Source organism: Runella sp. R5_40 (assembly GCF_057652295.1).
Window position 1 is genome coordinate 57672 of the sequence record NZ_JBYFCH010000024.1, and the last position, 42769, is coordinate 100440.

42 protein-coding genes and 2 tRNA genes (1 of these 44 running past the window's edge) are annotated in these 42769 nt (G+C 44.9%); 19 read left to right on the forward strand and 25 right to left on the reverse strand.

The genetic code is table 11. The features are described from left to right. Positions 1–67, reverse strand: partial view of a methylmalonyl-CoA epimerase gene (gene mce / locus AC23N5_RS26775; RefSeq protein ID WP_183971488.1) — the 5' portion only. The gene continues 341 nt to the left of window position 1, outside the view; the window shows 67 of its 408 coding nt (coding positions 1–67); the start codon lies at positions 65–67; its stop codon lies beyond the left edge, outside the window. A 102-nt stretch (positions 68–169) separates the two neighbouring features. Here mce and AC23N5_RS26780 point away from each other — a divergent pair, with 102 nt between their 5' ends. After that, positions 170–1195 carry a LacI family DNA-binding transcriptional regulator gene (locus AC23N5_RS26780; RefSeq protein ID WP_183971487.1) on the forward strand — a complete coding sequence of 342 codons (1026 nt, stop codon included), beginning with the start codon at positions 170–172 and terminating at the stop codon, positions 1193–1195. On the opposite strand, the gene AC23N5_RS26785 is transcribed toward AC23N5_RS26780, so the two are convergent. Beyond that, a complete protein-coding gene (locus tag AC23N5_RS26785; RefSeq protein ID WP_183971486.1) occupies positions 1170–2078 on the reverse strand; it encodes a sterol desaturase family protein in 909 nt (302 codons plus the stop codon). The two genes, AC23N5_RS26780 and AC23N5_RS26785, sit on opposite strands and share 26 nt — an antisense overlap. 117 nt (positions 2079–2195) lie before the next feature. Between AC23N5_RS26785 and purE the strand changes: the two genes are divergently transcribed. From purE to AC23N5_RS26800, 3 genes are all read left to right on the forward strand, one after another. Then, a complete protein-coding gene (gene purE, locus AC23N5_RS26790) occupies positions 2196–2684 on the forward strand; it encodes a 5-(carboxyamino)imidazole ribonucleotide mutase (RefSeq protein ID WP_487757898.1) in 489 nt (162 codons plus the stop codon). A 104-nt stretch (positions 2685–2788) separates the two neighbouring features. Continuing rightward, a complete protein-coding gene (locus AC23N5_RS26795) occupies positions 2789–3502 on the forward strand; it encodes a LysM peptidoglycan-binding domain-containing protein (RefSeq protein WP_487757899.1) in 714 nt (237 codons plus the stop codon). A gap of 39 nt (positions 3503–3541) precedes the next feature. Further along, positions 3542–4174: an acetyltransferase gene (locus tag AC23N5_RS26800; protein WP_487757900.1), complete on the forward strand. Its 633-nt coding sequence runs from the start codon at positions 3542–3544 to the stop codon at positions 4172–4174. A gap of 79 nt (positions 4175–4253) precedes the next feature. Here AC23N5_RS26800 and AC23N5_RS26805 read toward each other — a convergent pair whose 3' ends face one another. The 8 genes from AC23N5_RS26805 to AC23N5_RS26840 all read right to left on the reverse strand — a co-directional run bounded on the left by AC23N5_RS26805 (position 4254) and on the right by AC23N5_RS26840 (position 9936). Further along, positions 4254–4694: a VOC family protein gene (locus tag AC23N5_RS26805; protein ID WP_487757901.1), complete on the reverse strand. Its 441-nt coding sequence runs from the start codon at positions 4692–4694 to the stop codon at positions 4254–4256. Next, positions 4681–5307 (reverse strand): hypothetical protein, encoded by a 627-nt coding sequence (locus AC23N5_RS26810; RefSeq protein WP_487757902.1) that lies wholly within the window; start codon positions 5305–5307, stop codon positions 4681–4683. Before AC23N5_RS26810 ends, AC23N5_RS26805 begins: the two co-directional genes overlap by 14 nt. 116 nt (positions 5308–5423) lie before the next feature. After that, positions 5424–6191, reverse strand: coding sequence for a LytR/AlgR family response regulator transcription factor (locus AC23N5_RS26815; protein ID WP_487757903.1), 768 nt, complete (start codon positions 6189–6191; stop codon positions 5424–5426). A 2-nt stretch (positions 6192–6193) separates the two neighbouring features. Continuing rightward, on the reverse strand, positions 6194–7282 hold the full coding sequence (locus AC23N5_RS26820) for a sensor histidine kinase (RefSeq protein ID WP_487757904.1): 1089 nt from the start codon (positions 7280–7282) through the stop codon (positions 6194–6196). Further along, on the reverse strand, positions 7279–8316 hold the full coding sequence (locus AC23N5_RS26825; RefSeq protein ID WP_487757905.1) for a sensor histidine kinase: 1038 nt from the start codon (positions 8314–8316) through the stop codon (positions 7279–7281). Before AC23N5_RS26825 ends, AC23N5_RS26820 begins: the two co-directional genes overlap by 4 nt. A 79-nt stretch (positions 8317–8395) precedes the next feature. Continuing rightward, positions 8396–9199: an alpha/beta fold hydrolase gene (locus AC23N5_RS26830; protein ID WP_487757906.1), complete on the reverse strand. Its 804-nt coding sequence runs from the start codon at positions 9197–9199 to the stop codon at positions 8396–8398. A 72-nt stretch (positions 9200–9271) separates the two neighbouring features. After that, on the reverse strand, positions 9272–9631 hold the full coding sequence (locus AC23N5_RS26835) for a DUF4260 domain-containing protein (RefSeq protein ID WP_487757907.1): 360 nt from the start codon (positions 9629–9631) through the stop codon (positions 9272–9274). Between the two features lie 233 nt (positions 9632–9864). Then, positions 9865–9936: transfer RNA gene (locus AC23N5_RS26840), tRNA-Arg, on the reverse strand. Positions 9937–10083: 147 nt separating this feature from the next. Here AC23N5_RS26840 and AC23N5_RS26845 point away from each other — a divergent pair. The 4 genes from AC23N5_RS26845 (at position 10084) to AC23N5_RS26860 (ending at position 14034) form a co-directional block, all read left to right on the forward strand. After that, complete coding sequence (locus tag AC23N5_RS26845; RefSeq protein WP_487757908.1) at positions 10084–11748, forward strand: amidase; 1665 nt, start codon at positions 10084–10086, stop codon at positions 11746–11748. 24 nt (positions 11749–11772) lie between these two features. Beyond that, positions 11773–12198 (forward strand): energy transducer TonB, encoded by a 426-nt coding sequence (locus tag AC23N5_RS26850; RefSeq protein ID WP_487757909.1) that lies wholly within the window; start codon positions 11773–11775, stop codon positions 12196–12198. A gap of 108 nt (positions 12199–12306) precedes the next feature. Then, positions 12307–12768, forward strand: coding sequence for a LexA family protein (locus AC23N5_RS26855; RefSeq protein WP_487757910.1), 462 nt, complete (start codon positions 12307–12309; stop codon positions 12766–12768). 3 nt (positions 12769–12771) lie between these two features. Beyond that, on the forward strand, positions 12772–14034 hold the full coding sequence (locus AC23N5_RS26860) for a Y-family DNA polymerase (RefSeq protein ID WP_487757911.1): 1263 nt from the start codon (positions 12772–12774) through the stop codon (positions 14032–14034). A 12-nt stretch (positions 14035–14046) separates the two neighbouring features. Here AC23N5_RS26860 and AC23N5_RS26865 read toward each other — a convergent pair whose 3' ends face one another. The 11 genes from AC23N5_RS26865 to nadA form a co-directional block, all read right to left on the reverse strand. Next, positions 14047–14739, reverse strand: coding sequence for a VOC family protein (locus AC23N5_RS26865; RefSeq protein WP_487757912.1), 693 nt, complete (start codon positions 14737–14739; stop codon positions 14047–14049). Positions 14740–14812: 73 nt separating this feature from the next. Further along, positions 14813–14887 (reverse strand) — tRNA-Val (locus AC23N5_RS26870). A gap of 29 nt (positions 14888–14916) precedes the next feature. Beyond that, a complete protein-coding gene (locus AC23N5_RS26875; protein ID WP_183971467.1) occupies positions 14917–16224 on the reverse strand; it encodes an MFS transporter in 1308 nt (435 codons plus the stop codon). A 7-nt stretch (positions 16225–16231) separates the two neighbouring features. Continuing rightward, entirely contained in the window at positions 16232–17683 is a 1452-nt protein-coding gene (locus tag AC23N5_RS26880; protein ID WP_487757913.1) for an APC family permease, read from the reverse strand. A 142-nt stretch (positions 17684–17825) separates the two neighbouring features. Continuing rightward, the gene (locus tag AC23N5_RS26885; protein ID WP_487757914.1) at positions 17826–20303 is read right to left on the reverse strand and encodes a bifunctional glycoside hydrolase family 9 protein/polysaccharide deacetylase; all 2478 of its coding nucleotides are present in this window, start codon (positions 20301–20303) and stop codon (positions 17826–17828) included. Between the two features lie 152 nt (positions 20304–20455). Next, positions 20456–21292: a 1,4-dihydroxy-2-naphthoyl-CoA synthase gene (locus AC23N5_RS26890; RefSeq protein WP_028526294.1), complete on the reverse strand. Its 837-nt coding sequence runs from the start codon at positions 21290–21292 to the stop codon at positions 20456–20458. A gap of 93 nt (positions 21293–21385) precedes the next feature. After that, complete coding sequence (yidD, locus tag AC23N5_RS26895) at positions 21386–21595, reverse strand: membrane protein insertion efficiency factor YidD (protein ID WP_183971461.1); 210 nt, start codon at positions 21593–21595, stop codon at positions 21386–21388. A 51-nt stretch (positions 21596–21646) separates the two neighbouring features. Beyond that, the gene (locus AC23N5_RS26900; protein WP_122929302.1) at positions 21647–22543 is read right to left on the reverse strand and encodes a nucleotidyltransferase family protein; all 897 of its coding nucleotides are present in this window, start codon (positions 22541–22543) and stop codon (positions 21647–21649) included. Between the two features lie 23 nt (positions 22544–22566). After that, positions 22567–22710: a hypothetical protein gene (locus tag AC23N5_RS26905; protein WP_183971459.1), complete on the reverse strand. Its 144-nt coding sequence runs from the start codon at positions 22708–22710 to the stop codon at positions 22567–22569. Continuing rightward, positions 22697–23281, reverse strand: coding sequence for an ATPase (locus AC23N5_RS26910; RefSeq protein ID WP_487757915.1), 585 nt, complete (start codon positions 23279–23281; stop codon positions 22697–22699). Before AC23N5_RS26910 ends, AC23N5_RS26905 begins: the two co-directional genes overlap by 14 nt. A gap of 3 nt (positions 23282–23284) precedes the next feature. Next, entirely contained in the window at positions 23285–24283 is a 999-nt protein-coding gene (gene nadA / locus AC23N5_RS26915; RefSeq protein ID WP_122929299.1) for a quinolinate synthase NadA, read from the reverse strand. Between the two features lie 132 nt (positions 24284–24415). Here nadA and AC23N5_RS26920 point away from each other — a divergent pair, with 132 nt between their 5' ends. Beyond that, complete coding sequence (locus AC23N5_RS26920; RefSeq protein WP_487757916.1) at positions 24416–24859, forward strand: hypothetical protein; 444 nt, start codon at positions 24416–24418, stop codon at positions 24857–24859. Here the strand turns inward: AC23N5_RS26920 and AC23N5_RS26925 are convergent. The 3 genes from AC23N5_RS26925 to AC23N5_RS26935 form a co-directional block, all read right to left on the reverse strand. Then, complete coding sequence (locus tag AC23N5_RS26925; RefSeq protein WP_487757917.1) at positions 24853–25758, reverse strand: prohibitin family protein; 906 nt, start codon at positions 25756–25758, stop codon at positions 24853–24855. The two genes, AC23N5_RS26920 and AC23N5_RS26925, sit on opposite strands and share 7 nt — an antisense overlap. Before the next feature lie 119 nt (positions 25759–25877). After that, positions 25878–27191, reverse strand: a complete 1314-nt coding sequence (locus AC23N5_RS26930) for an NAD(P)/FAD-dependent oxidoreductase (protein ID WP_183971450.1) — start codon at positions 27189–27191, stop codon at positions 25878–25880. A gap of 170 nt (positions 27192–27361) precedes the next feature. Beyond that, positions 27362–28495, reverse strand: coding sequence for a 5-(carboxyamino)imidazole ribonucleotide synthase (locus AC23N5_RS26935; RefSeq protein ID WP_487757918.1), 1134 nt, complete (start codon positions 28493–28495; stop codon positions 27362–27364). Between the two features lie 257 nt (positions 28496–28752). On the opposite strand from AC23N5_RS26935, the gene bcp reads away from it, so the two are divergent. The 10 genes from bcp (at position 28753) to AC23N5_RS26985 (ending at position 38908) form a co-directional block, all read left to right on the forward strand. Continuing rightward, on the forward strand, positions 28753–29202 hold the full coding sequence (gene bcp, locus AC23N5_RS26940; RefSeq protein ID WP_183971447.1) for a thioredoxin-dependent thiol peroxidase: 450 nt from the start codon (positions 28753–28755) through the stop codon (positions 29200–29202). A gap of 130 nt (positions 29203–29332) precedes the next feature. Beyond that, the gene (locus AC23N5_RS26945; protein WP_487757919.1) at positions 29333–30190 is read left to right on the forward strand and encodes a transketolase; all 858 of its coding nucleotides are present in this window, start codon (positions 29333–29335) and stop codon (positions 30188–30190) included. 113 nt (positions 30191–30303) lie between these two features. Next, positions 30304–31269, forward strand: coding sequence for an AAA family ATPase (locus AC23N5_RS26950; protein ID WP_487757920.1), 966 nt, complete (start codon positions 30304–30306; stop codon positions 31267–31269). Positions 31270–31283: 14 nt separating this feature from the next. Next, positions 31284–31829, forward strand: coding sequence for a hypothetical protein (locus tag AC23N5_RS26955; RefSeq protein ID WP_487757921.1), 546 nt, complete (start codon positions 31284–31286; stop codon positions 31827–31829). A 21-nt stretch (positions 31830–31850) separates the two neighbouring features. Beyond that, positions 31851–32807, forward strand: coding sequence for a transketolase family protein (locus AC23N5_RS26960; protein ID WP_487757922.1), 957 nt, complete (start codon positions 31851–31853; stop codon positions 32805–32807). 101 nt (positions 32808–32908) lie between these two features. Beyond that, on the forward strand, positions 32909–33466 hold the full coding sequence (locus AC23N5_RS26965) for an RNA polymerase sigma factor (RefSeq protein WP_028526279.1): 558 nt from the start codon (positions 32909–32911) through the stop codon (positions 33464–33466). 71 nt (positions 33467–33537) lie between these two features. Further along, on the forward strand, positions 33538–33975 hold the full coding sequence (locus AC23N5_RS26970) for a hypothetical protein (RefSeq protein ID WP_487757923.1): 438 nt from the start codon (positions 33538–33540) through the stop codon (positions 33973–33975). A gap of 21 nt (positions 33976–33996) precedes the next feature. Further along, positions 33997–34434 carry a Spy/CpxP family protein refolding chaperone gene (locus tag AC23N5_RS26975; RefSeq protein ID WP_183971442.1) on the forward strand — a complete coding sequence of 146 codons (438 nt, stop codon included), beginning with the start codon at positions 33997–33999 and terminating at the stop codon, positions 34432–34434. Positions 34435–34546: 112 nt separating this feature from the next. Next, positions 34547–37189, forward strand: a complete 2643-nt coding sequence (locus AC23N5_RS26980; RefSeq protein ID WP_487757924.1) for an alpha-L-rhamnosidase-related protein — start codon at positions 34547–34549, stop codon at positions 37187–37189. A 21-nt stretch (positions 37190–37210) separates the two neighbouring features. Continuing rightward, positions 37211–38908, forward strand: a complete 1698-nt coding sequence (locus AC23N5_RS26985) for a M14 family zinc carboxypeptidase (RefSeq protein ID WP_487757925.1) — start codon at positions 37211–37213, stop codon at positions 38906–38908. Between the two features lie 272 nt (positions 38909–39180). On the opposite strand, the gene AC23N5_RS26990 is transcribed toward AC23N5_RS26985, so the two are convergent. After that, positions 39181–42558 carry a UvrD-helicase domain-containing protein gene (locus AC23N5_RS26990; protein WP_487757926.1) on the reverse strand — a complete coding sequence of 1126 codons (3378 nt, stop codon included), beginning with the start codon at positions 42556–42558 and terminating at the stop codon, positions 39181–39183. Between the last annotated feature and the right edge of the window lie 211 nt (positions 42559–42769).

Consider the following 42769-nt stretch of genomic DNA (forward strand, 5'->3'; position numbering starts at 1 on the left):
TAAACAATTCGTCCGAAGCCGCTAGGCTTTTTACGGCAATACCGAGGTGTTCTACGTTCGTTAGCATAGTGAGTTGATGATGAAGATGTAAAGGTACATTTCTTCCAAATATAACGCTCATTTCAGCACTATTCTGTACTTTCGAGCGAGCAAATTCACCCCCACTCGCATGGCCACCGACCGCCCCGTTACCATCAAAGACATTGCACGGAAGTTTAAGTGCTCTCCATCTACTGTTTCGAGGGCATTGAACAATCATCCGTTGATCAATGAAGATACCCGCCGAAACTTGCAAGAATATGCCCAAAAAGTGGGTTATCAGCGCAATTCGGTGTCGTTGAGCTTGCTCAATAAACGAACAGGCACGTTGGGCGTCATCGTGCCTTCGCTCAATCACCAACACGAAACGACCATCATCGAAGGGCTTCAGAGTGTGCTTCAGCCACAAGGGTATTTGATGAATATTTGTGTTACCAATGAAAGTTATGCGTTGGAAAAAGAATACGTAGAAAAACTATTGGCCAACCGCGTAGAAGGTATTTTTTTGTCGATTTCGCAAGAAACCTACGACTCAGGCCATTACGAACACCTCGAAAGCATTATTCAGCGCAAAGTACCCTTGATTTTTATTGACCGCGAATACGAAGGGTTTGAAGCAGGCCGCGTTACTATCGACGATTATTTAGGGGCTTTTGCCGCCACCGAACACCTCATCAAAATGGGATGCCAACGCATTGCACACCTCAAAGGGCCACAAGGTTTGGCCATTACCGAACAGCGTTTTCTGGGTTATACCGAATGCTTGAAAAAATACAATCTGCCCGTTGTGGAAGAATTGATTGCGAGTACCAATTTCAAAATCGAAAGTGCCATCATTCCGACCCAGCGGCTGCTGGATTTACCACAACCTCCCGACGGCATTTTTGGGGTCAACGACCAAGTAGCGATTGGGGCGATGCACGTCATCAAAGAGCGCGGTTTGCACATTCCGAATCAAGTGGCCGTCGTTGGGTTTGATGACTCCCCCATTTCGGCCTATATCTTTCCTTCGCTCACTACGGTGCGCCGTCCTGGCAAACAAATTGGGGCCGAAGCTGCCCGTATTTTTTTGAACGAAGCCGTACAAAAAAGTTCGGCAGAAAGCCTGATGCTTCCTGCCGCCTTGGTGATTAGAGAGTCGTCACTGAAGAGCTAGATTTTTGTTTTTCCTCCAACTCCCTCAACTGATTGCTCGTTAGGGTGCTCCCATCGTGCGACCAGCCAGGGGGATTGAGAAGGTATTTTAATTTTGTTGTAATCCCTACATTCCGCCCCAAATCCTTGGCAATGGCTTTCCATTCGTGAAAAATGGTATTACCTAAACTTGTATCTTCCAACGACTTGGTAAGTCCATATCGCACAGGCTCTTGGTCAAGCTCTTCTTGGAAAGTACCAAACAATCGATCCCAAATAATAAGGCACATTCCCATGTTTTTGTCCAAATAGGCTACATTGGAGGCATGGTGAACGCGGTGGTGGGAAGGAGTCACAAATACATACCCAAGCCAGCCCAATTTTCCTAAGTAATTGGTATGTACCAAAATTCCGTAGGTCTGGGTAATCGAATACATCAGGACAATATCCGCAGGCTTAAAGCCAAAAAGTACCAATGGAATAAAATAAACAAAACGATACAAGGGCTGAAATACCGACGAACGGAAGCCTGTCGTTAAGTTGAAATGCTCGGACGAATGATGCGTGACGTGTACTGCCCAAAACAATCGGCAATAGTGATCGACGACGTGTAAAATGTAAAACACAAAATCTTCGGCCAAAAACAACAAAAACCAATACAAATAAACGTTATCTATGACCGTCACATGGTATTGATAAAACCATACCAAAACAACAACATAGACTGCCCGAAAGGCCAAATCAATGCCTCCGTTGAGGAGCATCAAAACGAAGTTGGTAAGGGTGTCACGCCAGGTGTAAAAATCACGGTGCTGACGGTGGCTCAATAAAGCCTCCAGCCCAATCAAAAGCGCATACAAAGGCGTTGTGAGCTGAATAATGGTTTGTTCTAATTCGTTACTCATTAGAAAAATACTATTTTTGTGCCGCAATTTACGCAAAATCAAACGAGAATTAATGCGATAGAGTTGACAAAGCCGTCAAAAGCTCGTATTATAGCAACTAATACACACAAACACAGCATGGTAGGAATCATAATGGGCAGCCTCTCAGACCTCAAGGTCATGCAAGAAGCGGTTGATGTTTTAAAAGAATTTGGTATCGCTTACGAAATAGACATAGTGTCGGCGCACCGCACCCCCGAAAAAATGGTTGAGTACGGAAAAACTGCCCGTGCACGGGGACTAAAAGCCATCGTTGCGGGAGCAGGCGGAGCCGCTCATTTGCCTGGCATGATTGCCTCACTCACCACCCTTCCCGTGATTGGAGTTCCAGTAAAAAGTAGTAATTCTATCGACGGCTGGGATTCGGTGCTGTCTATCTTACAAATGCCAAGTGGTGTGCCTGTAGCAACGGTTGCGCTCAACGGCGCTAAAAATGCGGGGTTGTTGGCCGTACAAATTGTAGGTACTTTCGACGAAAACGTAGCCACCCAACTCGCCGACTACAAAGAGTCTTTGAAGCAAAAAGTAGCCGAAATGAGCCTCGAAGCCCAAAAAACTGTGGCATAAAATTTGCCTTTGTTTTGCAGTCCCGTAGCTTGTTGCGGCGTTATTTCTGAGAATAGTACAAATCGGAAGTATCCTCAAATGTTCTCAACTTTTTTTTAATACACATGTCTGAAAACGAAAATAGAAACCGCCGTCCTGACGAGGCTTCTAAACTACCCTACATCTCTTTACTTGTTTTGGTTGCGATGATTGCTGGGCTACTTTATGTTGGCTATGAGTATATCGCCGACGATGCCGCCGACGTGGATCAGCTCTTAAACACACCCGTTGACCCCAACGCCCGTGAGCTTCAGCCTGTACCTGAAAATACAGACCCTGCAGCTGTTGCGTCCACTGAGCAAACCGAAAATGCCGATGTCGCTATCGACGATAAATCGACACCTGCGCCCGCTGCGGACGAAGAATTAGCGACTGCTACGCCACGCCCAGAAGAGGAAGAAACGCCTAAAAAAGCGGAAGAAAAACCAGTTGAAAAGCCCAAACCCGTGGCGGTTGACCCTGGTGGCATTGAAATCACGCACGTTGTTCAGGCAGGAGAAACATTTTATGGTATTGCCAATCGCTACAATGTGCGTGGTACTACACTCAAAGGTAACAACCCAACTATTCAGGACGAAAGCAAAGACGTCAAATCGGGCGTAACCAAGATTAAAATTCGGGTACAGGCGATTCATACCGTAGGCCCAGGCGACATTTTACGGGTGGTAGCTGCCAAATATGGGGTGACAGTAGAGCAACTCATGGCCGCCAACAAAAAGACCCAAAACATCACTGCACGCGGCGAAAAGCTCATTATTCCATTTCCTGAAAAGAAATAGCGAAGTCGGCCGCATCCAGAAATCATCTGAAAATCATTTATGGAAAATCCAGTTCTTATTTTTGGGGCAAAAGGCTTAGGACTTGTTGCCTTAGATATTTTTCAACGTAATAATGTTGTTGTGTATGGCTTGCTCGATGACGACGCCTCACTCCACGGCAGCGAAATTGGTGAATACTCCGTTTTAGGCAACACCGACGACGACGGTTTTTTAAAACTTATTGGCAAAAAATGTGAAGCGTTTGTAGCCATCGAAGAACGGACTATCCGTCGCGACCTCGTCGAAATGCTCAACGAACGCCGCCACGTGATGCCCGTCAATGCCATTCACGATACAGCGGTTATTTCGGCGCTGTCCGAAATTGGCCACGGAAATTTGTTCGCTCCACGAAGCGTCGTCAACGCTACTGCCAAAGTGGGTAGTCACAGCATCTTCCAAACGGGAGCCATCGTAGAGCACGGTGCCGAAGTAGGCGACTTTGTGAATATTGGCGCTGGAAGCGTCGTTGGAAGCAACGTAACAATTGAAAACGACGCCTTCATTGGCTCAGGTGTAACCATCATCGCGGGAGTGACCATCGGCCAAGGAGCCAGCGTAGGAGCTGGCTCCGTAGTGGTAGAAAGCGTCCCAGCGGGAGGGCGAGTCTTCGGAAATCCTGCGAAGAAAGTGTAAGAATGATACCACAACTCCTAGGTTATACAGAAATGTGGTTAAACCTTTTTTAAGTGAATTTAGCCACGTTTTGTATAAGTCAAGAGGAATAAACTCCGTTAAAAAGTACAATACCCCACCCATCTGGGTCTTTGTATGACTTACCCTTCCCTATCCAATAAGGGTTTTCAGGCTTTACTTCTACAACCCCTGTATTTTCAAGTTGTTCTACCGCCTTTTGATATTTTTGAGGTGTGTCAAAATAAAAAACAAGTAAGTTATCATCAGTAGGTGAAGCACAAATACTTCCGTCACGGTGCTGGGTTATTTCTAAATGAACATTTGCCTTTGGCATTCCTAACATAATACCATCATATCCGTCATGATTTTCAAAAGAACCAATTCGGGGAAGTCCCAACCCTGATTCATAAAACTCTAAAACTTCGTCCCACCGATTGGTAGGACGAGCTATTCTAATTTGGGTAGCATTCATAGTTGAGAAAAGTTTGCCTAAGCAAAAATTATGCTTAGAATTTTCCAAATTTTAGTGTAACATAGCCTGACGGCGCACTCATTTGGGCATCAGTAATTGAGGGTGTTTCTGAATTTGAAATCCATCTATAACTTCCCCCTACCGCTACCTTCATCCATTTAAAAGTATTAACTTCTACTCCCAACGAAGGTTCAATCGCATAAAAATAACTACGATCCCAAGTTTGATTACCTCCAAGATTTTCTGGCTTTTTACCCGCTTCGCTTTTGGCAACATAACCTCCGCCCAACAGAACATTTCCTGTAAAATGAATTAGGTGATGTGGTGCTATCATTTGCTCAATTACCAACCCCACGTACCCCATATCATAACGAACACGATTGTTATTCAATTTTTCATTAGGGACATATACATTATTAGTAAGTGCATACGCTCCTGCCCCAATCATAAAGCCGTGATTTAGCAGTACACCTCCATAGCCCCCAGTCATTAGGGCAGGCTTATCGGCAAAGCGGGTAAGCTTAGCAGAAGCAGCACCATAGCCAGTTATGTTATTATTTTTAGCGGGGTTTCCATTAAATAGTGTACGAGTGGTAGAATTTTGTGAAACTGCGAAAAAGGAAGTTAATAAAACTACGGATGTAACAAGAATCGTTTTCATTTTGCTGTGTTTAAATGTTTAACGACACAAAATTAGTTCAGTAAACACGTACAAAATAATAAATAAGAGTGAAGCTAAAATAATAAAGTATGAAGCTAAAAAAAACACTACTGAGACTATCTATCCAACCATTTACGAAAAAAAATCATTTTCTCATTACTGATAATAATCTCTTTAGGTTCTTTCGGTCTCAATGTTATTTTTATTCTACTGTTACTATAAGTGTACATAGCCTCTATACCTTTATGAGTAATAATAAATTGACGATTTGCCCGAAAAAACATAGCAGGATCTAATAAGTCATTCAACTCCTCTAAAGTATAATCAATTGGAAGTTGACGATTCTCGACAGTGACTAATAATACTAATTTATCTACTGCGTAAAAATAGGCAATATGTTCTACTGGTATTGAACTTATTTTTTCTCCCATTTTAACCATAAATCTTTCCTTATAACTTTTATTTTGTCTCGTTATAACCTGAATTAGCCTATCATAATCCAGTGATTTATCTTTAGGTGTAAACTCCTTACGAAACTGCTGAAACTTATCAATGCTTCGTTTAATACCTTCTGGACGAATAGGCTTCAATAAATAGTCGACACTATTCAATTCGAAAGCTTTGATGGCATATTCGTTGTAAGCCGTCGTAAAAATTACAGGGGTAGTTATGATTAATTTTTGAAAGATTTCAAAACTAAGTCCATCCGACAGATATATATCTAAAAAAAGTAAGTCTGGTAGCGGGTTTTGGCTCAACCATCTCACGGCTCCCTTCACAGAGTCAATCGTACCAACAATCTCAACAAAAGGATCATAGTTATGAAGCAGTAAGGCCAATTTTTCAGCCGCAATTTCTTCATCTTCAATTATTAAAACTTTCATAATCAATCAATTTCTAACAAAGGAAATTTGAGAAAAAATAAATCACCATAAACACCACTTTCAACAGGTTGACTGGTTAAATATCTATACCTAGTCGTCAAAAAATATAGGTCTTTTGATGAGTAATCATAATTATTTACACGCGATTTACATCTATATTCAATACCTAAATATTTTTTATTTTTATCTACATATATCCGAGCAATAAAAGGAAACTCCTTGGTAATAGAACTATATTTAAGTGCACTATCAACTACTGTTTGAAGTGTCAGTGGGGGTAAATATATTGATTCAAAACAAATATCCATTGGTAACAAAATCTGAAAATATTCAGCATATCTAGCTTTTAGTAAATGAACATATGATTCCATAAATCTAAGCTCCAAATGAAGAGAGACTAATTCTTTATCTTTATGTTCAAGTATATAACGATATACAGAAGAAAGTTCATCGACAAAAAACACTGCATGTCCTTTATTCTTATAAATCAAAACCGAAAGATCATTAAGGCTATTGAATAAAAAATGAGGGTTAACCTGATTTTTGAGAACCTGGTATTCTTTCTTTACATTATCTTTCCGTAACTGCTCTGCTATATATTCTGTACGATAGATATGTTGTATTGTATAATAGGATGAAATCACTAAATACAATAACCCAAATATTAATGTTGTAAAAGTAAACAACTGACGAAACATTGGGGCAACATGTTCATAATCCAAGAGTTCAAAAAACCTTATATACATTACCGATGTAACAGAAAACCCTAAAAAAACAAGATTCAAAATAAAAGCCCAAATCAAAACAATCATACTCTCCTCGATATACCGCCGATATGAATGTGGCATAACTTCATGGCGTTTTTCAAAGATACGGTTGATAAAATGTAGCCCAATAATAAAACAATAGAACATTGGCCCGACAAAAACAGCAATAACCAAATCAATTGGATTTACACCAACCTTGCGAGAATCACCAATCAAAAAAGTTAAACTGAATAAGCTAGTCGCTAAAAAAGTTAAAAGCAATCGGTAAAACCATATTCGGTTTTGGTTAGTCAACAAAGGTGTTAAAATACGGTGCTTCATCATAAATTTGGTCGTTCAGTTTCAAGAATCAAAGGTACACAAGCGATAAATTCAGACGCAGTCTGCCGAATATCAACCATACGGTCAGTTAAGTATTTATATCGTTGGATAATATTAGTAAGACCAACCCCCGTTGAGGTTCTATTTTTTGCACGCAATTGTAAATTATTGCGAACTGTTAACCCTTCCTCACTTGCTGTTATGGTCACCCACAAAGGCTCTTCTTTGGAGACAATATTATGCTTTATAGCATTTTCAAGGAGTAATTGAAGCGTTAATGGAGGAAGTTGCGCCTCTAATAAGGTAGCAGGTATATCAACTGATATTCGTAAATTTTCTCTAAAGCGAATTTGTAATAAAAAAAGATACGCCCTCAAAAAGTCGAGCTCTGAATATAATGGCACTAATTCTTTTTCATTTTTTTCTAATAAATACCTAAATACAGCGGCTAACTCCTCTACAAATCGTATAGCTTTAGTTTCATCAGTTTGTATCAACGATGAAAGTGCATTGAGACTGTTGAACAAAAAATGTGGGCTTATCTGACTTTTGAGAGTGCTAAGATGTGCCTGAATGTTATCTAAGTGGTATTTTTCCACATCCAACGATGCCTGTTGAAATTGCCTAAGTGTATCAAAAAAATAATTTACACCAAAATAAATTAAAGGCGTAATTAAATACATATAATATAGTAACCTTGAAGCTTGGTCAAACTGAATTGTGAAGGTAAATCCATTCACAAAAACAAACTGATAAACCTCATGCAGCCCTGCTGCCCAAAATATACCTATTATACCAAAGAATACTAATTTTAGGGTAGGTTCAGGGAAAGGATCGTATAAAAAAATAATAGACTGATTCTCAGAAATTTTATTATACAAAAATGTTAGTCCCCCAAAATAAAAAAAATGTAAAATTAAATATGGCATAAAACCCGAATCCAATTTAATAGGATTGTTCCAAAAAATAAAAAAAAGTAACAAAGTAAATATTAAACTAAACCCCGTTATCCACAGTAATCGACGTAGTATGCTCATAGTTGTAATAGCCACAAAAGCATTGTAAGTAAAAACTACCTACAATGCCAATTTGTAATTGAAAGAAAATTTGGAGTACCTATTTACTGAGTTCAGTAATCGCTTTCATAATTAATGAAGGTTCATTAAGGGGCACAAGATGCCCATTCATAGCTTTCCACTGCCAAGCAGTCGTTTTATCCTTTAGCCATTCTCCCTGTTCTTTCCAGTCTTTTTCTTTATCTGCTGGAGTTTCTCCAGTTTCCGCTTTGGTGTTGGTAATTACAATCAGCGGCACATCTGGAAGCCCCTGTTTCATTTGTATTTGCTGGATTGTCTCACCAAGCGATTTGAGCTCGGCTTTTGTTCCACTAAATTTAAGTTTTGCAAAAATTTGTTCAAACATCTCCTCAGGAAGCTGTGCCGTCAATCTCAGCTCTGCATCACTAGTACAGTCCACCATAACCACCCCTTTAACTTCATTTTTAAATTTTGCTGCATACAATTGAGCAAACGCCCCACCTAGCGAATGTGCTACTAATATGTATGGGGGAGTTAGTGATTTTTTTGACAGTAAATCATGAAGCTCGGCTACGACTGTTTCTCCATCACGTTTATTTTTTACTGCGTCCGAAGCTCCATACCCTGCACGATCATACGCTAATACTTTATGGGTAAATGATGCTTCATTTTGAACTTGCTGCCAAATTTGAAGTGGCGACTCTGCTCCCGAAATAAGCACTACAGTTGGTGCACCGTCCCCACTCAATCGCGTTTGAATTTTGTGGTTTGCTATTTCAATTTTTTCCTCCAAAACTGGCGAAACCGACTTGGAATCGTTGTGATTACATGCCGTAAGAGAAAGTAGGGCAATTATTCCTACTTTTTGTTGAAACGTTTTCATGTTGCTGTTAATTTTAATAGAATATAGTTTAAATCAATGGTTTTCAGTGCTTTCAACCCTTCAAATACTCATTTAAGAGAGTTTCTTCCCAATCCATCCTAAATGAGTATTTTGGAAACTATTTGAATATTTCAATCCATATCCCAAAAGCCTATCCAATGAAATATGCCCCATTAGTAGCATTGCAGAAAACTGTAAAAATGATTCGTGGGTCAGGACTCCAACCAAACCTAATAGTACAGCTATTGCCCGATGGTGGAATAAATTATAAACCCATGCTCCCACCTTTGGATTGAAGAGGTATCCCAACATACTCAAATCGGGCAAAAACAAGACAGCAGGATATATCCACCAGTCAATCCCCAAGTAAAGAGCTATGTAATAACTCCCAATGACGATTGCCAATTCTTCAATTCTCACCAATGTTTTCATCTGTTTCCATTTCCTTTTTAAGATAGGCACAAAATTATCATAGAAGACACGGTTACAGAAATCAAAGGGAGTGAATCCTAATAAATACGGATGAAGCTTAAAATAGAGATAGTGAAGCTTGAAAACCTATTGTAGAACTGTAGATGCAGCTGAAGGGATTCGAATGCGGCCAACTTTGGTGATAACCAACCGCCCTATCGTTGATACCAAAAACCAAAATTCTATTAAAGTTGTGCGCCCGAAGGGACTCGAACCCCTATCGTTGGTACCGGAAACCAAAATTCTATCCATTGAACTACGGGCGCAAAAAACTCAAATGCTTACGTTATAACTACGGGCGCATTTTGAGCGAATCGGGCTGCAAATATACAGATTTGTACTAAATTGCAAACACCATTCGAGCTTTAATCGTTGCTATTATTAGTTCTACTTTACCATCAACCTAAAAATCAATGAGAAAACTTGTACTTCCTTTAGGGGTTATTGCTGCTTGCACAGGCAGTTTTTTGCTAGGAACAGCCTATCGACCAGCAGAAAACCCCATCACCGCCGACATCGCCAATTACGCCTCCAAGGTCTTTGGAATCGAATTTTCGGCCGCCGAACGGGATTCGATGCTCGATAACCTCAACGACCAACTCAAAGGTTTTGAGCGCGTTCGCAAAGTATCGCTTACCAACGACGTTGCTCCAGCATTGCTTTTTGACCCCGTTCCCGTTGGATTTGAGTTTGAAAAAACGAGAAAGCCTTTTCAGGCCAGTGTCGTAGGAAAAGTGGCTTTGCCTCAAAACCGTGATAGTTTGGCGTTTTATACCGTGACCGAATTGGGGGCACTCATTCGTAACAAGCAAATTACGTCGGTGGAGCTAACCACCTTTTTTCTTGAGCGCCTCAAAAAATACCGCCCCACCCTGCTCAATGTCATTACCCTCACCGAAGATTTAGCGCTCAAACAAGCCGCACAGGCCGATGCCGAAATCAAGGCAGGCAAATACCGCGGGCCGCTGCACGGAATTCCGTACGGTGCCAAAGATTTATTGGCAAAAACGGGTTACCCAACTACTTGGGGCTCCAATATTTACAAAAATCAACAATTGCCCTACGACGCTACAGTCATTGAGCGCCTCGAAAAAGCAGGAGCGGTTTTAGTGGCAAAAATGTCGGTAGGTGAATTTGCTTGGGGAGATGTCTGGTTTGAAGGTATGACCCGCAACCCTTGGAATACCAAAACGGGTGCCAGTGGCTCTTCCGCAGGCTCAGGCTCGGCGGTATCGGCGGGATGTTTGCCATTTGCCATCGGTACCGAAACGTTAGGTTCTATCGTTTCACCATCAACCGTCAACGGCGTTACGGGATTGCGCCCTACTTTCGGGCGGGTGAGCCGTTTTGGCGCGATGGCGCTGAGCTGGAGCATGGACAAAATTGGCCCCATGACTCGTTCGGTCGAGGATTGTGCACTGGTGTTTAATGCCATCGTTGGCCCCGACGGCAAAGACGCTACCGTTCGGGATTTACCTTTTAACTACGCACCACTTGCCACGCTGAAAGGAACGCGCATTGGTTATTTGAAAAAGGCATTTGAATCAAATTACCCAGGCCGCGCCAACGACTCGTTGACCCTTGCCAAACTTCGTCAGCTTGGGGCAGAATTGGTTCCGTTTGAGCTTCCGTCGTATCCCGTTGGTGATCTTACTATTACGATTGGGGTAGAAGGCGGCGCTGCGTTTGACGAACTTACGTTGACCAACAAAGACGATCAGATGGTTCGTCAGGGTAAAAATGCGTGGCCCAACGAGTTCCGTTCGGCCCGATACATTCCTGCCGTTGAGTACGTGCAAGCCCAGCGCGTTCGTAGCAAAATGATTCAAGATTTGTACCAAGTACTAAAACGAGAAAAAATCGACGTGTATATTACGCCCACGTATGCGGGTGGCAACCTGACGTACACCAACTTATCGGGACACCCAAGTATCTGTTTACCAAACGGTTTTAACCGTAACCGAATGCCAACCAGTATTACGTTCAGCGCCCAACTGTATGCCGAAGCCAAGCTGTTGGCCGTTGCTAAAGTATATCAAGACGCTACTACTTGGCACAAACAACATCCTAAATTGTAAGTACAACTAATTTCAACCCTACCAATGAAAGCTGCGTTCGTTTTTAGTCTTTTCGTGGTTGCTGTTACGCTCTACTCGTGTGCACCCACTCAATCGGCCGCCAATGGGCAAGTTCGGGCCGTTTATAAAGAAGATGACAGAGAGCTAAGTACAAAACCTGAGCCGGTTGATAAAGCCGCATTTGAACAATGGCTCTACGAGCACAACCAACAACTCCAAGCGGCGGCAGCCCTCAAAGGTGTTGAAAAAGTAACGTTGGTCCTCACGGTTGACGACCAAGGAAACCTGCTCAAACCCATGGTTTGGCGCGGTATTGGCGCTCCTTTCGATAATGAAGCACAGCGTTTGCTAAATGAGATTCCGTTGAAATGGAAGCCTGGCACCGTACGGGGCAAAGACGTCAATGTAGTAACGTATTACACGGTGTCGTTTTTGAAAAAGGGAGAGTAGCAGTAACGGACACCCAAAAAAAGTATTATCGCCTAAATCGTTGATTTATATTGACAAACGTCTTTTTTATTGGTTAATTAGGGCTTTATCTCTAAGCTTTCATCATTGATGAGTTTGTTTTACCCCTTGCCCGAACAACCCGATGGGTTAACGATTTACGCATTTTTGGAACCCACTGAAAGTGTAAGCCTACCTTTCTACCACTCCTGTGTCGAAGCAGGTTTTCCTTCTCCCGCCGACGATTACGTGGAGTTATCGCTCGATTTACTCAAATACCTCGTCGATAAACCCCATGCCACGTTTTGCGTTCGTGTAAAGGGGAATTCAATGGAAGGGGCAACGATTGTTGATGGTTCGTTGTTGGTCGTGGATCGCTCGCGGATGGTCAAAAACAACGACATTGTCATTGCGGTCATCAATGGAGAATATACGGTAAAGCGTTTTCGGCGCGATAAGGGTAAAGTGTGGCTTATTCCCGAACATGCTGCTTACGAACCTATTCTTGTAACCGAAAGTATGGAGTTTATCGTTTGGGGCGTTGTGACGTTCATCATTAATCAACCCAAATAATGGATGTTTGCCCTGCTTGATTGCAATAATTTTTACGTAAGCTGTGAACGCGTTTTTGACGCAAAGCTAGAAGGGAAACCCGTGGTCGTTTTGAGCAACAACGACGGCTGCGTGATTGCCCGCTCCAACGAAGCGAAAGCGTTGGGGGTACAGATGGGTGCCCCCGCATTTTTGATGCAGGAGCTTTTCGACAAACAGCAGGTCGAAGTATTTTCGTCCAATTATGCCCTCTACGGCGACATGTCAGACCGCGTCATGAAGACCCTCTCGGAGCTAGTGCCTAGCATGGAGGTTTATTCGATTGACGAAGCGTTTCTCGATTTACGCAATATGCCCTACGAAAATTTGGAAGAACTGGCACTTCACATCCGCCAGACCGTTCGGCAATGGACAGGTATTCCTGTCAGTATTGGAATTGCTCCTACCAAAACCCTGGCCAAAATCGCGAATCATTACGCTAAAAAACACCAACCACAGCGAGGAGTTTATTTGATTGATACTGATACCGACGCCGAAAAAGCCTTACTCGCGACTCCCATCGAGGATGTTTGGGGAATTGGGCGGCGTTACAGTGAGATGTTACAAAAGCATCATATTATCAATGCCTTACAACTTGCCAATGCCAGCGAAGAATGGGTACGTCAAAAAATGAAAGTAGTAGGAGTACGTATGCTGCGTGAACTTCAAGGTGAAATTTGTTATCAGCTCGACACCGAGCCTGCGCCCAAAAAAGGCATTTGTGTTTCTCGCTCGTTTGGCAAATCGTTGTCGGAACCAAAACCAATTGAAGAAGCCGTGGCTACTTTTGCGGCTCGTTGCGCTGCCAAGCTACGAAAACAGCAAAGCTGCGCCCACATCTTGCACGTATTCTTATATACCAACCCCAACCGCCCCGATCAGCCTCAGTATTTCAACTCCAAAGTCCTTCATTTGCCGACTGCGACCAGTAGTAGTTTTGAAATTATTCGCTATGCCCTCAGAGGGCTTGAACTCGTTTTTAAGGAAGGTTATCACTATAAAAAAGCGGGGGTAATGATGAGCGGTATTGTGCCCGAAAATCAAGTACAAATCTCCCTTTTTGACGGGCGTAAGCGTCAATTAGATACGCAAGCGATGCGGGCGCTCGACGAGCTTAACCGCCGTATGGGCCGCGATACGGTACGGGTAGCAGTTCAGGGATTTGACCGCAACTGGCATTTGCGACAAGAACGTAAGTCGCGGTGCTATACCACGCGTTGGCAAGAACTGCTGGAAGTAAAAGCGTAAAAAAAGAACAAATCATAAGAGCACCGCTAACTTTCCATCATTAAACTCAAGCTGATAATCACAAGGGTTGTTGACACCAACACGAATGGCAACGCCTACGTTGTATTTTTGAGCTTGGTGTGAAGTGGGGTACCAATTTCTGTGAACGGTAGAAATCACAAAAAGGCCGTTATCGTCGCCCATTGCCACAAAATCAGAGCGTTTGGGGCCTTTGTCGAAATAGTTTACCTTGGTTTTTCCCAGAATTTCTTCGGCCAGTTTTAGTGGCTCTTCCGTTACGATTCCCACTTCATTGAGGCACAAAATACCCTCCGTATCAAACGCCTTTGCTGAGTTATTTTGTAACCCTTCTCGACCAATAAACTCTAAAATATTTTGGTTAGAATCGTAGAAATAAATCGCTTGGGCTTTCCAATCCTTAAAATCAACAATTTGTTTTTGGTCCTCGTTGAGAATCAGTTGTACCCTCGTTGACAACCAAGTCAGCGCCTCTTGCATCTTGTTTAAATGAATATTGAACGCAAAATGGTAAGTAGGACAAACTTCTTCTGCCTCGGTCAGTTCAAACGTCAATCGAGAAAAATGGACTGCGTACGAAAGCGAACGTTCGGTTTTTTCAACCAACTGCAACCCCAACGTAGTTGAATAAAACTCCTCGGTTGCTTTTAGGTTGTTGGTCTGAAGGGTTAGGGCTAAAATTTTCACGGTGCTTGCTGTTTTATTGGATTAAAAACAAAAAACTGCAATCAACTATGAAAAGCTAATTGCAGTTTTGAAGTAGGACCTAACGGGCTCGAACCGATGACCTCTGCCCTGTCAAGGCAGCGCTCTGAACCAACTGAGCTAAGATCCTAGCAGGTTTCGGTCACAAATATAGTAACTTTATGTACCACTCAAGGGAGTTCGGTAAATTTTTTGCGAAGGAATTCGACGTAAAATCAACAGACCAAGCACAAAAATGAACGCCAAAAACAAAAGACTGTTCCGCATTCCCGAAAGTTGGGTGATAATTCCGAAGATGGTTGTTCCCAAAAACGTCGAAAACTTGTCGCAAGCGTCGTAAAAGCTAAAGTATGAAGCCGTATCGGGCGTATTTTCGGGTAAAAGTTTGGCGTACGTAGAGCGAGAAAGCGATTGAACACCTCCCATCACAAAACCAATCATGGCAGCCAAGCCGTAAAACTCCAGCTCAGTATAAACGAAGTAGCCCGACACGCACACACCAATCCAAATAAATAGAATCAAGGCAATGGTTTTGGTATTCCCCCATTTTCCCGACAAAACCGCCGCAAAGTAAGCACCAACAATGGCCAATATTTGCAATAACAAGATAGTCACAATCAGCGCATTATCTGGCAAGTGAAGTTCATTGCTTCCAAACAACGTCCCGATGTACATCACGGTTTGAACCCCCATATTATAGAAGAAAAACGATACCAAGAATCGCTTGGTAATGGGCAAATGGTTGAGCTCGGCCAGCACTTTTTTCAGCTCGCGAAAGCCGTTCCAAATCCACCCGCCCGTACGTGCTTCGTTGGAAGGAGTTCCGTTGGGCAAGTAATAAAAAGGGATTTGCGCAAAACCAATCCACCATACCGCCACCGTTACAAACGAAATACGGCAGGCCGTTCCCGAGTCAATTCCACCGTACCATTCGGGTTTGATGAGCATAGTCAAGTTAAAAATCAACAACAAGACACTCCCAACGTACCCCATCGTAAAGCCCCGCGCCGACAGTTTGTCGAAGCGGTTTTCGGTAGCGATTTCGGGCAAGTACGCGTTATAAAAAACGATACTCCCCGACCAGCCAATCAGCGAAAGCGTAAACGCCAAAATCCCAATCGTGAGGTGTTCACGGTCAAAGAAGTACAATCCCAAACAGCTCAACGCCCCTAAATACACAAAAAACTGCATAAAGCGCTTTTTCTGCCCACTGAAGTCGGCAATCGCTCCTAGAATCGGATTGACCACCGCAATGAACAAAAATGCAAACGACACCGCAAACGAAAACAAAGCCGAGTTGTTGACGGTCAACCCCAAAAACTCGACATCAGGCCCCCCTTGCGCATTGACGGCCGTATTGCTAAAATAAATGGGAAAAATTGCCGAGACAATCACCAGTGCATGGACGGAGTTGGCCCAGTCGTACATGCACCACGCGTTCAGGATAGAGGGTTTATTCTTTTCCATAGTTGGATTAAGCCTTTCTGGTTTTTGTCGTAAAATAATACACAGGTACGCCAATCGCTGCAATCAATAGCCCCATGCCAGTATCAAAACGGGTTTTGTCATCAATCAACAAAATCAAACAAATACCAAATGTAACAACGAGGTACAAAATGGGCACCAACGGATAACCAACCGCTTTGTAAGGACGCTCAGTATTGGGTTCTTTGCGGCGAAGCACAAAAATACCCCCGATAGTAACCATGTAAAACAACAACGAACCAAACGTACAGTAGTTGAGAAGTTCGCCGTACGTGCCCGAAAGACACAACAAACTCGCCCACAAACACTGCAACCAAAGCGCTTTGGCAGGCACGCCGTTTTCGTTGAGGGTAGAAGCTTGTTTCAAGAAAAGGCCGTCTTGCGCCATGGCGTAGTACAAACGTGCACCCGCCAAAATAAGGCCATTGTTACACCCAAACGTCGAAATCATAATCAAAGCCGCCATAATCCCCGCCGCCGAATCACTAAAAATCACCGACATGGCAGCCGTAGCCACGCGGTCGTAGTCGGCAAACTGAATCCCTTTTGCCAGCACGTCGGCACCATCGGGAGTACCTTTGAGCGGAAGAATGCTCAAGTAAGCAAGGTTGGCCAACAAATAAATGACGGTTACGATAAGTGTTCCTAAAAACAAACTACGCGGAATATTACGCTTGGGGTCTTTGATTTCGCCCGCAATAAAGGTCACGTTGTTCCACGCATCCGACGAAAACAAAGAACCAATCATCGACACGCCCAAGGCCATCACCAATGCCATACCTCCGATGGCAGTGATGCCCCCTTCGCTGGTCGCCTTGGAAGCATCCCACGCATTTTCAAGATTTTGGGACAACATTCCACTTTTAAAACCATAACCAAGTCCCACCACAATAAGCCCAAACAAAGCCACCAATTTGGCGATGGTAAAGGTATTCTGAATCATTTTCCCGCTCTGAATCCCTTTGGTATTAATAAAAGTGAGCAAAATAATGCTTGCAATGGCATACAGCGACCCCACCGACACCTTGATGGAGCCAAGGGTAACAAGGATATTTTCTGGATTGAGAATGGGAAAAAACACCGCAGAGAATTTTGTAAAAGCCACGGCCACCGCCGCAATCGTCCCCGTTTGGATCACCATAAAGACCGTCCAGCCATAAACGAAACTCAACAAGGGGCCAAACGCCCGCTGGATATAAATGTACTGTCCACCCGCTTTGGGCATCATTCCTGCCAACTCTCCGTAGCTCAATGCCGCCGCCACAGTGACCAAGCCTGTAATGAGCCACGTCAACAAAAGCCAGCCCGTAGAACCGACGTTTCGGGACATATCAGCACTTACAATAAAAATACCAGAGCCAATCATGGCACCAGAGACCAACATGGTTGCATCGAGCAACCCTAGCGACTGTTTAAATCGCGCAGAAGTAGAATCAGACATGTGGAAAACGAGAAGGTTAGGTTTTTGAGTTGAGGCAAATATAAAGATATTATTGGTGTTCTGGCTATGACAAAAGACCGTTTAGGCTAAAATAGCGACGTAATTGTGAGGTAATAGTTAGGCAAGAAACAATCACTCCTAATCAAAACCTCCCAAAGCGATACCCTTTGACTTGCAGGTCTTTGAGCAGTTTGGGCAGATGATTATAAAATTTGTCGGTACGGCGCGGGTCTGTCCCACTATGAATTAGTACAATTGCCCCATTCAAACCAGTAGAGGACGTCTTTTCAACGTTCATTAATCGGTCGTAGAGCTGCTCGCTGCTGCGGTAATTGGGTAAGTCGGGCCAGGTATAATCAGCGTTTGTTCCTGTTCCTGGCGTAAAATTCACCATCGTCAAACCCAAATCACGCGTCCAGTTCTCCGCGGCAGCATTGTACCACTCATAGGGAGGCATAAACACGGAAGTTTGCTCAGGACGTAACCCAAATTTAGCCAATTCCGCAAAATTATCGCGCAGGTCTTTTTCAAATTGGGCTTGGGTCACCAGCAGCGAATCGCGTTTTCCCCAGTCACAATACAACAAATGCTTATCGGAGTGCATTCCCACGTAATGCCCTTCCTGAATCATTCGGCGAATGGCGGGTTGAAAGGCTGAATTTCGTAGAAAGTCGCCCGTCAGGAAGAAGGAAGCTTTCACGTTTTGTTGCTTCAACGCATCTAGCACACTTAGATTTCCTTCGCCAAACTCGTGCCCCGTAAAGGTCAAATACACTTGTTTTTGGGTGGTATCCATTCGTATCCACGCGCCCTGTGGCTCTTTGACAGCTTTTTTTGTTTGCGACTGACCTTCCTTTTGGTACGCCGACAAAATATAACTCAAACTTGCCGTTCCGTCCATGGTCGGTTCGTTGGTCGAATAATCCCCGTAATCGTCGTGATACACCACCAATTTCGACTGAAAATCAGCGTATTCGTCAGGACTATACAAGGTTATCCCAATCAGTTTCCCAAAAATACTTCCGTAAATAGGCCCGTCTATCAGCCCACCGTCAATGCGGTAATTGTACAAATGCGTAAAGGCCGAATGCGGGTCATTGGGCCAATCGCCACCCTCGGGCAAGCCACAAACCATGCTCGTTCCCCACGGGTTGCAGCCAAACAGCCAATCGCGCATAGCAGCTTCTACTTCTTCGTATTGGTGGTCTTGGGTAAGATTTCGGTACAGGTGGAGTTGGGTTAAAATGCCGACGGTCAGGTTGTTAGAACACCAAATAAACGGCACTCCATTTAAAAAGGGATTGGTTTCGCCGCGCGCTTTTACTTTATCTATTCCCAATTTCATCAACTGGCGAAACTCCGTTTGCGTGACATTGCTGTGTTTGGAAAGCCAGTAATGGCCCAAATTCACAAACGGATACCACTGGTAATGTTTGGCAGTATCGGCACCCATCCACGGCGTACTAGGCTCTTTTCGTCCAAACGCCGCCGCTTCTTTCCACAACGTAGCACCCGCAGTGGTCGTTTGTGCCAGTTGCGCCGCTGCCAATTCCATGTCGTCCACGTAATTGTCTTCTTCGTAAAAATAAGGGGCACGCCCAGGCGCCGTTTGGCACACCCCAGGAAACTGTTTACCGTACTCATACGCATCTTTGGCTTTTTGAAGCAAATTTTCCGCAAATGTTGGGTAATAATTAGCCAATACCTGACTTCCCAACGCAAAAGCCGACGCATATTTTCCTGCCGTTGAAGCCACGCCCGTGGTGCGATTTTTGTACTTAAAAAGTCCTTGTGGCTGCCCCGTGACGCGGTAAACGGGACGTCCTAGGCCCCAATTGGGGTTATAAACAATGACGTCTTTGTTGGGCAAACGCATCCCTGCGTGGTCGCGGTCATCGGCCAATTGGTTGTACATCACGTCTTTTTCGGGATTCATTTTGACCAACCAATCTAGCCCCCATTTGGCTTCGTCCAACACATCTGGAATGCCGTTGGGTTTGGGATGACCTGCGGCATCGTGCTTATCGCCAAAAGACTGCGGGTTTTGTTGGTAGGCAAACAGCAGTTGGTACGTGGCATTGGCCGAAGTCGCCACGTACTGCAAATAATCCGAGGCATCGTGCCAGCCCCCCGACGCATCGATAAACGTGCCATTTTTGGTAGAATCGGGATGGTAAATGATGTAGCCGTCTTGGCGGTGGCAGGAGTCTTTCAAAAATGGATTGTACCCGCTGCGTTGTTGGCGCATGTATTTCAACACAAAATCGGCCGTGCCGTCATAAACGTCGTTGGCAATTCGGAAATTGGGAGAGCGTACACCCGCTGCGCGCAAATAATACGCCCCTGTTTTTTTGAAAGTGCTGAAATTGAGTCGAAAACCTGACTTAAACGCCGCATACGCCCCGAAGGTTTTTACCGATTTAGACGACCATACGACCTTGTCTGTGAGCGCTTCGCATACCTCAAACGACGAAACACTGGGCCATTCTTTGCTGACCAGCACCGCTACTTTGGTGGAATTGGGCAAATAGCCCAATTGATTGATACGTATCCATGACGTTTGGGCAAGTAGTGTATTGCACACTAGGCAAAAAAAGGCGAATACGGAGATTTTTTTCATGTGTTGAAGAAGTGTAGTAAAACGGCAAACCTATCAGGTTTTATCCTCTATCGAGAACGAACCCTTGTAGGTTTAGGCAAAAAACACGCAACCAGACCTATCAGGTTTTGTACTCCATCGAGAACAAAACCTGATAGGTTTAGGCCCAATTTTTACGAAAAACGCTCAAACTTATCCCAATTTGGTTTGCGTTTTTCGAGAAACGCATCGCGCCCTTCTTGCGCCTCTTCGGTCATGTAACCTAAGCGAGTGGCTTCACCTGCAAACAACTGCTGCCCCACCAAGCCATCGTCCACAAGGTTGAAAGCAAATTTCAACATCCGAATCGCCATTGGACTCTTGCCCAAAATCTCCTGCGCCCACTGGAAGGCTGTATCTTCGAGTTCGTCGTGAGGCACTACGGCGTTGACCATGCCCATTTCAAAAGCCTCTTGGGCGGAATAATTACGTCCCAAGAAGAAAATTTCGCGGGCACGTTTTTGTCCAATCATCCGTGCCAAATAAGCCGAACCGTAGCCCGCGTCGTAGCTGGCAACGTCGGCGTCGGTTTGTTTAAAAATGGCGTGTTCTTTACTCGCGAGCGTTAGGTCGCAGACAACGTGTAGGCTATGACCGCCGCCTACGGCCCAGCCTGGCACCACCGCAATCACGGGTTTGGTCATAAAACGGATTTGCCGCTGCACTTCCAAAATATTGAGGCGGTCGCGGCCATCTTCGGCGCGGTAGCCTCCTTTTTGGCGGGCTTTTTGGTCACCCCCTGAGCAGAAAGCCCAAATCCCGTCTTTGGGCGAAGGCCCCTCTCCCGACAACAGCACCACACCTACTTTGGGGTCGTGGGTGGCATCTTCAAAAGCATTGAGGAGTTCAAAGGTGGTTTTGGGGCGGAAGGCGTTGCGCACTTCGGGGCGGTTGAACGCGATACGGGCAACGCCGTCGCATTTTTTGTAGGTAATATCGGTGTATTCTTTGGCCGTAATCCAGTTTGGCATAGTCGTAGTTTTTTCTACAAATATGCTGGTGGATTTTGATTTTTCCGAAAACAAAACTTCCCGAAAGTAATAAAACTTTCGGGAAGCTAGTCACTAAGGTACGGGGTCGTGGCCGTGGCCACCCCAAGGATGGCAGCGACCAATGCGCTTGAGCCCCATCCAACCGCCTTTGAGCGCACCGTGCTTTTGCACTGCCTCAATCATGTACTGAGAGCAGGTAGGTGAATATCGGCACGAATTGGGCAAGTACGGTGACAACATCACCTGATACGCCCGCACAAAAAAAATAAGGATGGTTTTCATAAGGGAATCCCCCCCTCTCCAGAAAGGAGAGGGGGGCAAGGGGGGGTGAGGTTACCACAACTGATTCGGATACTTTCCGTCGTCGTGCAATTTCTTCAATGCTGCTTGTACCGTCGGTTTGTCTTCTGGATAAGTCACCCCAAACCACTCAGAGGCGTTGGGAATCACTTTGAGTTTTCCTTTTCCGCTCTTAATGAGGTGCGTAGCCACCACGGGAATGTAAAATTCCGCCTTGGGGGCGTTGTAATTATGCCGCGCATAGTCGGCAAACAATTCGTTGGTAATCGGGAATACCGAAGGCTTAAAGCCCCAAAAGTTCATCGAAACGGGCGTTTCGGGCGTAAGTTCGGTAAGGTCGCCGCTCTCGTCGAAGAAAATCTTTCCGTCTTGCGGGAAAATTTTGGTGCGTTCAGTCACCACGTCCAAGTACCCTTCGTCGTTTACCTCACACACCCCGCGCGATACCGTTCCGTTTTCCGAAAGGGTCTTTTGCACTTGGTACGCAATGAGGGTATGTTCCGAATCGTCGGCACTTGTTGTCAAGAAGTCGGCCACCAATTGAAACGCTTCAAGGCCGTAAAAATCGTCGGCATTGATGATGGCAAAAGGCGTTTGGGTTTGTTCCCATCCGCACAACATGGCGTGCCCAGTTCCCCAAGGTTTTGAGCGCTCAATCGTCCCCAATTCCTCAGGTACGTGGCTCTGAAACCCTTGAATGGCGTAATCGTAGTCGATTTTACCTTGAAGTTTGGGGCCAAATATTTCTTCAAAATCGTTTTTTAGCTCTTCGCGAATAATAAAAACAATCTTGCCAAAGCCCGCACGAATCGCGTCGTAGAGCGAATAATCAATGATGGTTTCGCCGTTGGGGCCAAATTGGTCAAGTTGTTTGATGCCGCCATAACGGCTTCCCATGCCAGCGGCAAGAATTAAGAGGGTGGGTTTCATTGGATAAATTATAGTTACAGAGTTTACTTTGGTTGAGGTTTGGACGAAAAATGGGCGGTTGATTTACGCTTTTTTTCGGCTTCCAATTCCGCAGGGATGTGTTGATAAGCTTTTAGCAACGCTTTCTCTACTTTTTCAAACAAAGGGTCTCGTTTAAGAATTTTCATTGTTATTGATTTTAAGCCAAAGTTCTGAGTTTTCAACAATCATATCACCTTGTGGCAATCGTTCCGCAATTCGCAAGGGATGCCCCTCAGTATAATCAGAGTTATCAAAGATGATCCACTTATCTACCAAAAGCATAAATAGTCTTATCAAGTTTTTAAGTCCACCCCAATAACGACGTACAATCACTTCAGTAGCGATATAATGTCCTCCTTGCCTAACACGTCGTGCCACTCTCTCAACGGCATGATTTGGGCTTTCTAACCAAAAATAGATGAGTACTACTTCATATCCCATCTGCTGTGCCTTCTTCACAAGATTAATGTAGGATTTGGTAGCAAGCGTTGTTTCAATTACAAATGTTACTTTTTGGGTTAAGCAGTTTTCGATTTCAATTAACATTTGTCTGCCCGCCTCCATTGCCACCGATTCAGGAGATGTGGGATTGAGATTGGCTGCTATCAAATCTGCATTAATAAACGTATTTACTTGAAATACATCTGGCAAAAGCACTTTAGCCGCAGTCGTCTTTCCTGCTCCATTAGGTCCTGCTATGATGTATAAAGTAGGCATTCGCTAGAGATTTTTACTCATCTCCAACATTCTATCTACCGATTGGTAGGCTTTTAGGCGAATGTCTTCGGGTACGTTGATTTCGGGTTGTTCGTACAAAAGTGCGTTGTAGAGCTTCTCCACTGTGTTCATTTTCATGTACGGACACTCGCTGCACGCGCAGGTATTGTTTTCGGTAGCGGGGGCAGGGATAATCTTCTTACCCGTTCCCGCTGCTGCTTGCTTCATTTTGTGCAAAATCCCCGCTTCGGTGGCCACAATAAACTCGTCGTGGGCGCTTTCACTCACAAACTTCAAAATGGCGGTTGTTGAGCCCACAAAGTCGGCTTGCAGCAAGATGTTGTCTTTACATTCGGGGTGAGCAACTAGGAGCGCATTGGGGTATTTTTCGCGGAGGGCTTTCAGTTTTGCTTCCGAAATATCCACGTGAACGATGCACGCCCCGTCCCAAAGTACCATGTCGCGACCCGTTTTTTTCGAGACGTAGCGTCCTAAGTTAGCATCGGGAGCAAAAATGATTTTTTGGTCTTTGGGCAACTGTTCCACAATCTTCACGGCGTTCGACGACGTCACGATGATGTCCGACAATGCCTTGATTTCGGCCGAGCAGTTGATGTACGAAAGCACCAAATGATCGGGGTATTGAGCTTTGAAGGCCGCAAATTTATCGGCAGGGGCCGAATCGGCCAGCGAGCAACCCGCGTTCAAATCAGGAATGACAACTTTTTTCTCGGGGCTAAGGATTTTGGCCGTTTCTCCCATAAAATGAACGCCACAAAACACAATCATGTCGGCAGGCGTACTTGCCGCTTGTTGCGACAACCCGAGGCTATCGCCGATGTAGTCGGCTAAGTCCTGAATCGCTCCGTCCACGTAGTAGTGCGCCAAGATAACGGCGTTTTTTTCTTTGCGAAGTCGATTGATTTCAGCGACCAAATCAAGGTCAGGTGCGGCGGTTTCGCGCACGTATCCGTATTTTTTTACTTGTTCGAGAATTTCCATTGTCAACTAATATTTGGCTCAAACTTACACAATTTGTTTTTTGATTTTAAGTAGATTTTTTTGAATTTCAAGGAAGAGTCGTCTTTTAATCCGTAATTTGGAGCTTTTTACCTTAACGATGTATTTCCAAAAATGCCCTGGGCCAAGTATTTATCCGTTATTTTAGCTAGTATGGTCAAGTTTGTAGCAGGCCCCGTCACGGGCTATGCGCTTCAGCTAACTTGGTACGAAACAGCCCTTTGTACGCTTCTTGGCATGATGATTAGCGTCGTGGTCATCACTTTTTTAGGCACGCTTATTCAGCAAATCATCGGCAACTACCGTCGTCAAAAACCCCGCCTTTTCAGCTCACGAACGCGTTTGGCCGTAAAGGTCTGGAAAAAATCGGGCATGACAGGCATTGCCTTCCTTACACCGTTGCTTTTTACACCCATTGGGGGCACCCTTATTGCCTTGTCTTTCAAAGTAAAACGCCCCATCCTACTCACCCAAATGCTCATCTGGGGAAGTGTATGGGGCGTCGTTTTCAGCGTGGCACTTTATTGGATTTTTCCGCTTTTCAAACAATTTTATTGATTCCCCAAAATCACAGGAACGCCTTTGCCACCTCCCATGATCACCACTTTGGCATTGGGCGACGTCGCGAGTTCTTTTTGGGCTTTGATTTGTTCGTACTGCAACTGGCGGTCGGTGAGGCTTTCCGAAATAATCTTTTGGTAATCCGAAATCCCCTGGGCTTCTACCCGCTTTCGTTCGGCTTCTTGTTTTTCTTTGCTCAACACAAATTGCATTTTTTGGGATTCTTGCTCAGCATTAATTTTTGACTCAATCGTCTTTTTGACCGATTCGGGCAAGTTGATATTTCGAATCAGCAAACTCTCCAAAAACAACCCTCGAACTTTGAAATCTTTCTCAATTTGTTGAAAAATTTTGTCTTGAAACTGCTGACGCTTGTTAGAATACAAGGCCACGGCTTCGTAGTTGACGGCATTGTCACGAATCCGCGTACGAGTGACAGGTCGCACAATTTTATCCTGGTAATTAGGCCCAATTTCTCGCAAAATCTTAGGCGCTTCGGTCGGAATCACGCGGTAAAGCACCGTCAAATCGACGATGACCTCCAACCCGTCCGAAGTCAACACTCGAATAGCATCGTCGCCTTCTTTGTCGCCCTCGTCCCTCACCGCCGACATCGTATAGTTTTGGGTTTTTACGTCGATAGGTTCTACCTCTACCAAGGGATTAACAAAGTTTAACCCACTCGTCAGAATACCATCACTTACTTTCCCAAAAAGAGATTGAACTCCCACCGTTCCTGCGTCAATTTGTTTGATACAAGCCGTAAGAAAACCAACAACCATCACAATAGCACCTATTGTTTTAACAGGGCGAGAAAATTTGGCAAAAGCCAACGCAGGGGTGTTGATAGCAAAGCCTGCTATCAGAACAATGGCACCAATAACTATCAGAAACATAGTAGTTTGAGGTTAAAATTTCGAGCACAAACGTACATGCTTCTTCCGCTGATTATCCCTGATTTGGAAGAATGGTTTTGGGAGAACAAGAAAAGTAAAAAAACGGGAAGAATGGCAAATTACACCGTTTCCTTTTCAGGAACGTCTTCTCGTTCTTTGAGTATTTTTGGTTTGATAATCAGGCGCAACGATTGGTCGTAAGTGACATAATTCCAAAGCCAATTGATAAAAATCAACAAGCGGTTTTTTACTCCTACAATCGAAATCAAGTGCACAAACATCCACGTCACCCACGCAAAAAAGCCCTGAAACTTCCAGAATGGCAAGTCCACCACGGCCAAGTTACGTCCGACTGTCGCCATCGAACCTAAATCTTTGTACGTAAAAGGCTGCATTTCTTGGCCTTTTAGCAGTTTTACAAAGTTTTTGGCCAACAATTCGCCTTGCTGCATGGCAGGTTGTGCCAATTGTGGGTGGCCATTGGGATATTTTTCTTCGGTCATCAATGCCAAATCTCCAATGGCAAAGACGTTGGTAACCCCTTCAACTTGGTTAAAACGGTTGACTTTGATGCGCCCACCGCGTCCGTAGGCTTCCGTTGGGATGCCGTCGATGCCGTTAGCTTTTACCCCAGCCGCCCAAATCAAGTTGTTAGTACGCAGGCGGTCGCCCGTGTTGGTGTACGCATATTTTCCGTCAAAATCAGTAATACGCATTCCGAGACGCAGGTTAACCCCCAAGTCGGTGAGATACTCTTTGGCTTTGACCGACGCCTCTTTTGACATCACCTCCAGCACCGCAGGCGACGATTCGTAGAGGTAAATTTGCATCGAATCGAAGTTCAGTTCGGGATAATCTTTGGGTAAAATATGCCGTTTCATTTCGGCCAATGTCCCCGCAATTTCTACGCCCGTTGGGCCTCCTCCCACAATCACCACGTTCATCAACCCCAGTCGTTCTTCGAGCGATTGCGTACTGAGGGCTTCTTCAAAGTTTTGCAACATCCGATTCCGAATCGCCAATGCCTCACTCACCGACTTCATCGGCATGGCATTTTCGATGATGTTTTTCATCCCAAAGAAATTGGTATCTGCCCCCGTTGCCAACACCAAATAATCGTACTCAATCATTCCCAAACCCGTTTCAATGACGTTGGTTTCGGTATGGATGTGCTTCACGTCCGTCACCCGAATGTGCACGTTCTTTTTAGACTGAAACACTTTTCTGAGCGGAAACGAGATAGAACTAGGTTCCAAACCTGCCATAGCCACCTGATAAAACAAGGGCTGGAACTGGTGGTAGTTGTTTTTATCGACAAGAACTATTTGAACATCTGAACGTTGCGAAAGCTTGCGTGCAAGCACAAGCCCACCGAAACCCGCGCCTACAATCACGACGCGTTTGAGTTCGGTTTTGGGAAGATTGGGAGTCATGGTTGAAGAAGAAGCGAGCAAATAAGCAAGTTTGGCAAAAGGCAAGTGAAATGTTGTTCTAGCTTACCTTTTCTGGCTTATTTGCTCCATATAAATTAAATGGCGTTATGAACATCGAAAGCCAACACAGCTTCCTAACTCAAGAACACATCCAAGGGATGGTTGGTTCTTTATTTTGTTACTACTTTTAAAGCTCCTTTGACCCACTCCGCTTTTGTTTTTAGCTTTTCTATGCTACTGTCTGTCACAGTGATGTGTCCCATTTTTCGGAAAGGTTTCGTGATTTTTTTGCCGTACAAAAACGGAAAAACGCCGTGGGTGGCCAGCACCTCGTCCATGCCTTCGTAATGGGCAGGCCCTGTGTGTCCTTCCTCTCCCAGCAAGTTGACCATCGCCGCAGGTGTATAGGCCGTGGTATCTCCCAAAGGCAAGTTCAAAATCGCCCGCCAATGTTGTTCAAACTGCGAGGTTACATTGGCCCGAATCGTGTGGTGGCCACTGTTGTGCGGGCGCGGTGCTACTTCGTTGATAAGTACTTGACCGTCTTTGGTCAAAAACATTTCGACGGCCAACAATCCCACGATGCCCAGCGCTTCGGCCGTTTTTTTGGCGAGGCTTTCGGCTTGTTGTTCTACCTCGGTCGATATTTCGGCAGGTGCAAACAAATACTCCACTAAATTCGCTTCGGGGTGAAAAACCATTTCTACCGTTGGGAAAGTGGCCATGTCGCCGTTTTCGTTACGCGCTACAATTACGGCCAATTCTTTCTCAAAATCCACGGCTTTTTCCAACAGCCCAGGAGCGTCAAAAGCTTTCTCGAAATCGGCGGGCGTGGCAATACGTTGAACACCTTTGCCATCGTAGCCATCGCGACCTAATTTATGGAAAGCAGGCAGGAAATCGACGTAATTGGCCACGTCAGCCCGATTATCTGTGAGGATAAAATCGGCCGTTGGCAAACCATGTTCACGATAAAACTGCTTTTGGGTACGCTTATCTTGAATCAAGCGAATCAGATGCGGCTGCGGAAACACCTTTTTACCTTCTCTTTCGAGGGCTTCGAGCGCGTCCACATTTACCTTTTCGATTTCGATGGTCAACACATCCACGTCCTGACCAAAGCGATACACTGCCTCGTAGTCTTGCAGCGAGCCTTCTACAAACTCAGGGGCGATGGGGGCACAGGGCGCATCGGCGGCATCAATGATTTTTACGTTTAGGTTCCAATCAATGGCGGCTTGCAACAACATAAGCCCAAGCTGCCCTCCACCTAATACGCCTACTTTTTTGTTAGTATCAAACACTGTTATTTGTTATTTTTTTGTCCGTTAATTGTTCTCTTTTTACCCGTCCCTGTACACTGTTTCAGGTGTCGAGTTCATCGAGGTTGGTTACCTCAAAGCATTCATAAATAGCCTTTTTCACCATCAGTCTTTTGGGAAAGGCATCTTTCTCCTGATTTTGGGTTTGGGGGCAAAGTTACAGACTCCTTTCACAATTATTAGTATCTTGCAGCCTCAAAACAATTCTAACTGAGAATAACCCCTTCACGCAGTACGACATGGCACTTCAAGTTGGTGACAAAGCGCCCTCGTTTGAGGCCAAAGACCAAGACGGAAACTCCATCAAACTCTCTGATTTCCACGGCAAAAAGATTGTTATTTATTTTTATCCCAAAGATAGCACCCCTGCCTGCACCGCTCAAGCCTGCAGTCTTCGCGACAACTATGACGCCTTGCTCGCCAAGGGCTTTGTAGTGCTGGGTGTGAGTGTCGATGACGAAAAATCACACAAAAAGTTTGCTAACAAGTATAGTTTGCCCTTTCCCCTCCTTGCCGACCCTGACCACAACATCGTAGAAGCCTTCGGAGTTTGGGGTGAAAAGATGCTCTACGGACGCAAGTACATGGGCACAATTCGTACAACATTTATCATTGACGAAGCAGGTGTGATTCAAGAAGTCATTTCAAAAATCGACACCAAAAACCATGCTGCACAAGTACTTGGATGAGCTAGTCATTGGGAGCTAAAGACTCCGTTTGTTAAAAAATCTTGTTTTTTCTAAGTAATTATCCTTAAAGTGTCACTTTGACAATTATATTTGCAACAATTTCCAATCTACCAATACTTTACTAATCCAAATGACTGAGCTACAAAGCATTGCTTCGCAAGTAAGACGCGATATTTTACGAATGGTTCACGGCTGCCAATCGGGCCACCCAGGGGGGTCGTTGGGCTGTGCCGATTTGTTAGTGGCCTTGTATTTTCAACAAATGAAAATCAATAACCGCAAAGGCAAAGGCGGATACTTGTCGTTTAACATGGATGGCAAAGGAGAAGACCTTTTCTACTTGTCAAACGGTCACATTTCTCCTGTTTTTTACAGCGTTTTGGCCCGTCGTGGGTATTTTGATGTAACAGAACTCGCTACTTTCCGTAAACTCAACTCTCGTTTACAAGGCCACCCCACTACGCACGAGCACCTTCCAGGTATTCGTATCGCTTCTGGTTCGTTGGGACAAGGGCTTTCAGTAGCTATCGGCTCGGCACTTTCAAAGAAATTAAACGGTGACAAAACACTCGTTTATTGTTTGATGGGCGACGGTGAGCAACAAGAAGGCCAAGTATGGGAAGCCGTTCAGTTTGCACCTAACAACAACGTGGACAACCTCGTTGCGTTTGTCGATGTAAATGGTCAGCAAATCGACGGCTCTACGAAGAAAGTAAACGATAACCGCGATTTGGGAGCCAAATACAAAGCCTTTGGCTGGCGGGTATTGCACGTTGATGGTAACAACATGGACGAACTCACAACCCTTCTTCGTAAAATCAAGCGTTTGGTAGGCAAGGGCCAACCCATCGCCGTGATGATGAAAACCGAAATGGGCCAAGGTGTTGACTTCATGATGCACTCGCACAAGTGGCACGGTGTAGCCCCTAACGACGCACAATTGGAACAAGCATTGGCACAGTTGCCTGAGACATTGGGGGATTATTAGTATTCGTTGCCATTCCAAAATATTATTTTTTGTCATTCCGAAGTACAAGGAACCTACAAACGATATAGAATCCTCCTGTCGTCGGAATGACAAAAGTGATAAATCTTGCTTAAATGAAACTCCAAAGCCTCCATATCAAAAACTTCAAATCCATTGTTGATTTGGAAATCGTCGAACCTAATCCGTTTACGGTCTTTGTAGGCCCCAACGGGTCGGGTAAGTCGAATATTTTTGAGGCATTGGAGTTTTGGAATTTATCATTCACATTTGTGGATGTTACTCTTGGGCTATTCGGTTCTAAGGAATCAATTACATTTTCTCAAGATCTTTTTAAGGAGATTAAAATTTTAGTAAATACTAAAAATACCCATTTCACTACTACTAGTTCAATAATTGATAATGTACCAAAAGTAAATTCGATAGCATCATCAAGACCCGGTACAGATGAATATACTGATATTCTCAATAGTTTTTTGAGGTTATTTGTAGGAAATAAGAGAATCGAAAAATTAAATTTTTCAGGAGACAACAAACTTTCAACATCCGCCTCCAACCTCGAAAAAGTCTTAAAACGCATTCTTTTAGACGAAAGCAAACGCGAAGAAATCAAAGAATGGCTTGACTTATTTATCCCAGGATTTGAAAATATTGAAATTGTGTCGAGCGATTTGAGTGGTACAGATACGTTGGTCATGTACGAGAAAGGAATGAAGAAACCTTTTACCAAAGACTTACTTTCTGATGGCACTTACAATATTCTAGCACTCTTAACAGCTGTTTATCAATCGGATGAGCCTCAGTTTCTGTGCATCGAAGAGCCTGAAAATGGGCTGACCCCGTATGTTATTGAGCAGTTTGTGGAGCTTTTTCGCAATGCTTGTCAGGAAAAGGGACATTATATTTGGTTAAATACCCATTCTCCTACGCTTGTCAGACATTTAAGGGCTGACGAACTGATTGTGGTGGATAAAAAACAAGGAGCTACCCAAATCAAACAGTTTAAAGGCAAAGATTATTTTGGCTTACGTATGGACGAAGCTTGGCTTACCAATGCCCTCGGAGGTGGGTTGCCGTGGTAAAAATAGGATTCATCGTGGAGGGAAAAACTGAGCGTAAAATCATTGAGTCGGAAGGTTTTGTACAAATCCTTCACGAACACAAGCTAGTGTTGCTCTTACCCGTCATCAATGCCGACGGAAACGGGAATTTGTTACCAGAGAAATTAAAAGAAGACCTTGACGTTTTGAAGTCGGCAGGGGCTCAAAAAATATTCATTTTGACGGATTTAGATGAAGATGCCTGTATCACTAAAACTCGTCAGAGAATCGGAGGTGGAGATGATACCATTATCGTCATTGCCGTAAAACAAATTGAGGCTTGGTTTCTGGCCGATAGTGATACGCTTCGCCAATTGATGGATGACACTGGTTTCTTTTTCGATTTTCCAGAAAAAGAAATGTCTCCTTTTGAGAAATTAAGAGCTCTTTTTTTAGAAAAAACAAAACGGGGGGTAGGCACAAAAGATATTTTAGCCGCACGAATGCTTAAATACGGCTTTTCCCTTCGAAATGCCGCTGCGCATCCCAATTGCCCAAGCGCACGTTACTTTTTGAATAAATTACAATCTCTCAATTACTAATTTTGCAATTCACGTTTTTATATGAAAAAATACACGTTCACAGAAAAAAAAGACACTCGTAGCGGTTTCGGTGCGGGTATGCAAGTATTAGGTCAGACCAACCCGAACGTCGTTGCGCTTTGCGCCGACCTCGTGGGTTCGTTGAAACTTGACGCATTTATCAAAGAAAACCCAGAGCGCTTTATTCAGTGCGGGATTTCGGAAGCCAACATGATTGGAATGGCCGCAGGGCTTACCATCGGAGGTAAAATTCCGTTTGCGACTACTTTCGCCAACTTCGCTACTAGCCGTGTGTACGACCAAGTACGCCAAAGCGTAGCGTACTCGCACAAAAACGTTAAAATCTGCGCTTCGCACGCAGGTCTTACCTTGGGCGAAGACGGCGCTACGCACCAAGTATTGGAAGATTTGGGAATGATGAAAATGCTTCCTGGCATGACCGTTATCAACCCATGCGACTATAACCAAACCAAAGCTGCTACCATTGCGATTGCGGAGCACGACGGCCCCGTGTATTTGCGTTTTGGCCGCCCAGTGATTCCAGTTTTCACCGATGCTGACCAAAAATTTGAAATCGGCAAAGCATGGATGGTCAACGAAGGCACTGACGTAAGTATCTTTGCCACAGGCCATTTGGTGTGGGAAGCGATTCAGGCAGGTGAAATGCTCGAAGCAGAAGGCATCAACGCCGAAATCATCAACATTCATACCATTAAACCTTTGGACGAAAAAGCCATCTTAGCTTCTGTAAAGAAAACGGGTTGCGCTGTTTCGGCCGAAGAACACCAAGTAGCGGGTGGCTTAGGCGACAGTATCGCTCAGGTGTTGATTCAAAAACACCTTGCTCCGTTGGAATACGTAGGAGTAAAAGATTCGTTTGGCGAAAGTGGTACGCCTGCTCAATTGATGGAAAAATACGGTCTTTCGGCCAAAGCCATCGTAGAAGCCGCCAAACGTGCTATTGCTAGAAAGAAATAATTGTTAACGGTTATCTGTTATTTGTCAACCGTTGAAATAGTTATAATTTCGACCCAAACGGTTAACCAATAACAGATAACGAGTAACACAAAGCGTAGCGCATGACTGACCAAACCATTATTGAGAAATTTGCCAATCCTGAAAGCCGTAACTTCGCTTTCAATCAACTGGTTCGAAAGTACCAGCAAAAAATGTATTGGCACATTCGCAAGATGGTGATTGACCATGACGACGCCGACGATTTAACACAAGAAACCTTCATAAAAGCCTGGCAGTCGCTCGAAAATTTTCGCGGCGACTCCCAGCTTTATACGTGGCTTTACCGCATTGCCACCAACGAATGTCTCAATTTTTTAAACAAAAAACGTCGTCGCTTTTTTCTTTCCATTAACGACGTTGAGGGCGAACTACTCGAAAAATTAGAAAGCGCCACAGGACATTCCGACTACCCCATCGCTGGCGATGAAATACAGTTAAAACTGCAAAAAGCCGTACTTACACTGCCCGAAAAGCAGCGTTTGGTCTTCAACATGAAGTATTTTGATGACCTTACCTACGAGGATATTTCTGAAATTACAAAGACATCCGTGGGCGCATTAAAGGCGAGCTATCATCATGCTGTAGCAAAAATTGAGAAGATTTTAAACGGGGAAGATTAAACTTTATTGTCGCAGGTTTGTCAAAAACAAAAGAGGAAACGTAAAAGGGCATTGGGCCAACTACCACATCCATGAAAAAGATAAAACTGGAACAACTTGACCGCAAACTTCCGTTTGAAACCCCCGCAGGATATTTTGACAAACTTCCTTCAATGGTTCAGACGCGTTTGCATGAGCATATCGACGAAAAAGAAACCAAGTTCACCATCGGGTGGTCGTGGCGCCGTACGGCCATCGTAGGAGCAGCGGCTAGCGTGGTTGGGGCACTTTTGTGGGTGACATATCCCCAAAAACAACTGTCGTTAAGCGAAGAAAGCCTCAGTCAAGTCTCTGACCAAGAAATCTATAATTATTTAAAAGATACACAAATTACCCAACAAGAAATGGGCGAACAAACGTCGCTCAATGAACTTTATTCCAACGAAGACGTATTGTTACAACAACTCAACGTCGATGACGAAGCCCTCCGAAAAGCTATTCAGGAAGCAGATATTGAAGAAAATATTTAGTAGTCAACTTACATACCAACCATGAAAAAGTTACTGTTTGTCGCCATCGTTTCCCTTCTCACCCACGCCGCTGTGGCGCAGGACGGAGGAAACCAAAAAATAGAAAACGCCAAAATTGGGCTCATTACCAATCGCCTCAATTTATCTGCCGAACAATCTCAGCAGTTTTGGCCTATTTACAACGAGTTTGACGGGAAGAAAAAAGAGATTCGCAAGCAAATGCGTCGTCTCATTGTCGAAACCAATACCTTGACAACACCCGACGAAAAAATCCTTGCCAATATCAAAGAATCGCTGAATTTGCAGCAAAAAGAAGTTGATTTGGAGAAAGAATACGTCACAAAATTCCTCAAAGTTATCAACGTCAGACAGTTAGCGGAGCTTTATAAAGCAGAACAGATGTTCACGCAAATGCTTTTACAACGCCTCAACCGCAACCCACGTTCGGGAAAAGAGTAATTAAAAAAATATGTCGTATAAAGGTTAGGCAGGGCGATGTAAATTCCCTGCCTTTTTTGTTAAAAATCCGTGGGCTTGTGTAACTTGTAGGCGCATTTACCTAACCTCACGTATGATAAATTTTACTACATCCCGCCGTACGTTTCTGAAAAATTCGTCAGTCAGTAGCCTTTCTTTATGGTTAGCTCCGAACGCTCCAGAAACCTCTGCGCCCTCCTCTTTGCCAATCTCCCCACAACCCTTTTTTGACCCCTCACCTACCCTTGCCCTCGATTTAAGCCCCGCCAAATGGATTTGGTACCCAATGCAGCGGTGCTTGCCCAATACCGTAGTGCTTTTCAGAAAAGAATTGAATTTACCTTCTAAGCCCCGCAGCGCAAAAGGGTACATCATTGGCGATAGTCGGTATCTATTTTTTGCCAATGGGCAACGTATTCAGTTTGGCCCTGCCCCCGCCGACCCTCGTTGGTCAGAAGCCGACCCGATTGACCTCACCAACCACCTCAACGCAGGAACCAACGTTTTGGGCGCGCAGGTGTTGTTTTATGGCCACGGTGATGGAACGTGGCCCGTGGGAAAACCTGGGTTTCTTTTTAAAATTGATATTGAATTTGCCAACGGAAATACCCTCCAAGTAATTTCGGATGGGACTTGGCAAACCCTCATTGCGCGCAGTTGGCCACCTGGGCACTACAAACGCTGGTATTTACGGGCTTTTCAAGAAGAATTTGACGCGCGCCATTACCCCCACAAATGGTACACCACCGAATATGTCCCGTTTGAAGAATGGCTTTTGGCCCAAGAGCTCAACAACCCCGTCAACAAGCCACCCATCAATAGTACCTTCAACGAATATGCCTTAGACATCAGTGGCCGCGTAGAAGCTTCGCAACTACGCAGCCGAAGTATTCCGCTGCTCAAAGAAAACCTTCTTTCGGTCACTAAATTGGCTGAGTCGATGACCGTTCGGTGGAAACGAAGTCCCCAAGAATATTTTGAATTTGGTACGCCCGATGCTTACGTTGTTCAACGCCTACCGTGTGTGGTGAGTAGTACGCCGCAAAGCTGGACTGTCAATGTGGACAAAGACCGTGGTGCCATTTTGACGTTTGAGTTGAAAGAGCAGGTCGTTGGGTTTCCTTATTTTACGATTGATGCCCCCAGCGGAACCATCATCGAACTCATGGTACAAGAAGCGCACCTTGTGGGAGGAGAGCCGCTGTTGAATACCAAATTTAATTCGTGGACTCGCTTCATTTGCCGCACAGGCACCAATCGCTTCGAAACGTTTGACTTTGAATCGTTGCGGTGGTTACAGCTTCACATTCACGGGAGCGAAGGGCAAGCCATTGTGAGCAACGTGGGTGTTCGTCGTCGGCAATATCCTTGGCCAAACCCCGCCCAAGTTCAATGCAGCGATGCTAAAATTCAGAAAGTACTCGACGCTGCCATTAACACCTTGCATAACTCATGTCAAGAAACGATTGTCGATGGGATGGCGCGCGAGCGTCAGCAATACAGCGGCGATTGTGGCCACCAAATCCATAGCCTTCAAAACACCTTTGGCGACCGACTTTTACACGCTCGTTTTATCAATACCTACAGCCAAGGACTAACCCTCGACGGGTATTTTCTGGACGCATGGCCTGCTTTTGACCGACTCGCGCGCGTCATGGAGCGGCAGGTAGGGCTAACCCCGTGGGGACCTTTGCTCGACCACGGCGTGGGTTTCAATTTCGACTGTTGGTATTATTACCTTTATACGGGCGACAAACTCGCACTGACCGAAGTGATGCCTCGGTTGGTCAAATTTTTTAATTATCTCCTCAAACTTCGTGCTTCCAACGGACTCCTTCCCGTGGAGAACTTGGGGGTGCCTACCGTTTGGATAGATCATGATGCCTACAAAAAACAACGACATAAGCAGTGCGCATTCAATCTCTACACGGCTGCTATGATGCAAAAGGCTTTCGCGCCTCTTTGCGAAGCGATGGGTATGAACGACCTTGCCAACAAAGCGCGCGCCGTTGGAAACGAAATTCAGGCCACGACGGTAAAGCTGTTTTGGAGTTCAGCCAGGGGAATGTTTGTCAATAATTTGCCTTGGGTAGCCGAAGAAAAAGAGGAACGCATCTGCGATCGTTCGTTGGCGACGGCCATTTTATACGATCAATGCCCCGAAGGAATCACCAAATTTTGTGTAAAAGCGCTGGCCAATCCACCTGCCAACTTGGGTCTTTCCTACCCCGCCAATGCCAATTGGCGCTACTGGGCACTGGCAAAAGCAGGAAATGTCCAACCCATCATCGACGATTTTCGGACTCGTTGGTACGGAATGGAGTCTGTAGCTGAGAACAATACCTTGGCCGAAACATGGCACGTTCGTCACGATACTACGCAACAATGGAGCCATTGCCCCGTAGCGCCCCTTTTTGTTACCTACATGGGACTCGCAGGCATTCAGCCGCTCAGTCCAGCGTTTAAAAAAGCCCAAATAAGACCTCAATTGGGTGATTTAGACCAGCTTTCGCTCATCAACTACACCGCCCAAGGTGCTATTTTATTCAGTGCAACGGGAAAACTTGGCAACCGAACCCTCGAAATTTCACTTCCGCAAGGATGCGAAGCGGAGCTTGTAGTACCTGCGGCAGAGGAGCTAAAAAGCCTGCCTGCGATTGGGCAACCTGCCAACGGCCTTCGGAAATATCGTTTAACTTCGGGTCGTACCCACACATTTATTCTCAAAACCATCTAACAAACTAATCAATCACACCGCATGAAAAAAGTGCTACTATTGCTTTTGTGGTCGCCTATGCTATGGGCACAAACTATTTCGTACGAAACCAGTAAAGGTCAAGAAACGGCTACGTACGACGAAATTATTCGCTTCTATCAGGCTTTGGACAAAAAATACGACCAAGCCTCGCTGATTGAAGTAGGCACGACCGACATTGGCAAGCCTATTCATTTGTTTGTGCTCTCGGCCAACAAAATCTTTAAACCACAAGGTGGAAAAGTTACTTTATTGGTCAACAACGGCATTCACCCTGGCGAACCCGAAGGGATTGACGCCAGCATGATGTGGGCGCGGGAATTGTTGGAGAAGAAAGCCCTCCCTGCCAACGTAGTGCTCTGTATTGTACCTGTTTACAACGTGGACGGTGCGCTCAATCGTGGGGTTTCGCGCATCAACCAAAACGGCCCCACTACCTACGGATTCCGTGCCAATTCACGAAACTACGACCTCAATCGTGATTTTATCAAAACGGATTCAAAAAATTCGGAGTCGTGGCAACGGATGTTTCAAGCGTGGAAACCACACATCATTATCGACAATCACACCTCCAATGGCGCCGATTACCAACACGCGGTCACGTATTTTTCGACCCAAAAAGACAAATTTAACGCGCAGGTCTCGGGCTTTTTTAGCAAAGAATTTAATCCTGCCCTCAATCAAAAACTGTCCGCTTCTGGTTTTCCTCCCGTTCCGTACGTCAATGCGTTTGGCGCTACCCCCGAAACGGGTTATTTGGGCTTTAACGATGGCCCACGTTACAGCTCTGGGTACGCGTCGTTGTTTAACTGCGAAACGTTTGTGGTAGAACTTCACATGCTCAAGGATTACCCCACACGCGTCAAAGGAACGTATGCGTTTATGGAAATTACGTTGGAGCTTGCCGCAAAACACGCCAACACGATTGTCGCCAACAAACAAAAAGCGAATGCGGCCGTTGCGGCTCAAACAACCTTCCCGCTGAGTTGGAAATTGGATCGCACGGTGGCAGATTCTATTACCTTTAAAGGGTTTGCGGCCAAATACAAGCCCAGCGAAGTGAGCGGACTTAATCGACTCTATTATGATAGAAATGAGCCGTTTACGAAACGCATTCCGTTTTACGACCATTACGTCGCTGATTTACAAATAGAAAAGCCCAAAGCCTACATCATTCCGCAGAGTTGGGGGCGAGTGATTGAGCTTTTAAAACTCAACGGCGTGCAAATGCAACCACTGCCAAAAGACACCGAAATGGAAGTAGAAACCTATTACATTGAAGACTACAAAAGCCCCGCCAAGCCTTACGAAGGGCACTATAACCACACGGGAGTAACGCTCCGTAAGGAAACGCAAAAATTGCCGTTTTACCAAGGTGATTATGTCATCACGGCCAATCAGCCGAGTAATCGATACATTGTTGAGACCCTTGAACCACAAGGTCCCGATTCGTTTTTTTCGTGGAATTTCTTTGATAGTATTTTGGCACAAAAAGAGCACTTTTCGGCCTATGTGTTTGAAGACGTGGCGGCCGATTTGCTCCGCAAAGACGCAGCGTTGAAGCAGAAGTTGGAAGAACGTAAAAAAGCAGACGAAGCTTTCGCCAAAAATGGTGCCGCGCAGCTAGAATTTATCTACAAAAACTCTCCGTATTCGGAGAAATCATACTTGCGGTATCCTGTGTATCGCTTGTCGAAATAGCCATTGTATCAGGAGTTTGAGTCGGCTCGTCTGACTCAAACTCATCTTCGCCGAAGTAAAAAAATGGGTCCATAGTATGTTGGGGTTTGTTTTGACAACTGTGTTTGTCATATATACGTAAAAACATACCCTGATGTCACATTTTTTCAAAAAAATATTCTATCGGGTCAGACGGTAGTCAGACCCGATGGTAGCTTGTCAGGTCTTGCTATAGTCATAACAGAAGACTACTTTCCTAAGCCGACGTGAACTCGGTCTGACTATCGTCTGACCTAAACTTTTACCACTTCATTGCGTTCGATATAAACCAGCAACGCTTCGACCTGCTTTTTCCCCATTTCTTTGAACAGATTCACGTACCGTTTTATTTGTCGGCTATGGCTGTCGAGTGGAATCCCCGTTTTATAATCTAAAATCACCACACGCTCTTCGGGTAAAAACACGACGCGGTCGGGTCGATGAAGGTTGCCATCGGGAGTTAAGATTTCACGCTCGTTGAGTACCGTATTTTCAGCGTCGAACAATCCTTTCAAATCAGGATGTTTTAAAATATTTTCGAGGCTTTTCTGAATTTCTGCGGATTCGGAGGCATCAATGACGCCGTCGGTTTGCATTTGAGCCAAAGCCGTTGGAACATCGCTGGGTGTTTTAACCTTCGATAACGCGTAGTGAACTTTATTTCCGTGGTCTTTTTTTCGTTCAAAAGTCTCTACGTCAAACACCCGATTGGCCAATCGACGAAGGCGCAATTCACGACTTCGGTCAGTGGAAATAACATTGGGAATATAGAATGAATGTCGAGGGTCTAGTGCAGAATGTCGAGTGTGGGAGCTATCCCCTGCTAACACTTGACTGCTATCTACTAACTGCTGCTCGCTGTCCGCTGACTGCTGGTACTGATACAACCAATAACTAATGCGGCGAGGCGTTTTGATTTTTTCAAAATTTTCCCCTTTGGCCAGTACGTACAACCGCCGCGTGGGACGCGTAAAGGCCACGTACAACAAATTCAGATTTTCAACAAACACACGTTCGCATTCTTCGCGGTACTGCGTTGCGATGGCGTCGGGCGTTTGATCGAGAGCCGATGTGACCCGCACCGAACCTGTTTTTAAGAATTTTTCTTCCATATATTCTATCGCCTCTCCTGCCTCTACATTTCCAGCTTCCCACGACGATACGCCTAATGCTTCAGCTGGCTCTAAATTCACCCACATGGTATCCCGTTTGGCACTAGGCACAAATTCCCAATCGGCATACGGAATGATAACAATGGGATATTCAAGCCCTTTGGAACGGTGGATGGTCTGGACGGTGATGGCGTTGGGGTCGGAAGGGGCCGAAATCGAAATTTTGTCTTTTTGGGTTTCCCAATATTCTAAAAAGTCGGCCAAGTGACTACCGCGTTGCGTGCTAAATTCGAGCACCACGTCCAAGAAGCGGAACAAATAATCTCGTTCGTCCACCAGTTGAAACAAACGAAACACCTGAATTAGTTTTTCCGAAAGCTCATAAGCGCTCATTTGCAGGAACTTATACGGCGTTAAGTGCGTGTCGAGGGTAGAAGGCGGAGTCTCAAGTGATTTCTGACCATAAACCGTTTCTTGCAATTTATTCACGTAGTCGTAAAACAAATGCACGTCGGTGGATTCTACAGCCGCCTTGATGAGTCGGTTGTCGTTGGCATCGGGAATCCGCGCCAAAATCAGGCGGAAGTAAAGATACAGTGCTTCGTATTTGTCCAAGCGACTATCGGGTTTTACCAACACCCGCATAAACGCCGTCACCAAGTTGACCGCCGCCGAAAACCGCAACGACAAAGAATCATCCGAAATAATATTGTAGCCGTTTTCTTTTAAGTGGTTGGCAATCTTCTTGGCATCTCGTTTAAAACGGCACAACACCGACACGTCTCCCAACGAAAAGCCCTCTTGCTCTGTCACTTGCCGAATCAACTCCAGCGTTCGGGTAATCATCACGGGGGTATCGTTTTCGTCATCACCTTCTTTCCCTTCCACAAATTCAATGTTCACTTGGCCTCCTGTTTTGGGGCTAGGCGGAATTTCTTGGGCAACTTGGGCAAACACTTCCTCCGCCAACGGGAATTGGTCGCGGTATAGTTTTTCAACCGTTTCAAAAAAAGCATTGTTAAATTCAATGACTTCGCGGGCGCTTCGGCGGTTGGTACGAAGCACGTCGTCTTTGAGGTGCCAGCGAATATTTTCGAGGCGCTCCACCGTCAGCTCACTGTCGCCCAAAGAGCGATACAGGCGATCCATTTTTTTGGAATGGAGCGCAATGATTTGGTCCATGTCCCCCCCTCGAAAACGATAAATCGCCTGCTTTGAGTCGCCCACAGCCAAATTGAAATGCTCATACCCTAAGCTATTGTCAATCAACGGCAAAAGGTTAGCAAACTGTAATTTGGAAGTATCTTGAAACTCGTCAATGAGTATGTGGTTAAATTTCTCACCCAAGCGTTCGTAAATAAACGGCACGGGGTCTTCGGTGACGATTTTGAGGATTTTTTGGTTAAATTCCGAAATGTGGACGCGGTTATTTTCTCTTAGTTGGCGGTCAAATTCTTCTTTAATTTCGTTCAACAGCGACAAATGGTACAAGTGCGGAATCAGCTGTTGGTACAAGAAATACTGCTTGCTGTTTTCAAGGCGAATTTTCTCAATGTGCCCGTAACAGTTGGCCAATTGGGGTTTCAGTGTTTCAACGGCTTCTACCACAAACGGACGCGCCGACTTTGTCAACCATCCTTTGTCATTTTCAAACGCCTCTTTTTCGCGGCTACCAGGCTCCGACATCGATTCCGAATCTTCGGTGCGTTTTTTGAAATATTTAAAGACCGTTCCGTATGCAAAATCTTTCTCGTCGAGCCCTCTTTCCAAAATTAGCCGTTGCCCTTCCTCCGCCCATTTAATGATTTGATTCTCCCACATTTTGATGGCTGCCACTAACTGCCGACGGATTTTTTTAAAATCTTTGGCCGTTAACTCTGAATTTTGAACAATGGCTGCGTAGCGTTGTTCGTTGAGCAAATCGGTGGCAAAACTCGCCAATGCTTCGGGCAAATTGTGATAGTTTTGACCATCCTGCCCTGCTTCCAAGTAAAAAGATTCCAAAATATCGGTCAATTCTCCGTAGGAATCATCGCCCGTATGTTCGAGCAAACGCTCTACCGCCATCAATAAAAGTTCACCCGCTTCCATCTCCACTTCAAACGAAAAAGGCATGCCCAGTTCGTCGGTAAATGCGCTCACTACCCGCTGGACGAAGCTATCAATCGTCATGACAGCGAAGTCGCTGTAATCGTGCAAAATTTGCTTAAAAACGCGTTCGGCTCGCGTCCTCAGGGCTTGTTCTTGCACTTTGTAGGCCCCTTCGAGGTCGTTGAGGGTCTGGGGATAAAGTTCACGGATGATGTCGGTCAACATGGGATCGTTTCCGCCTTCGGCAAATACCTGTAAACGCCCCAAAATCCGTTCCTTCATTTCGCGGGTAGCGGCTTTGGTAAACGTAATGGCTAGAATATGCTTAAAATAATAGGCGTTATCGTTTTGGAGAACGAGTTTAAGGTATTCTTTGGTGAGGGTATAGGTTTTACCCGACCCCGCCGATGAACTAACGATTTTGAACATAAAGCAACAACGAACTTATTTTCGAGGTATGCAAGTTAGTCCATTTATGGGGATACTGAAAAATTATTGAACCATATAAGAAATATAAGAGCATAGAAGTTTTCTTATAATCACTTATATGTCTTATATGGTGGCAGGTTAAACGCACTTACTAATGGTTATTTTTGATGATATTGAGCAGGTAATGGTCATTCCAACCTGCTTTTTTTCG

Coding starts and splice junctions, on each gene's coding strand:
- AC23N5_RS26825 (WP_487757905.1), bottom strand. CDS start 8,316: ATGAGCATACTACGTCGATTACTGTGGATAACGGGGTTTAGTTTAATA.
- AC23N5_RS26885 (WP_487757914.1), bottom strand. CDS start 20,303: ATGAAAAAAATCTCCGTATTCGCCTTTTTTTGCCTAGTGTGCAATACA.
- AC23N5_RS26855 (WP_487757910.1), top strand. CDS start 12,307: ATGAGTTTGTTTTACCCCTTGCCCGAACAACCCGATGGGTTAACGATT.
- AC23N5_RS26975 (WP_183971442.1), top strand. CDS start 33,997: ATGAAAAAGTTACTGTTTGTCGCCATCGTTTCCCTTCTCACCCACGCC.
- AC23N5_RS26920 (WP_487757916.1), top strand. CDS start 24,416: ATGCCCTGGGCCAAGTATTTATCCGTTATTTTAGCTAGTATGGTCAAG.
- AC23N5_RS26875 (WP_183971467.1), bottom strand. CDS start 16,224: ATGGAAAAGAATAAACCCTCTATCCTGAACGCGTGGTGCATGTACGAC.
- AC23N5_RS26880 (WP_487757913.1), bottom strand. CDS start 17,683: ATGTCTGATTCTACTTCTGCGCGATTTAAACAGTCGCTAGGGTTGCTC.
- AC23N5_RS26930 (WP_183971450.1), bottom strand. CDS start 27,191: ATGACTCCCAATCTTCCCAAAACCGAACTCAAACGCGTCGTGATTGTA.
- bcp (WP_183971447.1), top strand. CDS start 28,753: ATGGCACTTCAAGTTGGTGACAAAGCGCCCTCGTTTGAGGCCAAAGAC.
- nadA (WP_122929299.1), bottom strand. CDS start 24,283: ATGGAAATTCTCGAACAAGTAAAAAAATACGGATACGTGCGCGAAACC.
- AC23N5_RS26795 (WP_487757899.1), top strand. CDS start 2,789: ATGTCTGAAAACGAAAATAGAAACCGCCGTCCTGACGAGGCTTCTAAA.
- AC23N5_RS26925 (WP_487757917.1), bottom strand. CDS start 25,758: ATGTTTCTGATAGTTATTGGTGCCATTGTTCTGATAGCAGGCTTTGCT.
- AC23N5_RS26815 (WP_487757903.1), bottom strand. CDS start 6,191: ATGAAAGTTTTAATAATTGAAGATGAAGAAATTGCGGCTGAAAAATTG.
- AC23N5_RS26980 (WP_487757924.1), top strand. CDS start 34,547: ATGATAAATTTTACTACATCCCGCCGTACGTTTCTGAAAAATTCGTCA.
- AC23N5_RS26910 (WP_487757915.1), bottom strand. CDS start 23,281: ATGCCTACTTTATACATCATAGCAGGACCTAATGGAGCAGGAAAGACG.
- AC23N5_RS26950 (WP_487757920.1), top strand. CDS start 30,304: ATGAAACTCCAAAGCCTCCATATCAAAAACTTCAAATCCATTGTTGAT.
- AC23N5_RS26985 (WP_487757925.1), top strand. CDS start 37,211: ATGAAAAAAGTGCTACTATTGCTTTTGTGGTCGCCTATGCTATGGGCA.
- AC23N5_RS26850 (WP_487757909.1), top strand. CDS start 11,773: ATGAAAGCTGCGTTCGTTTTTAGTCTTTTCGTGGTTGCTGTTACGCTC.
- AC23N5_RS26990 (WP_487757926.1), bottom strand. CDS start 42,558: ATGTTCAAAATCGTTAGTTCATCGGCGGGGTCGGGTAAAACCTATACC.
- AC23N5_RS26945 (WP_487757919.1), top strand. CDS start 29,333: ATGACTGAGCTACAAAGCATTGCTTCGCAAGTAAGACGCGATATTTTA.
- AC23N5_RS26970 (WP_487757923.1), top strand. CDS start 33,538: ATGAAAAAGATAAAACTGGAACAACTTGACCGCAAACTTCCGTTTGAA.
- yidD (WP_183971461.1), bottom strand. CDS start 21,595: ATGAAAACCATCCTTATTTTTTTTGTGCGGGCGTATCAGGTGATGTTG.
- AC23N5_RS26960 (WP_487757922.1), top strand. CDS start 31,851: ATGAAAAAATACACGTTCACAGAAAAAAAAGACACTCGTAGCGGTTTC.
- AC23N5_RS26810 (WP_487757902.1), bottom strand. CDS start 5,307: ATGAAAACGATTCTTGTTACATCCGTAGTTTTATTAACTTCCTTTTTC.
- AC23N5_RS26965 (WP_028526279.1), top strand. CDS start 32,909: ATGACTGACCAAACCATTATTGAGAAATTTGCCAATCCTGAAAGCCGT.
- AC23N5_RS26900 (WP_122929302.1), bottom strand. CDS start 22,543: ATGAAACCCACCCTCTTAATTCTTGCCGCTGGCATGGGAAGCCGTTAT.
- AC23N5_RS26785 (WP_183971486.1), bottom strand. CDS start 2,078: ATGAGTAACGAATTAGAACAAACCATTATTCAGCTCACAACGCCTTTG.
- AC23N5_RS26860 (WP_487757911.1), top strand. CDS start 12,772: ATGTTTGCCCTGCTTGATTGCAATAATTTTTACGTAAGCTGTGAACGC.
- AC23N5_RS26820 (WP_487757904.1), bottom strand. CDS start 7,282: ATGATGAAGCACCGTATTTTAACACCTTTGTTGACTAACCAAAACCGA.
- AC23N5_RS26905 (WP_183971459.1), bottom strand. CDS start 22,710: ATGAAAATTCTTAAACGAGACCCTTTGTTTGAAAAAGTAGAGAAAGCG.
- AC23N5_RS26800 (WP_487757900.1), top strand. CDS start 3,542: ATGGAAAATCCAGTTCTTATTTTTGGGGCAAAAGGCTTAGGACTTGTT.
- purE (WP_487757898.1), top strand. CDS start 2,196: ATGGTAGGAATCATAATGGGCAGCCTCTCAGACCTCAAGGTCATGCAA.
- AC23N5_RS26845 (WP_487757908.1), top strand. CDS start 10,084: ATGAGAAAACTTGTACTTCCTTTAGGGGTTATTGCTGCTTGCACAGGC.
- AC23N5_RS26780 (WP_183971487.1), top strand. CDS start 170: ATGGCCACCGACCGCCCCGTTACCATCAAAGACATTGCACGGAAGTTT.
- AC23N5_RS26835 (WP_487757907.1), bottom strand. CDS start 9,631: ATGAAAACATTGGTGAGAATTGAAGAATTGGCAATCGTCATTGGGAGT.
- AC23N5_RS26830 (WP_487757906.1), bottom strand. CDS start 9,199: ATGAAAACGTTTCAACAAAAAGTAGGAATAATTGCCCTACTTTCTCTT.
- AC23N5_RS26890 (WP_028526294.1), bottom strand. CDS start 21,292: ATGCCAAACTGGATTACGGCCAAAGAATACACCGATATTACCTACAAA.